The sequence below is a fragment of the Bacillus massiliglaciei genome, assembly GCF_900098925.1.
GTDB lineage: Bacteria > Bacillota > Bacilli > Bacillales > DSM-1321 > Peribacillus > Peribacillus massiliglaciei.
In genome coordinates this window covers 275,085-332,042 of the sequence record NZ_LT622359.1, presented here as the reverse complement: position 1 = coordinate 332,042, position 56,958 = coordinate 275,085, and the positions used below count along the sequence as shown (strand labels likewise).

59 protein-coding genes, 1 tRNA gene, 1 pseudogene and 1 riboswitch (2 of these 62 running past the window's edge) are annotated in these 56,958 nt (G+C 43.6%); of the genes and pseudogenes, 22 read left to right on the top strand and 39 right to left on the bottom strand.

The window, feature by feature from the left end:
- Together BQ4305_RS13595 and pta are read right to left on the bottom strand one after the other, a co-directional pair.
- On the bottom strand, positions 1-565 hold the 5' portion of the coding sequence (locus BQ4305_RS13595) for an octanoyl-[GcvH]:protein N-octanoyltransferase (protein WP_110928282.1). 275 nt of this gene lie to the left of the window's left edge; only the first 565 of its 840 coding nucleotides appear in the window; it begins with the start codon at positions 563-565; its stop codon lies beyond the left edge, outside the window.
- 30 nt (positions 566-595) lie between these two features.
- A complete protein-coding gene (gene pta, locus BQ4305_RS13590) occupies positions 596-1,576 on the bottom strand; it encodes a phosphate acetyltransferase (protein WP_110928281.1) in 981 nt (326 codons plus the stop codon).
- A gap of 264 nt (positions 1,577-1,840) precedes the next feature.
- Here pta and hemQ point away from each other — a divergent pair, with 264 nt between their 5' ends.
- The gene (gene hemQ / locus BQ4305_RS13585) at positions 1,841-2,590 is read left to right on the top strand and encodes a hydrogen peroxide-dependent heme synthase (protein ID WP_110928280.1); all 750 of its coding nucleotides are present in this window, start codon (positions 1,841-1,843) and stop codon (positions 2,588-2,590) included.
- Between the two features lie 281 nt (positions 2,591-2,871).
- Positions 2,872-3,384 carry a spore coat protein GerQ gene (gene gerQ / locus BQ4305_RS13580; protein ID WP_234396962.1) on the top strand — a complete coding sequence of 171 codons (513 nt, stop codon included), beginning with the start codon at positions 2,872-2,874 and terminating at the stop codon, positions 3,382-3,384.
- Between the two features lie 79 nt (positions 3,385-3,463).
- Here the strand turns inward: gerQ and BQ4305_RS13575 are convergent, their stop codons facing one another.
- The 3 genes from BQ4305_RS13575 to BQ4305_RS13560 all read right to left on the bottom strand — a co-directional run bounded on the left by BQ4305_RS13575 (position 3,464) and on the right by BQ4305_RS13560 (position 5,251).
- The gene (locus tag BQ4305_RS13575; RefSeq protein ID WP_110928279.1) at positions 3,464-3,832 is read right to left on the bottom strand and encodes a DUF423 domain-containing protein; all 369 of its coding nucleotides are present in this window, start codon (positions 3,830-3,832) and stop codon (positions 3,464-3,466) included.
- A gap of 148 nt (positions 3,833-3,980) precedes the next feature.
- Positions 3,981-4,229: a YwdI family protein gene (locus BQ4305_RS13570; RefSeq protein WP_110928278.1), complete on the bottom strand. Its 249-nt coding sequence runs from the start codon at positions 4,227-4,229 to the stop codon at positions 3,981-3,983.
- A 332-nt stretch (positions 4,230-4,561) separates the two neighbouring features.
- Positions 4,562-5,251: a uracil-DNA glycosylase gene (locus BQ4305_RS13560; protein ID WP_110928277.1), complete on the bottom strand. Its 690-nt coding sequence runs from the start codon at positions 5,249-5,251 to the stop codon at positions 4,562-4,564.
- A gap of 200 nt (positions 5,252-5,451) precedes the next feature.
- On the opposite strand from BQ4305_RS13560, the gene BQ4305_RS13555 reads away from it, so the two are divergent.
- Positions 5,452-5,775, top strand: coding sequence for a YflT domain-containing protein (locus tag BQ4305_RS13555; RefSeq protein ID WP_110928276.1), 324 nt, complete (start codon positions 5,452-5,454; stop codon positions 5,773-5,775).
- Between the two features lie 47 nt (positions 5,776-5,822).
- Here the strand turns inward: BQ4305_RS13555 and BQ4305_RS13550 are convergent, their stop codons facing one another.
- From BQ4305_RS13550 to BQ4305_RS13540, 3 genes are read right to left on the bottom strand one after another with little or no spacing between them, the layout of a single operon-like run.
- Complete coding sequence (locus BQ4305_RS13550; protein ID WP_110928275.1) at positions 5,823-6,842, bottom strand: thiazole biosynthesis adenylyltransferase ThiF; 1,020 nt, start codon at positions 6,840-6,842, stop codon at positions 5,823-5,825.
- 15 nt (positions 6,843-6,857) lie between these two features.
- Complete coding sequence (moaD, locus tag BQ4305_RS13545; protein ID WP_110928274.1) at positions 6,858-7,091, bottom strand: molybdopterin converting factor subunit 1; 234 nt, start codon at positions 7,089-7,091, stop codon at positions 6,858-6,860.
- Positions 7,084-7,548, bottom strand: coding sequence for a molybdenum cofactor biosynthesis protein MoaE (locus BQ4305_RS13540; protein ID WP_110928273.1), 465 nt, complete (start codon positions 7,546-7,548; stop codon positions 7,084-7,086). Before BQ4305_RS13540 ends, moaD begins: the two co-directional genes overlap by 8 nt.
- A 299-nt stretch (positions 7,549-7,847) precedes the next feature.
- Here BQ4305_RS13540 and pdxK point away from each other — a divergent pair, with 299 nt between their 5' ends.
- The 3 genes from pdxK to bshB2 all read left to right on the top strand — a co-directional run bounded on the left by pdxK (position 7,848) and on the right by bshB2 (position 9,814).
- On the top strand, positions 7,848-8,666 hold the full coding sequence (gene pdxK / locus BQ4305_RS13535) for a pyridoxine/pyridoxal/pyridoxamine kinase (protein WP_110928272.1): 819 nt from the start codon (positions 7,848-7,850) through the stop codon (positions 8,664-8,666).
- A 114-nt stretch (positions 8,667-8,780) separates the two neighbouring features.
- Positions 8,781-9,128 (top strand): YojF family protein, encoded by a 348-nt coding sequence (locus tag BQ4305_RS13530; protein WP_110928808.1) that lies wholly within the window; start codon positions 8,781-8,783, stop codon positions 9,126-9,128.
- Positions 9,129-9,148: 20 nt separating this feature from the next.
- Entirely contained in the window at positions 9,149-9,814 is a 666-nt protein-coding gene (gene bshB2 / locus BQ4305_RS13525; RefSeq protein ID WP_110928271.1) for a bacillithiol biosynthesis deacetylase BshB2, read from the top strand.
- A 182-nt stretch (positions 9,815-9,996) separates the two neighbouring features.
- Here the strand turns inward: bshB2 and BQ4305_RS13520 are convergent, their stop codons facing one another.
- The 17 genes and pseudogenes from BQ4305_RS13520 to BQ4305_RS13440 form a co-directional block, all read right to left on the bottom strand.
- Complete coding sequence (locus BQ4305_RS13520) at positions 9,997-10,209, bottom strand: helix-turn-helix domain-containing protein (protein ID WP_110928270.1); 213 nt, start codon at positions 10,207-10,209, stop codon at positions 9,997-9,999.
- 11 nt (positions 10,210-10,220) lie between these two features.
- Positions 10,221-10,658: a DUF2975 domain-containing protein gene (locus BQ4305_RS13515; RefSeq protein ID WP_110928269.1), complete on the bottom strand. Its 438-nt coding sequence runs from the start codon at positions 10,656-10,658 to the stop codon at positions 10,221-10,223.
- A gap of 298 nt (positions 10,659-10,956) precedes the next feature.
- Positions 10,957-12,165 (bottom strand): annotated as a pseudogene (locus BQ4305_RS13510) (MFS transporter); the annotation flags it as partial.
- 16 nt (positions 12,166-12,181) lie between these two features.
- Entirely contained in the window at positions 12,182-12,601 is a 420-nt protein-coding gene (locus BQ4305_RS13505) for a MarR family winged helix-turn-helix transcriptional regulator (RefSeq protein ID WP_110928267.1), read from the bottom strand.
- 171 nt (positions 12,602-12,772) lie between these two features.
- Entirely contained in the window at positions 12,773-13,630 is an 858-nt protein-coding gene (locus BQ4305_RS13500; protein ID WP_110928266.1) for a Cof-type HAD-IIB family hydrolase, read from the bottom strand.
- Between the two features lie 92 nt (positions 13,631-13,722).
- On the bottom strand, positions 13,723-14,832 hold the full coding sequence (locus BQ4305_RS13495; protein ID WP_110928265.1) for a PRK06851 family protein: 1,110 nt from the start codon (positions 14,830-14,832) through the stop codon (positions 13,723-13,725).
- 132 nt (positions 14,833-14,964) lie between these two features.
- Positions 14,965-15,441 carry a Cys-tRNA(Pro) deacylase gene (gene ybaK, locus BQ4305_RS13490; RefSeq protein ID WP_110928264.1) on the bottom strand — a complete coding sequence of 159 codons (477 nt, stop codon included), beginning with the start codon at positions 15,439-15,441 and terminating at the stop codon, positions 14,965-14,967.
- Positions 15,442-15,457: 16 nt separating this feature from the next.
- On the bottom strand, positions 15,458-16,144 hold the full coding sequence (locus tag BQ4305_RS13485) for an AIR synthase related protein (protein WP_110928263.1): 687 nt from the start codon (positions 16,142-16,144) through the stop codon (positions 15,458-15,460).
- Positions 16,141-16,638 (bottom strand): ECF transporter S component, encoded by a 498-nt coding sequence (locus BQ4305_RS13480; protein ID WP_110928262.1) that lies wholly within the window; start codon positions 16,636-16,638, stop codon positions 16,141-16,143. Before BQ4305_RS13480 ends, BQ4305_RS13485 begins: the two co-directional genes overlap by 4 nt.
- Positions 16,635-17,219, bottom strand: a complete 585-nt coding sequence (locus BQ4305_RS13475) for a cob(I)yrinic acid a,c-diamide adenosyltransferase (RefSeq protein WP_110928261.1) — start codon at positions 17,217-17,219, stop codon at positions 16,635-16,637. The genes BQ4305_RS13480 and BQ4305_RS13475 overlap by 4 nt, the downstream gene beginning before the upstream one ends.
- 13 nt (positions 17,220-17,232) lie before the next feature.
- Positions 17,233-17,661 carry a bifunctional adenosylcobinamide kinase/adenosylcobinamide-phosphate guanylyltransferase gene (locus BQ4305_RS13470; protein ID WP_110928260.1) on the bottom strand — a complete coding sequence of 143 codons (429 nt, stop codon included), beginning with the start codon at positions 17,659-17,661 and terminating at the stop codon, positions 17,233-17,235.
- On the bottom strand, positions 17,613-18,230 hold the full coding sequence (locus BQ4305_RS13465; protein ID WP_110928259.1) for a histidine phosphatase family protein: 618 nt from the start codon (positions 18,228-18,230) through the stop codon (positions 17,613-17,615). Before BQ4305_RS13465 ends, BQ4305_RS13470 begins: the two co-directional genes overlap by 49 nt.
- Complete coding sequence (gene cobS / locus BQ4305_RS13460) at positions 18,188-18,982, bottom strand: adenosylcobinamide-GDP ribazoletransferase (RefSeq protein WP_110928258.1); 795 nt, start codon at positions 18,980-18,982, stop codon at positions 18,188-18,190. The genes BQ4305_RS13465 and cobS overlap by 43 nt, the downstream gene beginning before the upstream one ends.
- On the bottom strand, positions 18,979-19,599 hold the full coding sequence (locus tag BQ4305_RS13455) for a bifunctional adenosylcobinamide kinase/adenosylcobinamide-phosphate guanylyltransferase (RefSeq protein WP_234396961.1): 621 nt from the start codon (positions 19,597-19,599) through the stop codon (positions 18,979-18,981). The genes cobS and BQ4305_RS13455 overlap by 4 nt, the downstream gene beginning before the upstream one ends.
- Positions 19,586-20,929: a heme ABC transporter ATP-binding protein gene (locus BQ4305_RS13450; protein ID WP_199880723.1), complete on the bottom strand. Its 1,344-nt coding sequence runs from the start codon at positions 20,927-20,929 to the stop codon at positions 19,586-19,588. Before BQ4305_RS13450 ends, BQ4305_RS13455 begins: the two co-directional genes overlap by 14 nt.
- A 1-nt stretch (position 20,930) precedes the next feature.
- Positions 20,931-21,992, bottom strand: coding sequence for a FecCD family ABC transporter permease (locus tag BQ4305_RS13445; protein ID WP_110928256.1), 1,062 nt, complete (start codon positions 21,990-21,992; stop codon positions 20,931-20,933).
- Entirely contained in the window at positions 21,955-22,923 is a 969-nt protein-coding gene (locus BQ4305_RS13440) for an ABC transporter substrate-binding protein (protein WP_110928807.1), read from the bottom strand. The genes BQ4305_RS13445 and BQ4305_RS13440 overlap by 38 nt, the downstream gene beginning before the upstream one ends.
- A gap of 126 nt (positions 22,924-23,049) precedes the next feature.
- A riboswitch (cobalamin riboswitch) is annotated at positions 23,050-23,227 on the bottom strand.
- A 159-nt stretch (positions 23,228-23,386) separates the two neighbouring features.
- Here BQ4305_RS13440 and BQ4305_RS13435 point away from each other — a divergent pair.
- From BQ4305_RS13435 to BQ4305_RS13420, 3 genes are all read left to right on the top strand, one after another.
- Positions 23,387-23,460: transfer RNA gene (locus tag BQ4305_RS13435), tRNA-Arg, on the top strand.
- Between the two features lie 1,230 nt (positions 23,461-24,690).
- Positions 24,691-25,272, top strand: a complete 582-nt coding sequence (locus BQ4305_RS13425) for a MutS-related protein (RefSeq protein WP_199880686.1) — start codon at positions 24,691-24,693, stop codon at positions 25,270-25,272.
- Positions 25,273-26,064: 792 nt separating this feature from the next.
- Positions 26,065-28,251 (top strand): DNA topoisomerase III, encoded by a 2,187-nt coding sequence (locus BQ4305_RS13420; RefSeq protein ID WP_110928253.1) that lies wholly within the window; start codon positions 26,065-26,067, stop codon positions 28,249-28,251.
- A 54-nt stretch (positions 28,252-28,305) separates the two neighbouring features.
- Here the strand turns inward: BQ4305_RS13420 and BQ4305_RS13415 are convergent, their stop codons facing one another.
- Positions 28,306-28,719, bottom strand: a complete 414-nt coding sequence (locus tag BQ4305_RS13415; RefSeq protein WP_110928252.1) for a universal stress protein — start codon at positions 28,717-28,719, stop codon at positions 28,306-28,308.
- Positions 28,720-28,748: 29 nt separating this feature from the next.
- Complete coding sequence (locus BQ4305_RS13410; protein ID WP_110928251.1) at positions 28,749-30,212, bottom strand: SulP family inorganic anion transporter; 1,464 nt, start codon at positions 30,210-30,212, stop codon at positions 28,749-28,751.
- A gap of 254 nt (positions 30,213-30,466) precedes the next feature.
- Between BQ4305_RS13410 and BQ4305_RS13405 the strand changes: the two genes are divergently transcribed.
- Both BQ4305_RS13405 and BQ4305_RS13400 read left to right on the top strand, forming a co-directional pair.
- Positions 30,467-31,009 (top strand): recombinase family protein, encoded by a 543-nt coding sequence (locus BQ4305_RS13405; protein ID WP_110928250.1) that lies wholly within the window; start codon positions 30,467-30,469, stop codon positions 31,007-31,009.
- A 319-nt stretch (positions 31,010-31,328) separates the two neighbouring features.
- Complete coding sequence (locus BQ4305_RS13400) at positions 31,329-32,888, top strand: ABC-F family ATP-binding cassette domain-containing protein (protein WP_110928249.1); 1,560 nt, start codon at positions 31,329-31,331, stop codon at positions 32,886-32,888.
- A gap of 133 nt (positions 32,889-33,021) precedes the next feature.
- On the opposite strand, the gene BQ4305_RS13395 is transcribed toward BQ4305_RS13400, so the two are convergent.
- From BQ4305_RS13395 to BQ4305_RS13355, 9 genes are all read right to left on the bottom strand, one after another.
- Entirely contained in the window at positions 33,022-34,122 is a 1,101-nt protein-coding gene (locus tag BQ4305_RS13395; RefSeq protein WP_234396960.1) for a class I SAM-dependent methyltransferase, read from the bottom strand.
- Between the two features lie 17 nt (positions 34,123-34,139).
- Entirely contained in the window at positions 34,140-34,781 is a 642-nt protein-coding gene (locus BQ4305_RS13390) for a response regulator transcription factor (RefSeq protein ID WP_110928248.1), read from the bottom strand.
- Positions 34,774-35,814 carry a sensor histidine kinase gene (locus tag BQ4305_RS13385; protein ID WP_110928806.1) on the bottom strand — a complete coding sequence of 347 codons (1,041 nt, stop codon included), beginning with the start codon at positions 35,812-35,814 and terminating at the stop codon, positions 34,774-34,776. Before BQ4305_RS13385 ends, BQ4305_RS13390 begins: the two co-directional genes overlap by 8 nt.
- A gap of 2 nt (positions 35,815-35,816) precedes the next feature.
- Positions 35,817-36,551 (bottom strand): cell wall-active antibiotics response protein LiaF, encoded by a 735-nt coding sequence (gene liaF, locus BQ4305_RS13380; protein WP_234396985.1) that lies wholly within the window; start codon positions 36,549-36,551, stop codon positions 35,817-35,819.
- Between the two features lie 117 nt (positions 36,552-36,668).
- Positions 36,669-37,319 (bottom strand): PspA/IM30 family protein, encoded by a 651-nt coding sequence (locus BQ4305_RS13375; protein WP_110928246.1) that lies wholly within the window; start codon positions 37,317-37,319, stop codon positions 36,669-36,671.
- Between the two features lie 13 nt (positions 37,320-37,332).
- Entirely contained in the window at positions 37,333-37,677 is a 345-nt protein-coding gene (locus BQ4305_RS13370; RefSeq protein WP_110928245.1) for a lmo0954 family membrane protein, read from the bottom strand.
- Positions 37,678-37,871: 194 nt separating this feature from the next.
- Positions 37,872-39,386, bottom strand: a complete 1,515-nt coding sequence (locus tag BQ4305_RS13365) for a DEAD/DEAH box helicase (RefSeq protein ID WP_110928244.1) — start codon at positions 39,384-39,386, stop codon at positions 37,872-37,874.
- 168 nt (positions 39,387-39,554) lie between these two features.
- A complete protein-coding gene (locus tag BQ4305_RS13360) occupies positions 39,555-40,115 on the bottom strand; it encodes a hypothetical protein (protein ID WP_110928243.1) in 561 nt (186 codons plus the stop codon).
- Positions 40,116-40,123: 8 nt separating this feature from the next.
- Positions 40,124-41,320 carry a ParM/StbA family protein gene (locus BQ4305_RS13355; RefSeq protein ID WP_110928805.1) on the bottom strand — a complete coding sequence of 399 codons (1,197 nt, stop codon included), beginning with the start codon at positions 41,318-41,320 and terminating at the stop codon, positions 40,124-40,126.
- Positions 41,321-41,741: 421 nt separating this feature from the next.
- Here BQ4305_RS13355 and BQ4305_RS13350 point away from each other — a divergent pair, with 421 nt between their 5' ends.
- The 3 genes from BQ4305_RS13350 (at position 41,742) to BQ4305_RS13340 (ending at position 44,408) form a co-directional block, all read left to right on the top strand.
- Positions 41,742-43,265 (top strand): FAD-dependent oxidoreductase, encoded by a 1,524-nt coding sequence (locus BQ4305_RS13350; RefSeq protein WP_110928242.1) that lies wholly within the window; start codon positions 41,742-41,744, stop codon positions 43,263-43,265.
- Positions 43,266-43,352: 87 nt separating this feature from the next.
- Positions 43,353-43,547, top strand: coding sequence for a YwbE family protein (locus tag BQ4305_RS13345; protein WP_110928241.1), 195 nt, complete (start codon positions 43,353-43,355; stop codon positions 43,545-43,547).
- A gap of 198 nt (positions 43,548-43,745) precedes the next feature.
- A complete protein-coding gene (locus tag BQ4305_RS13340) occupies positions 43,746-44,408 on the top strand; it encodes an SIMPL domain-containing protein (protein ID WP_110928240.1) in 663 nt (220 codons plus the stop codon).
- Positions 44,409-44,456: 48 nt separating this feature from the next.
- On the opposite strand, the gene purU is transcribed toward BQ4305_RS13340, so the two are convergent.
- Complete coding sequence (gene purU, locus BQ4305_RS13335; RefSeq protein WP_407640165.1) at positions 44,457-45,359, bottom strand: formyltetrahydrofolate deformylase; 903 nt, start codon at positions 45,357-45,359, stop codon at positions 44,457-44,459.
- Between the two features lie 304 nt (positions 45,360-45,663).
- Between purU and BQ4305_RS13330 the strand changes: the two genes are divergently transcribed.
- From BQ4305_RS13330 to BQ4305_RS13310, 5 genes are all read left to right on the top strand, one after another.
- Positions 45,664-46,431, top strand: a complete 768-nt coding sequence (locus BQ4305_RS13330; RefSeq protein WP_407640164.1) for a transporter substrate-binding domain-containing protein — start codon at positions 45,664-45,666, stop codon at positions 46,429-46,431.
- Between the two features lie 31 nt (positions 46,432-46,462).
- Entirely contained in the window at positions 46,463-47,128 is a 666-nt protein-coding gene (locus BQ4305_RS13325) for an amino acid ABC transporter permease (RefSeq protein WP_110928238.1), read from the top strand.
- Between the two features lie 36 nt (positions 47,129-47,164).
- Entirely contained in the window at positions 47,165-47,893 is a 729-nt protein-coding gene (locus BQ4305_RS13320; RefSeq protein ID WP_110928803.1) for an amino acid ABC transporter ATP-binding protein, read from the top strand.
- 234 nt (positions 47,894-48,127) lie between these two features.
- On the top strand, positions 48,128-48,688 hold the full coding sequence (locus tag BQ4305_RS13315) for a helix-turn-helix domain-containing protein (RefSeq protein ID WP_110928237.1): 561 nt from the start codon (positions 48,128-48,130) through the stop codon (positions 48,686-48,688).
- A complete protein-coding gene (locus BQ4305_RS13310; RefSeq protein ID WP_110928236.1) occupies positions 48,574-49,515 on the top strand; it encodes an IS3 family transposase in 942 nt (313 codons plus the stop codon). Before BQ4305_RS13315 ends, BQ4305_RS13310 begins: the two co-directional genes overlap by 115 nt.
- Before the next feature lie 50 nt (positions 49,516-49,565).
- Here BQ4305_RS13310 and BQ4305_RS13305 read toward each other — a convergent pair whose 3' ends face one another.
- Positions 49,566-50,468, bottom strand: coding sequence for a LysR family transcriptional regulator (locus BQ4305_RS13305; protein ID WP_110928802.1), 903 nt, complete (start codon positions 50,466-50,468; stop codon positions 49,566-49,568).
- A 118-nt stretch (positions 50,469-50,586) separates the two neighbouring features.
- Between BQ4305_RS13305 and BQ4305_RS13300 the strand changes: the two genes are divergently transcribed.
- From BQ4305_RS13300 to BQ4305_RS13290, 3 genes are all read left to right on the top strand, one after another.
- A complete protein-coding gene (locus BQ4305_RS13300; protein ID WP_110928235.1) occupies positions 50,587-52,584 on the top strand; it encodes a YhgE/Pip domain-containing protein in 1,998 nt (665 codons plus the stop codon).
- 379 nt (positions 52,585-52,963) lie between these two features.
- On the top strand, positions 52,964-53,938 hold the full coding sequence (locus BQ4305_RS13295; RefSeq protein WP_110928234.1) for a glycerophosphodiester phosphodiesterase: 975 nt from the start codon (positions 52,964-52,966) through the stop codon (positions 53,936-53,938).
- A 172-nt stretch (positions 53,939-54,110) separates the two neighbouring features.
- Complete coding sequence (locus BQ4305_RS13290; RefSeq protein ID WP_110928233.1) at positions 54,111-55,766, top strand: glutamine--tRNA ligase/YqeY domain fusion protein; 1,656 nt, start codon at positions 54,111-54,113, stop codon at positions 55,764-55,766.
- A 1,122-nt stretch (positions 55,767-56,888) separates the two neighbouring features.
- Here BQ4305_RS13290 and BQ4305_RS13285 read toward each other — a convergent pair.
- Positions 56,889-56,958 carry the 3' end of an STAS domain-containing protein gene (locus BQ4305_RS13285; RefSeq protein ID WP_110928232.1) on the bottom strand. 779 nt of this gene lie beyond the right edge of the window, so only the last 70 of its 849 coding nucleotides appear in the window; its start codon lies off the right edge, out of view; the stop codon is at positions 56,889-56,891.

Here is a 56,958-nt window from a genome sequence, read left to right as displayed (position 1 = left end):
GTTCTGAGCCGCTGCCCGACACACATAAATAAATTTGGACAGCAGCTCCATTACGGATTCTCCGCTGGGATATTCCTGCAAATTTTCGGCCTCCGATGCTTAAATCATAGCTCCCCGGACAATAGGAACCTATGATTTCCCTCGCCTCAATATCGGCTGAAAAATCAGGGAACATAAGCCGGATCAGCTCCCACATCGCATCATATCCGCGGTTAATTCCAATCTTCTGTCCGCTGTCCGGGAAGACTAAGGAAAGGTTCAAGACTCCCTCATCGAGAACTACAGCAAGCCCTCCCGAATTTCTGACGATGGTCTTAAATCCCTTTTCCCGTAAATAATCCACACCGCGGTCAAGCTGCGGAAGTCTCGTATCCTGAATTCCGAGCACAATCGTCTTGTCATGAACCCAGGATCTTGCCACCGCTCCGGATTCGCCTGATCCAACGGCAGCACAAAGCGTATCATCCATTGCAAAGGACTGAAGCGCCTGAAAATGCGGGCCGATGGAGGACTGGTCAATCACCCTCCACTCAGGCTGATTTAATAAGGTTTTACTATCATTCATACGATTTTCTCCTCTTGTTGAACTGCCTCATTATTTAGAGGCGAAGGACTGAACAGCTGTTATGAGGGCAAGCTTATAAACATCCTCTTCGCTGCATCCCCTCGAAAGGTCATTGACAGGTCTGTTCAGCCCCTGCAAAATAGGTCCGACCGCTTCAAATCCGCCCAGTCTCTGAACCATTTTATAACTGATGTTGCCGGCTTCAAGGCTAGGAAAAATAAAGACATTGGCATCGCCCTGTATTAAAGAATCAGGTGCTTTGCTTCTCGCTACAGAAGGAACAAAAGCTGCATCAAATTGGAATTCTCCGTCTACTATCAGCTGCGGTTCCCTGCTCTGGGCTATTCGAACCGCTTCGACTACTTTATCGGTTTCAGGAGAAACAGCCGAACCCTTCGTAGAAAAACTTAATAAGGCTACTCGTGGATCCACATCAAACAGCTGGGCCGTTTTCGCGCTTTCTATAGCAATTTCAGCTAAATCATTGCTGTCTGGTGCAATATTAATCGCACAGTCCGCAAAAATGTATTTCTCCTCTTCCCGGACCATAATAAAAACACCAGAGGTTTTCTTAACGCCCGATTTTGTTTTAATGATCTGCAGCGCCGGCCGGACAGTATCCGCTGTAGAATGCGCAGCCCCGCTCACCATTCCGTCCGCCTGATTCATATGGACAAGCATTGTCCCAAAATAATTGACATCCAGAAGAATCTCTCTTGCTTCCTCTTCGGTTGTTTTTCCTTGACGGACTTCAACAAAAGCAGCAGCCATTTCATCTTTCATAATATAACTGTACGGATCATAGATTTCAACAGCCTCAAGGGAAACCTTCAAATCCTTTGCCTGCTCCTGAATCCGCTCAATATTTCCTACCAAAACCGGCGTTAGCACCTGCTCTTTAGCAAGCCTGCCCGCCGCCTTTAATATCCTTTCATCGTTCCCCTCCGGAAATACAATTCTTACATTAAGCCCTGATGCTTTCCTTTTTAAATCATCAAAAAGATCAATCATCCATAACATCTCCTTATTCAGTACTTCTCTATCTATACCCTTAAGCCGTACAGTGAATAACACGTCCAATCCCTTTTCATCTTAAGCTTAAGTCCAGACAAAATACAATCCTTTCCTGGTTGACAGAGGGTTTGAAAAGCAAACATAGGGGCCATGCTAAATATGGATATTCTTTGAACAAAACGGTGCAGGCATGCCTTTTTAAGGGCCTGTCCAATAAACTGTGTTATATTATTGTTATATTAGACTATAGGAGTGATTGTAATGAGCGAAGCAGCACAAACATTAGATGGCTGGTACTGTCTGCATGACTTCCGCCTGATGGACTGGTCATCATGGAAAACCCTTTCAAGCGACGAAAGAGAAATAGCTATTTCCGAATTTCAAGGATTGCTAGATAAATGGAACACGGTTCAAAATAATAACGAAGGCAGCCATGCCCTCTATTCCATTGTAGGACAAAAGGCAGACTTTATGCTGATGTTCGCCCGCCCGACAATGGAAGAACTAAATGCCATTGAATCCGAATTCAACAAAACGAAGCTGGCTGAGTTTACAATTCCTGCCTATTCTTACGTTTCTGTTGTCGAACTGTCCAATTATCTGGCAGGACAGAGCGATGAAGATCCATATCAAAATCCGCATGTGCGAGCTCGGCTGTACCCGACTCTGCCTAAATCAAAATATGTCTGCTTCTATCCAATGGACAAGCGCCGCGAAGGCAATGACAACTGGTATATGCTCGAAATGGAGGAACGTAAGAATCTTATGCGTTCACACGGCATGATTGGCCGAAGCTATGCAGGCAAAGTGAAACAAATCATTTCCGGATCTGTCGGCTTTGATGATTATGAATGGGGCGTAACCCTTTTTGCTGATGATGTCCTTCAATTCAAAAAGTTAGTTTATGAAATGCGTTTTGATGAAGTAAGTGCCAGATACGGTGAATTCGGTTCTTTCTTTGTCGGCCCTATTTTGGAAGAAGATAAAGTTCCTTCTTTCCTTTATGTATAAATTAGCAAAAGAAACAGAGGATTCAGAGTCACATCTGAACCCTCTTTTTTTAAGCATGCAAAACTGTTTGGTCTAATCAGAATCATTCCTCCATACATATGAAACAGAGATAATTTCAGGATTCCAGATAATCAGAGCCAATCCATACAGAAAACTAATTCATCGGAAAAGAAACTTGGATCACAGTCTGATTGCAAGTTCCTTTGTCTCGACCTGATAGGATGGCTTTTTTAAGGGAATTATCAATTGTTTTTATTATGCAATTTTCAGGAGGGAAAGAAATGACTCAAAATGGTTCTAATCCTTATGGCGGCTATCCTTATGGTACAAATTCAAATACGAATTCCTATATCCCGGCTTCAGACCCGTCCTCTGGATACCGACAGTCTGGAAGCCAAATGAACCCGTACCAGCAGCAGTATCCGCAAATGCCCGTGCAAGGCACTGCAGGGGGAACCGGAGGATCATTCCAGACCAGTCCTTCTGCAGGAGGGCCCCAAGTTCCCGGGATGCTTCCCGTGCAAGAATCTTACATTGAGAATATACTGCGTCTGAATAAAGGGAAATTAGCCACCGTCTATGCCACCTTTGAAAATAATACAGAATGGAATGCCCAAATTTTCAAGGGATTAATAGAGGCGGCTGGCCGGGACCATCTCATCCTAAGCGATCCACAGTCCGGAAAAAGATATTTAATCCCGATGGTGTACCTTGACTATATTACGTTTGATGAGGAAATTGAATATGAATATCCATATGGGGGAACAGGGCTCGTTTCTTATCCGCCGAGATAAACGACACTCCTCCTCAGACGATAAAAAGCAGTGCCGCTTATGCAAGCGGCACTACTTTTATATCATACAGCCTAATGTCTTATAAATGCTTATAGGCAGCCGCAACAATCAGAATCCATGCAACCAGAAACGATATTCCTCCAAGCGGAGTGATCGCTCCCAACACTTTGATTTGGGTGAGACTTAAGACATACAAGCTGCCTGAGAACAGAATAATGCCGATAAGCATCAGCCAGCCTGACCAATTTAAAAGTGATCCCGGTATTTTAGCAGCCAGCAGACCAATGATCAGCAAACCAACCGCATGAAACATTTGATAGGTTACACCAGTGTGCCAGATCTGCAAATATTTATCAGGAATTTTCCCTTCAAGGCCATGCGCTCCAAAAGCCCCCAATGCGACAGCCAAAAAAGCATTAATTGCCCCTATAATAATGAACACCTTCATCTATGCTCTCTCCTTTAAGTAAAATCAAGTCATTTTCTTGTTATGTAATTCGCACCTATAGGCTATCCAAAAGCTTTTGCGGACTGCAGATTCATCTCAAATGATTTTCTCCTCTGAAGAAAATCATTAATCTAAGAACAACAAAAAATTAAAAATCAAATAGAGATGGACCGTTTGCTTCATCCATCTTGACTGGTTCAGGCTGATGCGGAGACGGGAAAGCCTGAGGTTTCAGGCCAGCCTGAAAGACCGGGGCCGTTTTATCGTCAGTCATCACTTCGCAAAGGGACTGAATTGCCAGTATATACCCCTTAAAGCTATCATTAGTTTCTGCTTCTCTTGCCTTAGAGATCAGTTCTTCCATTTTGCTGAGCAGCAGCTTTGATGGAATATCCATAAACATTCACCTCGTATCATTCCGCCTATGCACCCGATGATCTCAGGTTTTTAACAGGGGGCTCTTTGCATTCAGTTTAACAAAATCCAAAACAGAAAGGAACTTTCCATCTCCCTATCTTTTTACGGAAGATGATTTAGGTTCAAATTTAAGACAGGGCTGTCCCGAAGAACGAAATACCTCCGCCGATGGAAGTTTTGCAGTCTTGAACTGGAAAGCCCTGCATCCTTTCGGAAAATTCGGATCCCACGTTACATAATAATGTTTGCAAGCCATGCAATTAATGCGCTTCACTTGATTCAGTCCCCTCTTTGAGCCGTTCCCGCTCCTTCTTATGGATGAGAAATGTCGGAAAGCTGCCAATTAATCTCTTCTTCGCCTATTTCCTTCAGATACTCATTCGTTTTCGAAAAGGGCCTGCTCCCAAAAAAACCACGGCTGGCTGAAAGCGGACTCGGATGCACAGACATAATGATTTTATGTTTCTCCGTATCTATTAAAGACATTTTCGTCTGTGCCGGTTTTCCCCATAAAATAAATATGACCGGTTTTTCCCGTTCACTCAGTTTGCGTATAACCTGGTCTGTAAAGGTTTCCCACCCCTTTCCCCGATGGGAATGCGCCTGCCCCTCCCTCACGGTTAATACCGTATTCAGCAGCAGAACCCCTTGCTTAGCCCAATCAATCAGGCAGCCGTGATTCGGTACACTGTACCCCAGATCCTCATGCAATTCCTTAAAAATATTGCGAAGCGAAGGAGGCAATTTGACACCCGGCTGTACGGAAAAGCTCAGTCCATGGGCCTGATTTGGTCCATGATAAGGATCCTGCCCCAGTATAACCACTTTTACCTCTTCATATGGTGTGTAATGAAGAGCATTAAATATATTTACTGCTTCCGGATAAATCCGTTGTTCTCTATATTCTATCTTCAAAAATTCCCGAAGACTCTGATAGTAAGGTTTTTCAAACTCATCTGCCAATAATGGTTCCCAATCATTTTTCAAGATTTTCTTGCTCATGATTTTTTCACCCTTTCATCCATTTCCAAAGATTAATCTAGCATTCTATTCTTTTTATTACCCCATTATAGGACAAACAAAAGAGAGATGCCTTATTCGGGCCGTTCATGTTTATCTCGTACGATGAACGGCTACATATATAGTAGAGCCGCTAAAGGCGATGACCTTAGAAGATACCAAAATTAAAGGAGGAATTGGATATGTATCAAGTACACGTAGTAGAAAACGGAGTCCAAGCTAAAGAAAAAATTGATCAATTAGTGCATGCCGGAGGTTTTGAAAAAGACAATATTTACTTATTCGCCCATGATAAGGACCGCTCAGAGCACCTGACAGAAAACACGGATACAGAAAGTGTTGGATTGAAAGAACAGGGATTAATGGATTCGGTCAGCAACCTTTTCAAATCGCGCGGAGATGAACTTCGCAACCGTTTTGAAAATCTTGGATTAACAGAAGCAGAGGCTGCTCAATATGAAGTGGAACTGGACAAAGGCAAAGTAGTGGTAGTAGCTGCTAATTAATTCACATAGATTAGGGCTGTCCTTCAATCGGACAGCCCTTTTTTGCTTTATCCTAAAATACGATGGTAAATCGATTTGGCTTGATCCACATTCTTCGTTCCATGAATCAGCACCCGTCCGTCTTTAAATATGACTATCCGCTGATTATCCTGTTGGACAGACAGAAGAAACGGATTTCCTTTTACCGAGAATCCGCTTTTGGACAGCGTTTCCGCAAGCCTGTCCAACCTTAAATCCGCCTGTTTCGGCGGACGTATCTGAACCGTATCCCGGCCGCAGAGGACTGCGGTTTTTGTAGCATTTTCAGCCTTTAGAAAAGGATATGTCGGTTCTTCTCCGCATGAAAGGCAATCCCTCTTTTTTGCCTTAGAAAGCTTAATGGTTTGATATTGATTCTTCCAGAGATCGAAGGTAACAAAGCTAGCCCTGACGGAATCCCAATCTTCGGTCAGGATTTTCAGCGCTTCAGCTGCCTGATGTGCCACCACCATGGTTACCGCCGGCCCAATGATGCCCGCAGTATCGCATGTAAGTCCTTGTATCGGCAGGGATTTCAGCAGGCAATGCAGGCAAGGCGTCTTTCCGGGCAGAATGGTCAGACTCATTCCTACGCTTCCGACACAGGCGCCATAAATCCAGGGAATCTTATGTTTCTGAGATAAATCATTCAGCATCATCCGTGTTTCAAAGTTATCTGTTGCGTCTATGATTAAATCTGCCCCTTCAGTGAGAGCATCCATGTTTTTCGGATTAGCATCCATAACCTTGGCGACCACTTCCACACTTTGGTTGATCTCATTCAAATGCCGCTTCGCAGCTTCTGCTTTTGGCAGCTGATCCCTGACATCCTGTTCGGTATAGAGCTGCTGTCTCTGCAGGTTGCTCTCTTCTACATAATCCCTGTCAATAATGGTCAGTTTGCCGATACCGGCCCGGACCATAGCCTCTGCATTTGCCGAACCAAGCGCACCGGCTCCGACCAGTAACACGTGCTTACTGCCGATTCGGCGCTGTCCTTCTTCTCCAATGGGGCTAAATAGCTCCTGCCGTGAATATCTTTCGCTCATTTTCTCTCTCCTGCCTTATCCTCCGCTGACCGGCGGAATGAAGGCAACTGTGTCCCCATCCTCCAGAGCGGTTTCATCATCTGCAAACTCTTCATTCACAGCCGTCATCACAGAGTCGAGACCCTCTAAATGAAAATCAGTGGAAAGTCTCGCTTTTAATTGGGCAATCGTCAGGCCGGCGCCATCAAGAGAGACCTCTGATTTGCCGGCAGACTCTTGAAGCTGCGCGAACAATAGTACTTTAATCATCCAAATCCTCCTTTTCCGGTTTGCCCGATGGATAAGAAACCGTTTCAAGCTGATTTCCAACCCATTCTTCGCCATCTTCCCAGTGTTCTTTTTTCCAAATTGGCACGATTTCTTTAATCCGCTCAATCGCAAAACGGTTTGCTTCATAAGCATCATTTCGATGAGGGGTGCTGACTGCAATCACCACAGCTATATCGCTAATGCCTAATTTCCCGACCCGGTGGGTGATGGCGGTTTGCGCGTCCGGCCAGCGCTTATTAATTTCCTGGCCAATCTGCTCCAGTTTTTTTACAGCCATTGGCACGTAGGCTTCATATTTTAAGAACAAGGTTTTCTTATCCTTGGTCATTTCCCTGACAGTCCCAATAAATGTAGTTACAGCTCCTGCGTTGCGGCTGACTACTTTATCAATCACATCTTGTATTAAGATGGGTTTGTCCGTAATTTCGTAATTCATGTTCCTCATCCTTTGAGTGGAGTTTCATCATAGATCGTTTATAAGTCCATCTACTATTTATATTGTAAATCAATTTGAAGAATAATAATACTAAGATGCCCGTTCTTCTTCCTTTTTAGCAGGCTTTTCTCACTTTCCCAGAGAAGGACTGAGTCGATGCAGGAACGGCCGGGCTGTATGGGAGTCTTCTGTCGGTTTTCTTGTTTTACATTCATTACAGAATATTATATTCTTAAACTAAGATATATCGATCCTTTCTGATATTTCGCACATTTCTATTCACCCAAGGGGGATTTAAAATGACATTGAAGAAAGCAATGACAGTAGCCGGATCGGATTCAAGCGGCGGTGCCGGACTTCAGGCTGATATAAAAACCTTTCAAGAGTTCGGCGTATACGGCATGTCCGCTTTAACAACCATTGTTTCAATGGATCCAAAAAACGGCTGGGCCCATAACGTTTTCCCGACACCGGCAGAAGTGGTAGAAGCACAGATGGAAACAATCCTTTCCGTCGGAATTGATGCTATGAAAACCGGCATGCTCGGTTCTGTAGAGATTATTGAATTGGTTGCCCGGAAGATAGATGAATTAAAATTGGACAAGGTTGTTATCGATCCGGTCATGGTATGTAAAGGCGAAGATGAAGTTCTTCATCCAGAGACAGCTGTTGCACTCCGTGATGTTCTTGTTCCAAGAGCAACCGTTGTGACACCAAACCTTTTTGAAGCATCACAGCTTGCCGGAACAGCTCCAATTCGCACCATTGACGATATGAAAGCAGCTGCTGAAAAGATTCATGCCCTGGGCGCAAAATACGTCCTGATCAAAGGCGGAAACAAACTGGATCACGAAAAGGCAATTGACTTGCTCTACGACGGAACAGAATTCGAAATCCTCGAATCCGAACGGATCGAGACCACTTATACCCACGGAGCAGGATGTTCTTCCTCTGCAGCAATTACCGCAGAGCTTGCCCAAGGAAAATCCGTTAAAGAAGCCATTTATACGGCAAAAGACTTCATTACTGAAGCGGTCCGCCATGGATGGAAAATGAATGAATTCGTAGGTCCTGTTAATCATGGTGCCTATCATAAATATGGAGTCAAAAATAAGTAAAAAAGATGAGGAAAAAGGCTAACTCAGACTGTTGAGCGGCCTTTTTCGCTTTTTTGGCTTCTATTTAGTACAATGTTCAATAAACAGCTCTTCTTGGAGGAGGAACTATATATGATGATACCTATCGAACAGAAAGAGGTTCAAAAGGCGATTGACTCTTTCGCAAAAAAGGATGTCTACCTTCATTTAGAAACAACGAATGGAGCATACGCAAGCCATCATGACGAATCATTTTTTTCAGCTGGCGCCTATATCCGAAATGCTTTCCTGCAGTATGAACACGGAAAGATTATAGGAGAAGGCCCTTACCGTGCAGGCCTGAAACTTGCGATTGGCTGGGTATATGCAGAAGGACTGACCCATTACGAAATCGACAATGAGGGCCGCTTGCTGCTTGCAGGACTTGATTTCACCGGCAAACTCGCCGTTTCTTTACAGGTAAGCGAAAGCCCGTTTGAATGAAAGAAAGGAGATTAATTAAAATGGAAAAAGAACGCCATGTGTTAGTAGCTTTTCCGCATCCGGATGATGAAGCTTTTTCAGTATCCGGCACACTTGCTTTACATATTGAAGCAGGCACACCTGTCACTTATATGTGCCTGACCCTGGGAGAAATGGGAAGAAATCTCGGAAATCCTCCTTTTGCCACCAGAGAATCCCTGCCAAAAATCAGAAAACAGGAGCTCCTTGATGCTGCGGAAGCCATCGGGATACAAGATTTACGGATGATGGGACTTAGGGACAAAACGGTAGAATTCGAGGATGATGAAAAGCTGACAGAGATGTTCAGCAAAGCAATAGAAGAGCTCCAGCCATCCTTGGTCATCACCTTTTATCCTGGCTACAGCGTCCATCCAGACCATGAAGCAACCGGGCGGGCAGTCGTACGGGCAGTTGAACGAATTCCTGAAAAAGACCGTCCGAAACTATATTGCGTAGCCTTTTCCAACAATTGTGTTGAAAAATTAGGAGAGCCTGACATCATTCATGATATTACGGCAGCTGAACAGAAAAAGATTGATGCCATCACGGCTCACCGTTCTCAAACAGAGGCCATGGTTTCTACTTGGAAAGAGAAATTCGAAAATCAGGATGCTGAATTGCTGAATTGGATTCGGCTTGAGCGTTTGTGGACCTACAAATTTTAAAAGAATCTCAACTGGCCCCATATGGAAGCCTGCCGGGCAAAATAAAAAACAGCCCGGGTCTATTACAAAAAATCAAATTTCCTCAAAGGGAAATTTGATTTTTTTGTTGGGGCTGTATGGATTTCCGTTTCAAGGACGCTTGCAGGTGGGCACAGCTCGGGTCTGCCTACATCTGCTGATTGTTACTCCTCTTCTCTTTTATATTCTAATATGTCTCCTGGCTGGCACTCCAATGCCTTACAGATAGCCTCCAGTGTTGAGAATCGAATCGCCTTTGCTTTTCCATTTTTCAAAATAGAAAGATTCGCCATTGTGATTCCAACCTTTTCTGAAAGTTCGGTAACACTCATTTTCCTTTTAGCCAGCAGCACATCGATATGGATTATAATCGCCAAAGTTTTTCACCTCAAACTGTTAAATCATTTTCTGATTTAATATCTATCGCCTCTTTTAAAAGCTTCTGCAGAACCGCTGCAAAGACGGCAATCACCATTGATGCAAAAATAAGGATCAGTCCGATGAGAATGATGCCCGGTGCGTCATCCGCCTCCGCGATAAGATAGAATAACGGCAGACCTAATACATAGAGGACACTGATTGTAAGGGCACAATTTTTAATATTTTTCAAAGCCCATACTGATAAATCCGAAAACGCTTTGTTCTTGTCAATATAACGTAAAAGTTTAAAAGCCTGAAACAGAGCCAAATAAAAAGGAATGGCCGTTGCATACAAATCAATGAAAATAAGATATTTGAGATACGCATGATCTGGATACAATTCTGCTGTAAAACCCGCTATTTCCGGCACTAAAAAAATACATAAAGCAAGAATCGGAACACCCATAAGAATAACAGCTATCTTTAAGGGAGAATGTCGTTCCGCGTTTCATAAAAAACACCTCACAAAATTATCGTCCATTTGATTGTAGTTCATTTTTTATCGTTTTTCAATAAAATATTTCTGTTTTTCAATCAATACATATTGTTTTATATTATAAATTCTGTGTACACGGAAAGTTTTAAACCATAAAAAAAACCCGCCCAAAATGGACAGGTTAAGAAAAGGGGGATTACTTTGGAAAAAATAATCATGATATAAGTATTCCCCCCTCTCGTTCCTTTTTATACATCCTGATAAAAATTTAATTCAAAATCTCTTTTGAAGCATGATGCCCTGATTTTCTCTTCTGTGCTTTTTTTCCATGAACAAAATAATAGACCAGAATGCTGAGAGCAGCCAGACCTGCCATAGCTAAATACAGGCCGCGGAATCCTGTATACGGAACAGCAAATCCTAAAATAAACGGCCCTACTCCGATTCCTGTATCAAAAAAGACAAAGAACGTAGATGTTGCAAGGCCGATTCGATGTCTTGGCGCTTCTTGGACAGCAATGGTCTGGGCACTGGACTGGAATGTCCCGTAACCAACTCCGATAATAGCTCCTGCAATCAATAAACTTAGGCCAATATGAGTCTGACTTAACAAAAACAGACCAATGGCAAACAGTGCAAGAGAAGGATAAATGACTTTGTTTTCGCCTTTAATATCAAACATCCGTCCAGTGAAAGGCCGTGAAATCAATAAGAAGATAGCAAACGATACAAAGAAAAAGCTTGCCGTGCTGACCAGATTAATTTCCTCTGCATAAGAACTGAGATAGGAAAGAATACTTGAATAAATAAATCCGATAATAAGCATCAGCAAGGCAATCGGCATCGTCGTTTTTTCGAAGAAATCACTAAGTTTAAATGATTTCCCTCTTTCTGCAGCAGCCTGCACTTTCGGTACTTTCAAGAACAAGGTAGCGGCAAGTGACAGCCCGGAAAAAACAACCGCCGTCATAAAAATAGCATTGTAGCTGAAATGCTGAGTAATAAATAATCCAATAAACGGACCGAAGGCCATTGCTAGGTTTGTACTCATGGCAAAATACCCCATCCCTTCCCCTCGGCGCTGATCAGGGATAATGGAAGCAGAAATCGTACCAGTAGCTGTTGTTGCCAGCCCAAAGGCAATCCCATGGATAAAGCGAATAACGAATAGGGATGTTAAACTGTCAGCTTGGAAATAAACAATGGAGGAAAGAAAGAATATAATAAGTCCGATTAACAGAAGCTTCTTTCGTCCGACCTGATCGATCATTTTACCGGCAAGCGGTCTTACGAGAACCGCTCCCAGAACAAAAATACTAGAAGCAAGTCCAGCCAGGCTGGTAGATGTATGAAAAGATTTCACTGTATAAATCGTCAAAGTGACCATCAATACATAAAAGGTAAGAAAAACAAAGAAATTAGTCGAAGCGATGATTAAGAAATCTTTCGTCCATAATTTTGGTTTTGAATTCATATTGCTATTTAACTCCCCTTTATTGCTTTAATTTCGTTTCTAATTGATCGAGGGCTCCCAGTATCGTCTTTCTCTCTTCCTCCGGAATCCCTTCAAGCAGATTCGCTTCAAAGCTGTCGACAATCCGGCATCCCTCTTCATAAATATCCTTGCCCATCGATGTCAGCTGAATTTTCTTTTCCCGTTTATCTTTAGCTGAAATCTGCTCAACTAACCCCCGTTCTTCCAGCCGATTGACTGTACGGGTAATCGTCGGTTTTTCAACATCCAGATAGCTGCTGATCTCCACAAGTGCAGAAGGGCCATAATTGCTTAAATAAAATATGATAGACCATTGCGATTGATAAAGATTAATCTCGGCAAGACAGCCATTCAGGGCTTTAGTAAAAGAACGGGAAACTTGTAAATAACGATGGAAAAACTGATCGTGAAATGGCATCGAATTCTCCTCCGAACAATAGTTACCTAGGTAACTATAATGCTTTTTGATTAAAATGTAAAGTCCTTCACAAAGATATTTTACGTTTTTCTGCAAAAAAAACACCCCGGTTTCCCAGGGCTTGAGTTAATCTCTACTATAGATTTTTGGTTAAAACGGGCCTTTTTTCCATTAATCGAGAACTTTACGAATAGCCAGCGCTACCCCATTTTCCGTATTTTTTGCTGTGACTTCATCGCACAGTTTTTGAATTTCAAGCGGTGCATTTCCCATCGCTACTGATCTGCCGACACGCTCAAACATGGAAATATCATTAAAATTATCCCCTATGGCCATCGTCTCTGCCATCGATTTCCCCTTTGACTTTACATATTGCTCAAGGACGATTCCCTTTTGAGCATGTTCACTCGTCATCTCAATATTTTCCCGTCCTGAAGAAGTAACGGCCACTCCCTTAAAGCTTTTTAAACCGGAAGCTGTTTCGCCAAGCATCTCGTAATCATTAGAGAAGATGAGGAGCTTATAATATTCAATCGTCTCATCTTCCAATAGATCCTCATACCGATGAACTTTTTTCATTTGTCCCAACGTTAGTCTTTCTTCCGCAAATTCCTGTACTTTTACAGGGTTGAGGTCCGGGTTGGCCGAGACAAAAATATCAGTCAGGACCGCAACTGACACCTCAAACTTCCTTGTAAAAACTCCTTGATTCGTATAAATTTCAAAATATGCATCCCGGCTTTCCAGCAGGGAGACAGCTTCCTGAACGATAGTTCGATCAAGTGGATTAGAAACAATTATTTCATCTTCTGTATTTAAAAGAGCTCCGCCATTCATGCAAATGACAGGCATTTCGAGCCCTGCCTGTTTTAAGGAATAGCGCGCTTCCTCCTTCGACCTTCCTGTTGCTATAACCACTTCAATTCCGCAGTTCTGGGCCTCTCGTATAGCAGCACCATTTGCTTTGCTGACTTGCTGCACCTCATTTAATAGCGTTCCGTCCATATCAATGGCAATCGTTCGAATCACAGCTGCTCCTCCTTCCGTATATCCCTTCCTATATTTTAACCGATATACGATAAGGACACACGAAAAACCAGCATGAATAATCCAGATAGCCTTTATATTTTCTCTTGCCGCTTCTTGCTGAGTTTTTCAAACGTTTTATCCATCTCTGTCTGAAGGTTTTCAATGACTGAAAAATCTGTTGCCTCTGTATATATTGCGGCTAATTGATCATGCGCTTCTTTTGCCTTGCTCAAAAAATCTGTCGCTTCAGTCATTTTAGACTTATATCTGCCGGATACATCTTTGATTTGCTCTGCATATATTTCATCTGTCCCGGGAAGAATCGCCTGGCTGTAGATATCGATAATCTCATCTCCTTCACGGACCGGGAAATATTCATGAGGGGCTGTGCTGTCAAAAATGGCCGCGCCTATTTCCCGTACAATGACCATATCCAGACTGTTGGGATCAAATCCGCAATGATACATTTCCGTATCAAACCCACGCTTTTCTGCTTCTTTTGCAATTTTCTTAAGCATCGTAGACTTGCCTGAACCAGGCCGGCCTTTAAGAAAATAACGTCTCTTGACCGTTTCTGTCAGATTGGGAACAAAATCGACAGCACCGGAAGGCGTGGCTGAACCAAGAAAGCGGTGTTTTACCTCTGCCTGTTTATTTAAGTATATCTCTCCAAAAAAAGAGTCAATCAGCTTATCCGTTAAAGCATTCAGCTTCGAAAATTCAATATTGGCAAGATAAATCTTTTCCCATTCATCATGAATTTCCAATGCTTCTTTAAAACAGGCATAAGCTGTATCGAAGGCTTTGCTTCTTGTGTTCTTCAGCCGAAGTATAGACGCTCTCTCAGCAGCCAGCATCGCTGAATCCCAGGCAGATCCTGCATTTACATACTCTTCGACCGCTCCCGGTGCCTTAGGCTCAATCACATGCGGCTCCGTTCCATCCACAATTCCGGCTTTCAGGGCAGGAATCACAAAACCCTCAATGGAATCAGAATCAAGCGATGAATGCAGGTATTCTACGTCATAGCCTTTCGCCTGCCAGCTTTTCGCTGACTTTTCCATTAAAGTTGATTTTCCTGTACCCGGGCCTCCCTTTAAAATAAAAAGCTTTTCAAGCCCTGTAAAATTAGATTCATATAAACTGCAGTATCCTCTCGCTGTGTTTCCTCCTGCAAAATAATGTAATGCTTTCCCAGTCACTCTGTGCACTCTCCTTTATGACCGCTTTGCTTTCCAGGTAGCGTATGCTTCTTAACAGGAATGGGTGAAAGGCCCAGCCTTATAATTTGCCGGCATAAAAAAAGACTTCCCAAAGGTTCGGAAGTCTAAGCGCTATTTAATTAATGGAACGAAACGTGCTTTTACTGCCTGGATCAGACCCTCTGGCTTCAATTTCATCTGTGTACCGATTTTTCCGCCGCTCACAATGATGAAGGGCTGTCTTTCTGCAGACTGATCGAGAAATGTTTCATACTGTTTTTTCATTCCTACAGGAGAACAGCCGCCGCGGATGTAACCTGTGTTTTTGAGAAGATCTTTTAATGGGAGCATTTCTATTTTCTTCTCTCCGGCAGCCTTTGCCGCTTTCTTTAAATCGAGTTCTTCAGCACCCGGTATGACAAATACGTACAGCTGACGCGAAGTTCCAATGGCTACAAGCGTTTTAAAGACACTCTCAGCCTGCGCCCCAATCTTTTCAGCGACCGATACACCGTCTATCTTTCCATCATTGCTTTGGTAATGCAGCAATTCATAGGCTATGCCCAGCTTATCAAGTATTCTCATTGCATTTGTTTTTCCTGAAGCCACTGGCGCTCTCCTCCCTTTATAATTCCGTAAAATGCCGGCCAGCTTTCTGACGGATTTCTGTTTCCAGATTCTGATGATAGGAGATCAGAAAGCAAGTGGACGGTCCGGAAGATTTAGTCCATGGTATATCCGCTTTGCTCACAGAAACATCGCCCCTAAATCTTTTCCATTCATGAGCGACTCCTTTTGATCCGACCGGCCAAACATCCATTCCTGCTGTATCGCAGCACCATTTAAATAATGAAAGAGGGGCAATCCAATCTTCCTCATCAATGACCTCTTGTCCCACAAGAGGCCGGCCGATCAAGGCAGCCTTTTTTCCTTCAGAATCAGCTGTACCCTCGGGCGCTATCATTTTTTTGCCAACAATCATTATGCCGAGAGCCGATTGAAGCAGAGGAATATTGCTCTCCGTACTTCCTGTTACTTCAAAATGCATACCTAATTCCTTCATTCCCTTTCGGACCCCAGCCCGCAGTCCTTCCCAGGCTTCTGTCCCGCAGAAATTTTGAATAACAGCTGCAATCGGCTCGCCTCCTGCTGCCATGCATTCCATGACTGCCACCCTGAAAGAATAGTACGATAATGTTTCATGTGGAACATGAACAGCATCGCATTCTTTCAGCCCGATTCCCCCGCTGTTATCCGCTGTCACAATCAGAGAATGGTCAGATGAAAAAGGAAGGACAAGCGCATCCCTCATTCTTTCATCCCTCCATTTTCAAGTTTTCCAAAAATCGGTTTTAGGCGAGGCAGCAGAATGAGCGCAAGCAAAAGGTTTATAACGGTTGCCGCCAGCATCCCTGGAAGCAGCGCTGCATAAAAGCTCATGCTGATAATATAGATAAACGGGACCGACAGGATAAACCCATTTCCTGCAAAAAACAGAAGACTGGCAGCAAATGCTTTTCCCGCCCGATACAAATACCCGAACAGCCAAATGAGTACGGCCATCTCCAGCATGATTAAAAAATGGAAGGGACCGAGCGGCATGCTGGCCATTAATGCGGATAGCAAATGGCCGAGCCCTCCCGCAATTGCTCCGGCCCATGGTCCCAGTAAAACAGCTGCAATCAGAGCCGGAAAACTGTCCAAGGCTATACTGCCGATTATTGAAGGGATTTTCAGTATGCCCCCTGCGCCAGACAGGGCTATGAATAGGCCAAGCAAACTAACTGTTCTAATATTCAATTTCATTCTTTTTCCTTTCTCTTCCCGCCTTTAAAAACATTCGCACTGCGGATATACTCTACATCTCCGACTCCAAGGCGGAAATTGATGACTCTTGCCGCAGCAAAGAAATAATCGGACAGCCTGTTTAGGTATTGTAAGGAGAAAGGAGAAACGGCCGCACCGGATTTCATTAATGAGACGACCGCCCTCTCTGCTCGCCTTGCAACGGTCCTTGCAATATGGATAATGGCAGCTGCTTTTGAACCTCCAGGAAGAATGAATTTTTCCAAATCAGGTGCTTCTGCAATAAATAGATCAATTCGTTCTTCTAAATAAGTAATCGCCTCTTCTGTCATTTTTCTAGGCGCCTTTTCAGATACCGTGGCTAAATCTCCGCCGCAGTCAAAGAGCTCATGCTGAATTTTCTCCAGGTCAGCCAGAATATCAGCAAAAAGTGAAGGATCCAGCTCTGCTGCAGCTAATCCAACATAACTGTTCACTTCATCAACGGTTCCATAAGATTCCACCCGAATATCATCCTTATCCAGCCTGCCGCCGATTACGCTTGTCTGTCCCTTATCACCTGTACGTGTATAAATTTTCATTTAGGCAACCCCCTTATTTTATCTTGGATGCGATGCCATACCATATAACATCCACCCGGTCAGCCACTGATACAGCATCTTGGAATATCCATCCCGCTGCATCCCGCCACACTCGTTTTTCCTGCTCAACAGGAACGATCCCTTTAGTGATGTCCGTGCCTATCCAAACTGCCTGCCGTCCCGGCTCCTCTTTCTCCCATATTCGCCATAGGCGAAAAATCCCCTGCCATTTCCTTCGAATCCCAGCGGCATCCATGCAGGCAGCATCCTGCCGAATCCATGTTTCCAGACCTTCAAGAACGGCATATTGATTGTTAGTTTTGGGAAGATTTTCAGGAAGCGGGTCACCCTGATAGGCCGAAATCCATAAAACATCGTTTGGAATGTGCCGTTTCACCCATCCTGCCTTTCCATTATAGGCACCGCCCGTAACGAAGTGCATCGCTCTCCCCTCCTTATTGATTCTCTGTCAGGCCATAGAAGCCTAAAACCTTTATGATGAGGAATAAGCCAGTCCCAGAAAGATTGTTCATAGGGAGCATAGTGAGTAAGCAGCTCCCTGATCACTCCTCCATGGCTCACGACTGCCAGATTCCGAAAATCTTCCTTCACCATTTGCTCCCAAGCTTTCTTTACTCTCGCTGAAAAAACCGGATAGCTCTCCCCCTCTGGAATATTCATTTTCAGGGGATCTTCCAGCCACTCCAGATAGGCTTTCTCCTGTTTCAGCTCCTCATAGGTTCTTCCTTCCCATCTTCCAAAATTCATTTCCCTCAGGGAGCTGCTTACGCGGCACTCCTGATTCGGAAACAGGATCGAAGCCGTTGCCGTGCTGCGTCCTAAGTCGCTGGAGAAGAGCTGATCATATGGATCAAGTTTCCCGCTCAGTTCGTTCAATGCCGCAATACCTGCCGCCGTTAACGGCGAATCGCTCCAGCCAAGGTAAGCTTTACGCTCATTTACCTCAGTCAGGCCGTGACGAAATAATGTAACAGCCACACGACCATCCATAACCCTAATTCCACTCCTTCCACGGAAGCACCGATCACATCTCCTGTAATGCCGCCAAACCAGCGGATAATTTTTCTTTGTAAAAAGAAAAGGATCACAAAGCAGAAAACAGAAAGCAGGATCAGCATGCTGCCCAGCTCTTTATCTGCGATCACTCCGGCCAAAATGCCTGCCAGTATAAAGAACCCATAAGGAGAGAGACTTCCTTTCCCGGCTCCGTTCTGAAAAAATGCGCCGAATCCTCCCTGCTTTGCGAGCGGCAGCCTGCATAATAAATAGCCCATAGCCGATCTGCTCAGAACAGGCAGAAACATAATCAAAAAGAAGCTCCATTGATGAAGATGTTCCGCTATTTCATATATGAATAGAAAACGGGCTCCCAATAAAACTATAACTGAAATGACTCCAAAGGCGCCCGTTCGGGAATCTTTCATAATGTCCAGGCGCCTTTCTTTATCCTGATAAGAAAAGAACGCATCACTGACGTCGATCCAGCCGTCAAGATGGAGCCCGCCTGTCCAGATAATGGTTAAAAGCCAAAGTAAAAAAGCAATCGCCAAGGCCGAAAGCGGTGTCCATTCTTCCAGTATATATAAGCTTCCCGCCATGACTAGCCCAAACAGCAGACCGATCAGCGGGAAACATTGAATAGCCCTGTGTATATAGATTTTGTCCATGGGGAGCTCCCTGCGGACTGGAACGATCGTAAAAAACTGTAAATCAATCAGAAGGCCAATCAAAAAACTTCTCATGCTGTCCCTCCTTTCATCTTGAGGGGAAGGCCCGACTCAACTAAATAAGCCTCATTTGCCTTCGAAACAAGGCTTTGATGAAGCAGGCCCAGCAGTCTTTTATACATATGCAGCACATCATTGTCAAAGGCTGTATCCATGGTCAGCTCATTACTGACAACAATCAAAAACTGAACCTTGTCTTGAATCGCATGGATACCAGATAAGATCTTACGGATGACAGCCTGCTGATGTTCTAGATCCAACGCTTTCCCAGGTAGAAATAGTTCATTATCAAGCAAGGTGGTCAAACAATCCAACAACACGACCGACTTACCGCTTACTTTTTCAGCAGCAAGTGTGATATTCAGCGGAAACTCCCAATTAGTCCAAGGAATTTCGCTTTCTGTGCGATCCTCCTGATGTCTCTGTATTCTTATTTCCATTTCCTGATCCGTCCGCCTGCCGCAGGCTATATAGTGAAGACGGCTGCCTGTATCATCGAAAAGCCGTTTTGCCTCCTCTTCAGCAAAACGGCTTTTCCCGCTGCGGACCCCGCCTGTTATGAAGATGAGTTTTCCAGAGGCCATTGCTGCACTCCCTCCATTCGTCTGTCCGCCTTTATTATCTATTTGCAAAGGTCTCCATGATACAGTCATAGATTCCTTTTTGAATCTGCTGCATAAGCAAACCTGTATCCGCATCCTGCAGGCCTTTTTGTGTCGCTGCTATCAGAATGCTGTCAGAACCAGCAGAAGCGGCATTTGCATGTAAATCTTGCAAAGCTTTCATTTTTGCTTCAGTCGCTGTAACAAGGCTGTGAAGGAAGACTCCCTCCGAAATTTGGCCATTTATAAAAATCCAGCTATTCACACAAGACCCCTCTGTCTTTTGATCAGCACTTACCATGATGAATACCGAAAAGCCAGGCCCCTTCAAAAAACGGCAGGAAGGAATGCCCGAGCCTGCTGCTGTCATACTGACTGTCTCATCAGGGTTAAAGCCTCCTGCCCTTAAATCTAAGCAGCCTTTAGCAGAATCAGAAGGCAAGTACCAATTCACGAAGTTCCGGTGCCAGCCTGTTCCCGCCAATGACATTGTCTTCAGCGGAATGGGCGACCGCAATACAGCCATCTCCTGCGAAATTTTCACACAGGTTCCGTCAATCAGCACCTTTTGGTCCCTTTGATCGTTTTCCGGCATGATGAACATTTGCGGCTTCGGCAGCTCAGGATGCGGCTGCTTTACGATTTTTGTTTGATAGACTTGCTGCATATGCTCTTGCTGTAAGACTTCATCCGGAAGCCCGATCCGGACAATTTTTCCGTTTTCCAATAACATAAGGCGGTCACAATACAGGCCGGCCAAATTCAGGTCATGAAAGATGGACACTACGGTCAGCCCTTCTGTTTTCGCCATCTTGCTCAGCAAATCCAGCAGTCCCTTTTGATAAGAAAGGTCTAAATGGTTGGTCGGTTCATCCAAAATAAGGACTTCGGGCTGCTGTGCAAGCGCCTGCGCCAGCAATACCCTTTGCTGCTCTCCTCCTGAAAGCTCATCAAAGGACATGTCCTGAAAGGCGGAAACGCCAGTCTGGTTCATCACGGTCTGGACAATGAATTCATCTTCCTCGTTCCAGCTGTGAAACCAGCCTGTTTGGTGGGCATACCTGCCAAGAGAGACCGTTTCTTTTACTGTATAAGAAAAAGCAAGGCTGGAATGCTGGGGCAGGACAGCAATCACTTTTGCCAGCTGTTTTGAAGTATAATCACTTAAATTTTTCTCTTTGATGCTGATTATTCCTTTTTGATAATTCAGGACGCCGCTCAGCATTTTCAGCAGTGTTGTTTTGCCGCTTCCATTAGGGCCAAGAATTCCGAACATCTCTCCCTTATTTACATGAAAAGAAACGGTATCTAAAACAGTCTTTTTATCATATCCGCCGGATAACCCTGTCACCTCAAGCATACTACCCAACCCTTCTCTTCCTGCGATTCAATAATATAAGGGCAAATACAGGAGCCCCTATTAAAGAAGTAATGACTCCAATCGGAAGTTCCGAAGGAGATATGATGGTCCGTGCCAGCAAATCGGCCAATATAAGGAAACCGCTGCCTGTCAGCATGGACAGAGGCAGCAAATGCTTGTGGTCGGGACCCCGCAGTTTCCTGACCAAATGCGGGACAACCAGCCCTACAAAACCAATGGTACCAGAAACAGCCACAGCGGCACCCGTTATAATCGACCCTCCCAGCATAATGACCAGCTTCCTTTTCTGCACATTCACACCTAGATGCTTAGCACGTTCCTCTCCAAATGTCATCGCATTTAATTCCCGGGCATTCATCAATAAAAGAATAGAACCTGCTAAAAAGAATGGCAGAATAATCCGGACATAGCTCCATCCCCTCATCGAGACACTGCCCATCAGCCAGCTGATGATTTGCCGAAGCTCTTCCCCGGTCAACGCAATCATTAAAGAGATAAAAGCGCTTAAAAAAGAACCAACAATCACACCTGTCAGGATAATGGTTTCCACCTTTAAAGCAGGATCGATCTTCTTGGCAAATCCCCTGACACAAAAAATCGTCAGAATCGCAAAAAAGATACTCATAGCCGGCAGGGTCAGCACACCAAAAAACGGCAGGGAGATATGAAGGAAGATGGTTAAAACGGCCCCAACCGATGCTCCTGATGAAACGCCAAGTGTATAAGGATCAGCAAGCGGATTACGCAGCAAACCTTGGAAGGCTGCCCCTGCAATCGCAAGAGAAGCCCCCACTAAACCGGCCAGAAGCACTCTTGGAAGCCGGATATTCATCACGATATTTGCCAGCGTCTCATCAGGAACTGCAGCAATCGGCAGATGCAGTGCTTCTTTCGTAAAAATTTGTAATAATACCGGCAGGGGCACAGAAACCGAACCTGCCGCTATTCCCAAAAGAATAGAAACAATCAAGAACAGAATAGCCGTAAGATAGGCAAACGTGCTTTTATTTTTCAAACGTATCCGGATAGATGGCTTTTGCAAGTTCCTCTACTCCTTCAACAAGACGCGGGCCTGAACGGGTCACCAAATCAGAGTGAACATCGTACACCTGTTCATTTTTCACTGCCCCGACATTTTCCCATCCCTTGCGGCTCAGTATCTGTTTCTCTGGATTTTCCGTGTAGTAGCCATAAGTAGTAATAATAACATCAGGATTTTCCTGAATCATACTTTCTTCATCCAGTTTAGCCCAGCCATCGACCTTTTCAGCTGCGTTATCTGCATGAATTAAAGCAAGCATCTCATCCATAAATGTATTTTTGCCCGCTACATAGACTTCCGGAGCAGGAGAAACTTCAATAAGCGCTTTCTTACGATCCGACTCTGGAATCGCTTTTGCCTTTTCCTCTATCTTGCTCAGCTTTTCCTTCATATCCGCAACAAGCTGATCTGCCTTTTCTTGCTCCCCTGCTGCCTGCCCAATCATTTTAATTGATTTATAAACATCTTTGAAGCTTTGTCCATCATTGACGATAACTACCTTCAATCCTGCGTCCTTCAGCTGCTGGACACCCTCATTCGAATTATGTGTACTTTCATGAGCCAGGACTAAATCAGGGTTTAACGAGATGATTTTCTCGACATTCAGCTCTGTTCCGCCAACCTTTTCTATGTCTTTCGTCTCTTCAGGGTAATTGTCATAGTCAGAACCGCCGACTACCTGCTTCCCTCTTCCCAGAGCAAATACCACTTCCGTATTGCTTGGAATTAAGGAAACAATCCGTTCTGGCTTCTTTTCAATCGTTACTTCTTCTCCAATAGCATCCTTCACCGTTACTGGGAAGGATTGAACCTGTGCCGGCTCTTTTTCCTTTGAAGGATCAGCATTCTTCGTTTCATCAGCTGTATTACAGCCGACAAGCAATACAGCCGCTGTTAAAACAGTCAGCCAAATTCTATACATTTTCTTCATTTTTGCCTCAGCACTCCTTTTTTTCACTGTCAGACAAAATAAAAATGCACCCCCTCCCGGAAGATGCACGCATGGCAATATATAATCGATCTTTCGTCTGCCACACACTTCCCCATCCTCGTAGGTTACAGGTGTTTGAATCCGGGCAGGTCTCCTGGCTCATGATCATTATCCTCAGCCCCTTCCCGCACAAATATGCAGTGGCATGGCTGATGACTCCCATTTACAGTGGCGGGACCGCGTTGGCATTTCACCAACTTCCCTTTTAAGTCTTAAAAAAGACACCCGATTCATTCAGTTATTTTACTATTGTCCTATGACTTTGATTATACAACAAATCCCTCCCCCTGAAAGAGTTTATCTGAAATTCTTCCCCCTCTCTCCTTTCATTCCTCGGTATTAAACACTTGAAATCTTTCGTTATTAGAAATATAATAGTTGAGTCGGTTCATTATATTTCCATGTCCCAGTAGCTCAGCAGGATAGAGCGACAGCCTCCTAAGCTGTAGGTCGTAGGTTCGATTCCTATCTGGGACGCTTCTAAAACAGCCCTGTTATAATGCGGTTTCTTCCGTATTTATAACAGGGCTGTTTCGTTTGCCTCCTTCAAAAGAGACTTAGTGAAACCCGGTCCACTCTCTAGCGGCCTATCTCCTCAAACCACCATACATATTATGGAATAATAGTTTTTATTTGTTATAATGGAGTATAAAAAAGCGAGGTTGGGGGATTTGTTCTTTCTTTATTTGATTCTTGCCGCTACCGGAATCACTGTACTAATTAATACATTTTACTCTTATAAAAAGAGAAAGGAAGTTTTCACTCTTTGGGATCGGAATGCAAAGCTGGACAGCAGGATCAATTACCACCAAACATTTAAAAATTTTTATGAAAACATGAAAAGGAATTCTAAAGAAGATTATTGCGTGGATGATATTACCTGGAACGATCTTAACATGAATAAGATATTTGAAGAAATCAATTATACGTTCACTTCGCCCGGAGAAGAGACCCTATTTTACAGACTGAAAAAAGCCCATGAATCGCATCTCTTTGACGAAAATTTAATTAATAAAATAACAAATGACAGAACGTATAGAGTAAAGCTGTCCCTGATTCTATCAAGATTAGGGAAATCTACTTACGCCGACTCTTCCAAGTATATATTTGGCAACCCCGATTATTTTGTCAAAAAAAATATTTTATTCTCGGTGCCCTCCCCGTTATTGGGCTGATTGCCATGTCCTTTTCATTCTCAATCGGAATTACCCTCTTTATATTGAGCACCTTCATAAACTCATTCCTTTTCTATATGACCCGTTCCAAAAATGAACAAGAATTTGAAAGTCTATTTTATTGTTTAAATATCATTCTGACATCCAGAAAATTAGCAAAGCTGAATAACAATACCGCATTTTTAAAACAAACGGCCAAATTAAAAAGAGCGTCTCTTGTAAGTGTATTGCTGTTAAAAGATGACCCCACTGCGAGTAACTTGGCACTTCAGCTCTTCACACTTATTAAATCCATATTTTTAATTGATTATTTTGTCTTCCATTACATCATTCATTTTTTAAACAATAATCGGGAAATTTATAAATTAGCATGGCAAAACACAGGAAATATAGACTGTTCTATTCTATTGCTTTATGGAGAAAAACATTGCCGTTTTACAGTTTCCCGACATACGCGGATCATAAGGGGCTTACCATTCATAATGCCTACCATCCACTGGTAGCCGAGCCAACAGGAAACGATTTTGACTTTGTGAAGAACATTCTGCTTACTGGTTCCAACGCTTCAGGAAAGTCTACATTTATTAAGACAATTGCTCTTAATGTCATATTGTCTCAGGCCTTAAATACCAGCACCAGCACAAAAATAATCCTAACACGCGGATTAGTCTATTCTTCCATGGCCATGTCCGATGATATAGAAAAAGGCCAATGCTATTTTTTGAGTGAAATCTCCGCTTTAAAGAGAATTTTTGAGATAAGAAATGACAGCCCAGATACTTTCATGTACTTATTTTTTGATGAAATTTTCAAAGGTACCAATACAATAGAAAGAATCGCCGCAGCAGAATCTGTATTAACTGATTTACATCATAAAAGAGAAACAAGAATTATGGCCGCCACTCATGACTTAGAACTGACAGATTCATTATCGCCCCACTATGAGAACCATCATTTTAGAGAGCAAATCATACAGGATGAAATTATTTTTGATTACTTAATCAAAGCCGGACCTTCAAAGACAAAAAATGCGATTGAATTATTAAGAATTATGAATTTCCCTGAACAAGTATATAAAGAAGCCCTGCTCCGCTCTAGGGAACATGTTAATTAAAAGGACTATTTTATTCATAAAAAATCTCTCATCAGAGGTTTTATATCCATAAGAGGTGGTATACATACTACTGTAAGACATTCTCACCAAAGGAGATGATTCGACAATGATTACGATCAGCAACCGATGGAATCATGAGAATGACAGTGCAGTTTTCAGTCCCGGTGATCTGCATTAGACGAATCTCCGCCTTATGCTTTTAAATGAAAGAAAAAATTTCGTTTCCAAAGGAGTGAGCGGCTATGTCCCAGAACCGCCTTAGGAACCCAGAAATTTTTGAAGCGATTTTCAGTCCCGGTGATCAATGCTAGCCGTAACCGGAGCCCTATGCTAGAAAATGAATAAAAATTCGTTTCCCAAGGAGTGAGCAGCTATGTCTCAGAACCGCCTTAGGAACCCAGAAATTTTTGAAGCAATTTTCAGCCCCGGTGATCAGCGCTAGCCGTAACTGCAGCCTTATGCTTGAAATTAATATAAAAAATTCGTTTCCCAAGGAGTGAGCGGCTGTGTCCCAGAACCGCCTTAGGAACCCAGAAATTTTTAAAGCGATTTTCAGTCCCGGTGATCTGCATTAACTAAAAGGGACCAAGCATACCCAAAACTTTTAACACACAATTAAACAGCACACGCTCAAGAAAAGACCGGAACGCTATGTTCCGGTCTTTATTTTGGTACAGCAATATACCCCCGCTAAAAGTCAGACTCTAGAAAAGCTTGCTCCCCTTTTCAAAAGCTCAGCCATTCCAGTTGTGTTATATTAATGGGTACAAGATATTAAAGGAGTATGAAAACATGGCCAAAAGTTTAGTATTAGCAGAAAAACCATCCGTGGCCCGCGATATCGCCAATGTGCTGAAATGTACGAAAAAGGGCAACGGTTATTTAGAAGGCGACAAATATATTGTGACGTGGGCGCTGGGACATCTAGTAACCCTCGCAGATCCGGAAACATATGATCAAAAATATCAAAAGTGGGAACTGGAAGATTTGCCCATGCTTCCTGAACGATTAAAATTAACCGTCATCAAACAGTCTGGCAAGCAGTTCAATGCCGTGAAAACTCAATTGAACCGCCACGATGTGAATGAAATTATTATCGCAACTGATGCCGGACGTGAAGGCGAGCTGGTAGCGCGCTGGATTCTTGCTAAATCCAAAGTAAATAAACCTGTAAAGCGCCTATGGATTTCTTCCGTGACTGATAAAGCGATTAAAGAGGGGTTTAAAAATTTGAAGCCCGGCCAAGCGTACGAAAACTTATACTACGCAGCCGCAGCCCGTTCTGAAGCAGATTGGTATATCGGCCTAAATGCAACAAGAGCTTTAACAACGAAATATAATGCACAGCTGAATTGCGGCCGTGTTCAGACCCCTACTGTTGCGATCATCGCTGCACGCGAAGACGAAATAAGGAACTTTAAGCCTCAAACTTATTATGGCATCGAAGCAAAAGCTGACCAAATCAAATTAACGTGGCAGGATGCCAAACATAACAGCCGCAGCTTCAACAAAGAAAAAATCGAAACCATTGTTCAATTATTAGATCGTAAGGATGCCAAAGTAGTGTCCATTGACCGCAAAGCGAAAAAATCCTTTGCGCCGGCCCTTTATGATTTAACGGAACTGCAGCGGGATGCCAATAAATTATATGGCTACTCTGCGAAAGAAACACTGAGGATTATGCAGGGTCTATACGAGACTCACAAAGTGCTGACCTATCCTCGTACAGACTCCCGCTATTTATCTTCAGATATTGTCAGCACGATACCTGAACGCCTAAAAGCATGCGGAGGCCGCGAATATCGTTCACTGGCTAACAAAATAGTAAATAAACCGATTAAGCCTTCCAAAGCTTTTGTAGACGACAGCAAAGTCAGTGACCACCATGCCATTATCCCTACTGAGGGGTACGTGAATTATTCTTCTTTTTCGGATAAAGAGCGTAAAATCTATGACCTCGTCGTAAAGCGTTTCTTTGCTGTCCTGCTCCCAGCCCATGAATACGAACAAGTGACAGTACAAGCCCTAATTGGCGATGAAAAATTCATTGCGAAAGGAAAAACAGTCCTTCATGCCGGCTGGAAAGAAGTATACGGCCATTACGCTGATGAAGAAGAAGCGTCAGAAGAGATAAAAGAACAATTATTGCCTCAGATTAAACAAGGCGATGTATTAAAGATTAAGCTGCTGGCACAAACAAGCGGCCAGACAAAGCCGCCGGCCCGCTTTACAGAGGCCGCATTATTATCCGCCATGGAAAACCCGGCAAAATATATGCAGACAGGCAGCAAAGAACTCGCCCAAACGTTAAAAGCGACCGGCGGACTCGGTACAGTTGCTACACGTGCTGATATCATAGATAAATTATTTAATTCCTTCTTGATCGAGAAACGCGGCGGCAAAGAGATTTATATCACTTCCAAAGGCCGTCAGCTGTTAGATCTGGTTCCAGATGAGTTACGTTCTCCTGCTACAACAGCTGAATGGGAACAAAAACTTGAACTGATCGCTAAAGGCAGGCTCAAAAAAGATGTATTTATTAATGAAATGAAAAAGCATACGAAAGAAATCGTGGCCGAAATTAAAGCAAGCTCTAAAAAATACAAGCATGAAAACATCTCTACAAAATCATGTCCGGACTGCGGCAAGCCGATGCTCGAAGTAAATGGCAAAAAGGGTAAAATGCTTGTTTGCCAAGACCGGGAATGCGGGCACCGCAAGAATGTATCCCGTGTTACGAATGCCCGCTGCCCGAAATGCAAGAAAAAGCTGGAGCTTCGCGGCGAAGGCGAAGGCCAAATCTTTGTATGTAAATGCGGGCATCGCGAAAAGCTGTCGGCCTTCCAAGAACGCAGGAAGAAAGAGTCACGCGGCAAAGTCGATAAACGGACCGTTCAAAAATACTTAAAACAGCAAAACAAAGAAGAGCCAATCAACAATGCATTGGCAGATGCACTAAAAGGATTTAAGTTTGACTGATGACAAAAAGCTGAGCATTTTCATTAGGCTCAGCTTTCCTATTTCAGTACATCGTTATTTCACAATTAACACCGGACAGGTGACGCGCTTTGCGACTTTATGGCTCACACTGCCGAGAACCATTTCCTGGAGAGTGTTCAGTCCCCTGCTGCCGATCACAGCCAAATCAAATTTTTCCTTGTTCGCATATTCCACAATAGAGGGGCCAGGTTCTCCGTGTATGATCTTTACCTTGTATGTGACCTGTTCCGCTTTCATTAATTCTTCTACGGGCTGAAGCTTCATTCTTCTAGTGAATTCCGTATCTCCTTGTGAATGCAGTACATCACTTTTGGATTTTTCAAAGTCAGCAACATAAATGACTTCTATCACACTTTCTTGAGTAAATGAAGCCATTTTAATCGCTTCTCTTGCAGCACGATATGAATGATCTGATCCGTCAAACGCCAACAAAATCTTTTTAAACATGATTTTTCACTCCATTCCCTTATCCATTCTTAATGTGCAGACAGCTTTGTATCAGAATCATTAAATACAGCCAGCTTATCGACAAGCTTCTTGCTTGCTGCGTTCAGATTCTTCAAAGTAACGTGATTATGATTCTCGCGTAATTTCATCACCGCTTTATCAATAGCGCCTACAGCTGAATCATCCCAAACATGAGAAGTCGAAAAATCAATGACAATATGTTTATTTTCAGCCGTATAATCAAAAGCATCCACAAACGCGTCTACAGAAGCAAAGAATAATGGCCCTTCCACTTCATAGTTGACTTGATTGTTTTCTGTACGCTTTCTGACCTTCAGTTTTGAAATTTTCGCAACGAAGAATACAGCGCTTAAAATAACCCCGGCGATAACCCCTTTTGATAAATCATGTGTCGCAACGACAATGGCCACAGTGACTAACATGACGAGCGCGTCCGCTTTAGGCGCTTTTCTTACATAAGAAAACGAAGCCCAGTCAAAAGTACCGATTGAAACCATAATCATAATTCCTACAAGTACAGACATCGGAATCTGCACGACTAAGTCCCCTAATATAATAATAAGGAAAATTAAAAAGGCACCAGCAACAAAAGTAGATAATCTTCCCCTTCCGCCTGACTTCACATTAATGACAGATTGTCCGATCATAGCACATCCAGCCATGCCTCCAAAGAAGCCTGTCACAATGTTTGCGATTCCCTGTCCTCTGGCTTCCCGGTTCTTGTTGCTTTCCGTATCCGTCATATCATCCACAATAGAAGCGGTCAGTAAGCTCTCCAGAAGTCCAACAATCGCTAAAGAAATCGCATAAGGAAAAATGATAGCAAGCGTTTCAAACGTGAAAGGAACATTTGGAATAAGGAGTGACGGCAGCGATTGCGTGATGTTTCCTAAATCTCCGACCGTTCTCAAGTCAGCCCCGCTAAAGATTGCAGCCACTGTTAATACGATAATCGCAATAAGCGGTGCCGGAATCGCCTTAAAAAACCTTGGCACGATATAAACGATCAGCAAGGTGACACCAACAAACACATATGTCATAGTAGAAATACCTATAAAGTTCGGAACCTGTGCCATAAAGATTAGAATCGCCAAAGCATTGACAAAGCCAATCATGACCGCCCTAGGGATAAATTTCATAAGTCTCGCTATTTTAAAGACACCAAATAGAATTTGGATAATTCCAGTCAGAATGGCTGCAGCAAATAAATACTCCACTCCGTACTCCCGAGCTAATGGAGCCATTACCAAAGCCATGGCTCCGGTGGCAGCAGAGATCATCGCCGGTCTTCCTCCGGCAAATGAAATGATCAGAGCCATTGTAAACGATGCATACAGACCGACCATCGGATCAACTCCGGCAATGATAGAAAAGGCAATGGCTTCTGGGATAAGGGCAAGCGCCACAACAATTCCCGCCAGGATATCGCCTTTTATATTTGAAAACCATTCTCGTTTTATCTTTTCAATCAATGAATAAACCTCCATTTCAGCTATATGTTATAAATCGATGCACAATCCAAAAACGATGTTAACAGTCTATCACCAATCGGACCAAAAGGGAATCTTTTTGGGAAGATTAATACTTCTCTATATCTTTATTTTTTATAAATAAGATTCCCAGAATCTCCTGCTCTTCATCCTGCTTTATCCAAATGGACAACTGCAGAGCCTCGCGAAATTTTATGATATGATAGGGGTAAGAACGGCAGTTAGGAGAGTATGCAATGCTTATCGGGTATATGAGACCTTCTCAAGAAGATCCAGACTGTTCATGGCAATCTAATGAAATGAAAAATATGAATTGCGATGTAATAATTAAAGAAGAACATTCTTCCGCAAAAAAAAGACTCCTGCTCAATCAAATGATGGATCGCTTACAACAAGGAGATAAGATCGTCGTTACGAAACTTTTCGTGCTCGCTGATTCCACAAGACATCTCGCTGAATTGCTAGATACAATAGACAGCAAAGGCGGATATCTTCAGTCCTTAAAAGAAGAAATCGACACGGGCGAATCTGCCGCCTATTCATTCAAAACAATGGTCCAGCACCTGGTCGAATTCCAGAGTGATGTAATCAGCGAAAAAACGAAGACCGGTTTAAACGAAGCAAAACAAAAAGGAATTATTCCCGGGCGTCCAAGGAAACCCGATGCCAATGTCCAGCGGGCCATTGAAATGTACCAAACTAAAAACTATACGTTAGCCCAAATAAAAGAAGAAACGGGAATCAGCAAATCAACCTTATATAGATATTTAGAACAATAAAACTCCTGAATTCTTATGTATAAAAAGAATAATTTTCAGAAAATCAAGATGCCTAATTTCTGGTTCAGAACCCGCCGGCTTTCCGTGCGGGTTTTTATTAGGATCAGCATCCCTCCAGCCTTATGGCATTGGAGCAGATGGGAAGAAGCATAGCAATCCCGGTCAGTTTCTAGTAAGATAGAATAAGTGTATTTTCTCGCTCAGTTCGAGAAGATGCCCAACTCTAACGTTTATAGAAACTACTGAGGTCTTTCCACACATGTTAGGAATAAACCCGGATGAATATCGTTTTACTTTATATTAATCAGGAGGTTCAATCATGAGCTTACTTTCAATAGATAAATTAGGTCATAGTTTTGGTGACCGCACTCTTTTTAAGGACGTGTCCTTTCGCCTGATGGCTGGAGAACATGTTGGACTTGTAGGGGCGAACGGGGTCGGAAAGTCTACAATGATGAATATCATTACCGGACAGCTCATCCATGATACCGGACGTGTAGAATGGACGCCAGGCACCATTTATGGTTACTTGGACCAGCATACCGTTCTTGAAAAAGGAAAGACGATCCGAGACGTGCTCCGTGATGCCTATCTTCCTTTATTTGAGCAGGAGAAGGCCTTAAATGCAGTCACTGAAAAAATGGGAACAGCCACTCCCGAGGAGCTTGAATCCCTTTTGGAGGAAATGGGCGAAATTCAGGATAAACTTGAGGCTGGCGGTTTTTATAACCTCGATATAAAAATAGAAGATGCGGCGCGCGGCCTTGGGCTGGATGCCATCGGGCTGGACCGTGATGTCTCCGCCTTAAGTGGCGGGCAGCGTACGAAGGTTTTGCTGGCCAAACTCTTGCTGGAAGAACCGGAAGTATTGCTGCTGGACGAGCCTACCAACTACCTGGATGTGGAACATATCCGCTGGTTAAGCAGTTACCTGAAGGAGTATCCTCATGCTTTTCTTTTGATTTCTCATGATACAGAATTCATGAATGGCGTCGTCGATGTCATCTTCCACTTGGAATTCTCTAAGCTGACCCGCTATACAGCTACTTATGAGAAATTCCTGGAGCTTGCGGAAATTAATAAAAACCAGCACATCAACGCGTATGAAAAACAGCAGGAATTCATTAAAAAGCAAGAGGATTTCATTGCGAAGAATAAAGCGCGCTATTCGACAACCGGACGGGCTAAAAGCCGTCAGAAACAATTGGAGCGCATGGAGCGGATTGACAGGCCTGAGACAGCTATGAAACCGACCTTTCACTTTAAAGAATCCCGTGCAAGCAGCCGATATGTCTTTGAAGGAGAAGAACTGGAAATTGGCTATGACCGCCCGCTTCTCCCTAAATTGTCGATGAATATTGAACGCGGTGATAAAATTGCGGTCGTCGGCTGCAATGGGGTCGGAAAGTCTACACTTTTAAAAACAATTCTTGGGAAAATCGACCCGCTTGGCGGAAAAAGGTCACTAGGCGACTTCCTTTTCCCTTCCTATTTTGAACAGGAAGTAAAAGCAGGAAGCACTACACCAATCGATGAAATCTGGAATGCGTTTCCTGGCCTGGATCAGCCGCAGGTCCGCGGAATTCTTGCCCGTGTGGGACTGAAGAATGAACATATCACCCGTCCGATGAATCAGCTCAGCGGCGGCGAGCAGTCAAAAGTCCGGCTCTGCAAGCTTATGCTTACAGAGAGCAACTGGCTCTTGTTTGATGAGCCGACGAATCACTTGGATATTACAGCCAAAGAAGAGCTGAAAAAAGCGATGAAAGAATATAAGGGAACCATTGTCCTTGTCTGTCACGAACCTGATTTCTATGAAGATTGGGTGACTAAAGTGTGGGATGTCGAGGCATGGTCTGCTGACCAAACTCAAAACTAACATACCCCCCTGCAGCATAATGCCGCAGGGGGTATTTTCGGTATTTTATGCCTTAGGCCTCTCAGCTACCAAGGTAAATGTTTTAGGGAGTCCTATATCCTGCAGCTTATGGTTTGGTTCTTCTTCCAGCACCTTAATGACTAAACCAGCCTGGCCATGTCACAAGCTCGCCAATCGTCCATTTCCTTTGAATAACCTCTGACAGACTGTCCCTCTTATCGTCCGGCTTATGCTTTGAAAACGCCACCGAATGCTTTTCTAATTCAGGAGAAAAATAATCCCCTGTCACTTTATGCTTCTTCCCTGTTGATGTAATCAGCTTGGTGGAAATCGGATGAAATTCGTGGAGCACAAAGCGGCCTCCCGGCTTCAGCATGCTTCTTACAGTATTTAAAAGCGGTGCCAGGTCAATCATATAATGAAGCACGCCCAATTCCATTAAAACGATCTCCTGCTGTCCGTCCAAAAGATTTTCCGGCAGTGAAAGGACATCTGAAACAATATACTCAAGGTTTACTCCCGCGGCTTCTGCAAGTTCATTAGCGAAGGCAGCATTTTCCCTTGAGAAATCAGCCACTCTTACCTCAGCTCCTAATACAGCAAGCGATACAGCCTTGACTCCATTTGAACCCATCAAATGGGTTATTTTTTTACCGTCTGTGCTTCCTAAATATTTATAAAACGGGTGCAGCCGCCACCATGGATTGGCCCGAATCTTTTCGGCTAATTCTTCCGGCTTTCCAAATCGGTTCAAAAGAGCAAGATAATTATCCTGATTCCATGCCTGCTCATTCTTTGCGGTAAGTCCCTTCTGCAGGCTTTCAAGGTGCTGATGAATAGACCTTTTAAAAATCGCCATTTCTTTTTCATACAAATAGCTGTAAAGGGAGAGACACCAAAATTCTCCCCCTTCTGATACAACAGATATCCTGTAAGGATTTGTTTTAATTGTCGTATTGTATAAACAAAAAACCGATACATCTATCCTATCGGCTTCGAAACGAAATAACGCTCGGTCCGGCGCCTCCTCCGCTTCGGAAGGGAGAAACTCTTCAAATACCTGCCGGGCTTCTTTAAACAGATCCCACTGGACGGAAACCTTGATCTCACTGTAATCCTGCAGTTCAACCTGCTGCAGGGCAAGTGATGCAGCACCGGTGAAATGATAAGGAATATTAGCTGTTTCAAGAAGAGATCCGATTTGCCGTATAGTTTCTATGTATGTTTTATCCATAAACGCTCCTCCTAAACTCACTGTTTCTCCTGCACTAGTGAATGCCTGAATGCATAAATTACCGCCTGGGTACGATCCTGCACTTCAAGCTTGCTTAAAATGTTACTTACATGAACCTTCACTGTTTTAAGCGCGATGAAAAGTTCATCAGCAATCTCCTGGTTGGCTTTTCCTTCTGCCAACAGAAGCAGAACTTCCATCTCGCGATTCGTTAATTGCCGGTGGGGCTCTGAGATCTGGGATGAACGCATTTTTTTCATCATTTTTCCGGTGACTTCCGGCTCAAGAACGATTTGCCCCCCGTACGTTTCTCTGACAGCCCCGGCAATCTCGCTCGCTTTTGAGGTTTTGAGCATATAGCTTGTTGCACCGGCTTCCAATGCCGGATACACTTTTTCGTCATCCAAAAAGCTTGTCACGATAATAATCTTGGCTTCCGGCCACTCGCTGACAATAGATTTCGTCGCCTCAATGCCATCCATTTCGGGCATGACTAAATCCATTAAAATAATGTCCGGTCTTAGAGCGAGTGCCATCTCAACTGCCTGCTGACCATTTTCCGCTTCCCCGACCACTTCAATATCTTCCTGGGCTGACAAGTAAGCAGCCACTCCTATTCTAACCATTTCATGGTCATCTGCAAACAAGACTCTAATCATCCTTTTCACCTTCTTGATATAATAACGGTATTTTCACTTCAAGCCTTGTTCCCTGGTCCGGCACACTGATTACCTTCATCGTCCCGCCAAGCTCGACAGCCCGTTCATACATATTTTGCAAACCATATGAACCTGCTTTTGAGCCTTCCACCTGAAACCCTATTCCATCATCAATCATGCGCATAATCACCATTCCATCCCTGGCGATCAGAAGCACTTCCAGTGAATCTGCTTTCGCATGCCTCAATGTATTAGAAATGGATTCCTGTAAAATCCTGAATAGATGATCTTCTAAACCTTTATCCAAAGGAATGGTCTCCAGTTTCCAGCTGATATCCATCATCACTTTCTGGGATAATTCTTCAAGCAGCTCTTCTATTCCTTCCTTCAAGCTTTTGCCTTTGAGGGCAAATGGCCGCAAATGGAGGAGCAATGCTCTCATTTCAAGCTGAGTTTGATGAATGACTTCTTCTACCCGCTTTAATTGCTTTATTTCACGATGATCCGCCTTCTTGGATTCTGTCAGGGCAGACATCAGCATAGAAGCAGCAAATAACTGCTGGCTCACTGAGTCGTGTAAATCCCTCGCCAGCCGATTGCGCTCCTGAGAAATGATTTCTTGAATCTTTTGTTCCTGTCCAGCTGCTTTTTCACTTGCCAGCTTTTGAGATAATTTAACCTGTTCACTGACCTGCCTGTGGATTCGGAAAATTCTTTCCGACATGTCCTTCCATTCTTGGATGGTATAGTCCCTCTTGGAAAACGGACGCCCCTGCTCAAGAAGATAAAGATCATCCTCAAGCATCCGCAGCTGCCTTTTCCAATACGTACCCGCAGAAACGCCGTATACGAGACCAGCTGTCATGGTCAATGCCGGCAGGAAGATGATAAACGGAAGTCCCATCAGATGTCTCTCCCACAGCCATTTCCAGTCCGCCAGCGGAAATGAATAAAAAACAATGGCTGCGACCGCTAGAGAGGTAAAAAAAGAAACGAGTAAGGCTGTTATAATATGGCGGGTCATCAGATTCATGTTCATATTCGTTTCACCTCTAAATCCCCAACAATCACAGAGGTAATGATATGAATCCTTTGTACCGCCTCTCCAAAGTCCTCAGTATGACAGGAGATCAGCTGATTAAATACTCTTGATTCCGGTCTGTTTTCAAAAATAATTGCTCTTCCTGCGATAACTGAGTGATGAACATGAATCCCTACCCCATAAGGAACAAGAACAGTAATATTGCCGGCCATTTTACGGATTGAAATAACCGAATCGCCTTTAGGGAGAATCGTATTGCTTAAATCTACAACAGCATCACCAATTGCATCCTGAATATTAATAGAATCCCATTCATAGACATGGTCAGGCGTGCTTTGATGCCCAAATAATTTATTTTCAAAAAGCGGGTTCTTTTTTATAATCGTTTCTTTCTTGTCCTCATTTCCAGAATCGCTATCTGCATGCAAGAGCGGTTTAATCCATTTTGGATGTTTCTTCGATTGATAATAAGACAGCAGCAGATAGAGTAAAATGGCCAAAAGAAAAAACTTAAAGAAGTACATATTCAACACGGTAATAATCATGGAAAAAACACCAATATAGAACATCATTTTTCCTATGATCCGTTTCTTGAACTTTCTGCCCAAATAGATCAGGGCAGCCGAAACCGCAAGGGAAAATAAGGGTCCTCCGTCAAAAAAGGACAATTCCAATACTAACAGGACAATCCCGACTAGAAAAATCCATCCTATATAATCTGTTTTCACTTTGTCCAAACCCGGTTCCCCCTTGCTTGTAAAACTCTTAAAAGGCCCAGAAATCTGCGCCTTCTAAGAATAACATGACTAAGATGCTTTTAGTACTCTCTCGAGGATCTGCCGTTTTCATTTTTCAAGAGACAAGGAGGTTTCAGCTTCCTTATTCTTCTTTTCAAGCAACTCAATCCTCGTGTCAATGGTATGCTGATTATAAGAATGATTCATTTGATGTTCCATTCTCTCAAAATAGCTTTCCAGTTCTGTAAACCTGTCTGCCGGCTGCAAACTCCGACTTTCCGAATGGAGGACTTGATTCACCCGGCTGTTTGCATTAGCCATATTTTCCCTCCCCATCAATTCCAGCCGCTTTACATGCATATCTTTCAGTTTACGTTTCATTTCTTCGTATTTTCTTTCCAGTTCCTCCTGCTGAAGCTTTGTCCTGTCTAACGCCTGCTTAAGGTATTCCGCCCGGTCCTCATAATAGCTGCTTTCCTGAACCGCAAATTCTGCCAATTCCATTTCGGAGGATTGTTTTGCAATAACAGCCTGGCGCTTTCGCTTTTCTGCCAGATACTCGGCCTGCTCCAATTCCCTGCTGAACTCATCTTTCAATATTTTCTGCCTTTCAGCCAGCTGTCCAACCTTTTCTGTCTCCTTTTCACATTGCCGAATATACTGATTTAATAACCCCGTTGGGTTTTTCCGCTCTTTCTTATCCAGCAGATCATGAAAGTCTGCTGAGATTGTATCTTTAATTCTTGTAAATAAATTCATGCATAACACCTCTTTAATTTTTAGTGATTTCTTTCCATTCTTTTTCAAAATTCACAAAAGGATCTTCGTCTTGGTTCACACGTTTCTCCTCCTCATTCCACTTCTTATATACATAATAAAGAAGCAGAGCTGCAGCGATTCCTAAAATAGCCGGCGCATGCGAGACAGCCATTGACAGCACAATCAGAGAGATTATTCCCCAGGCAATTTTCCCGCCTGTTGTTTCGCTTTTCATGAATTGTTTAAAAGCGTAATACAGAATCGTTAAACAGATTGCCAGACTGATTAAAGGACCTGCATTCGCAATCAAAATGATCAAGGCGATAAGTCCGATCATAAACAAGCCAAATTTCTTCATGTCTTGTTCCTCCTTTCTATATTTCAAGCTTATCTCTTCACGTGCTTTCCTATAAGGATCCCAAGCTATATTTTGGGATAAGACCTTAGGCTTAGCATTCCTAAGCCCGAAAGCAGTACGGAATTCGCATAAAAAAACCAGCAGACAGTCTGCTGGTTTTAGCCCATTCAATATAGATTATAAATCTTAGCGTTTTACCTTTGGCGTCCGCCTCGTCCCTGACTTCTACCGGATCCGCGGCTGTTTCTTTCGTTTGGACGGCCTTCTGAAGAACGTCTGCTGCGCCCTTCCGAAGAACGTCTCTCTTCTTTCGCAGCGTTCCGTTTCCTCGGGCCTCTTCCAGTAAGTTCTCCTGCTTGATCGGAACCTGACCTGCTTTTGCTTCGCCCTTGGCGAGGCTCACGAAAACCTTCGCTCCCCTCTGACTGCCGTTTTTGCCGCTTTAATCTCCGTGTCCTTTCCCCGCTTGTCTCTTCTTTATCTGTCCGTCCTTCGACCCTTTCCCTTGACCGCTTGCGTTCTACGATATGCCGCGGCTCAAGATCAGCCTTTTTGCGCCGGTCCTCTTGCCGTTCGGAACGCTGTATCATTTTCATACCTTCAATTTGCCTGCGTTCAATTTTCATGGAAATTTCTGCTTCAATCTGTTCAAGCTGGCGGATGTCTTTCGCTGCTATAAATGTTACCGCTAAACCATGTTCGCCCGCTCTTCCTGTACGGCCAATCCGATGAATATAACTTTCGGCATCTTCCGGCACATCATAATTGAACACATGGGTTACGCCTTCAATATCCAATCCTCTCGCCGCCACATCCGTAGCTACCAAATATTGAATTTTAGCTTCCCGGAAACTTTTCATGACTCTTTCCCGCTTGGCTTGAGTAACGTCTCCGTGAAGTTCCTCAGACAGGAATCCCGCTGATTTCAAGGCATCATTCAGCTTAGAAACCCGGCGCTTCGTCCGGCAGAAGATAATGGCCAGAAAAGGCTGTTCCTCCCGCATAATCTTAATCAAAGAGTCCTGTTTAGCCCGGTCCGTTGTCTCTACGACAAGCTGACGGATTTGCTTGACCGTCACTTGCTTTGTTTTGATCTCGACCGTTTTAGGTTCGTGCATAAATCGCTTCGCCAAAGATTGTACCTGCGCAGGCATGGTCGCCGAAAAAAGGAGCATTTGCCGCTCTTTCGGCAAGCTGGAGATAATATCTTCCACTTCCGGTAAAAAACCAATATGCAGCATTTGATCAGCCTCATCCAGTACCAATGTTTTAACACCGGATAAATCAATGGATTCCCTTCTCAAATGATCCAGGAGCCTTCCAGGGGTTGCTACGACTATAGAAATGTTATGTTTCAGCTTTCTGAGCTGCTGCTCAACATCCTGGCCCCCATAAACCGCCAATACTTGTAGATGAGGAATGTCATCAGTGAACTTCTGGACTTCAGAAGTGATTTGAATAGCAAGTTCCCTTGTCGGCGTTACAATCAACCCTTGAATCTGCTCTGCCTCTGGTTCTAGTTTTTCTAAAATAGGAAGCAGGAACGCAAGTGTCTTTCCAGTTCCGGTCTGGGCCTTTGCAATGACATCATAACCCTGCAGCACCTCTGGAATTGCTTTTTCTTGAATCGGCGTTGGTTCATTTATCCCGTTTTTCTCTAATATTTCACCAATCTCCCGGCTGATGCCAAGACTCTTGAATGTTTTCATGAAATGCCTACCCTCTTTATTTCATTTCAGCTTCATCTTGAGCTGTTTTGCTTAGTATATCATTGTCCTTACAGGAAAACCCCTAAATAGGGAAATTTACAATTCTTCGAAGACTGTGATAGGGCAATAAATAAGAAAAGCCGTCCGGTTTTCACCGCACGGCCTTTCTTATTTATTCATTTGTGCAAGGAAATCTCCAAGCAAATCATCCAGCTGTTCTTCTGGTTTTTCTGGTTTTTCTGCTTTTTCGGATTCAGATGATTCCCATGTGAAATCGTCGAAAGCCAGCTCGTCCAATTCATCATTGGCTTCGTCTTTGACTTCCGCTGACTCCTGAACCGGCTCTTTTTCGATTTCCCTGATTGGCTCAGGCTCCGGTATCGAAGAGGACCCATTCAGCGAAGTCAATAAAGCGGTCGCTCTAAGCGGATCAGAAAGCAGGTTGTACAGGATAGTTCCAAGCAAAGCTTCAGAATGAGCATGCTTCAGCCAATCCCGCTGTGACTTGCTTAACTGATGCGGAAGGGGGAGCGTAACAAGTTCCCTGTCCTGATGGTTTGATCGTTGAACGCCCTGCAGAACCATTTCTGCCAGTTTACTAGAAAAGTTTCGGCGTTCTGTTTCTTTAAGCTTTTGAAGCTGCCGTAAAACATGGTCCGGTGTATCCTGAGGAATACGGAAAGTGATAGCTTGGCCTCTTTTTATCTCAGGAACAGAATTTTTTTTCATTCTGTTTCCTATTTCTTAACAGGACTTGCTACTTGTTCTTTCTTTTTGTCAGAAGCCTGCTGCTCTTTATTTTCACGGCGCAGATGATCACTGATCAACTTATAATAAGCATTGGCCATCATCCAGATACTTTCCTTTTCATCCTCAAAGAAATCAATGTTATATCCATCAAAATTATTGTTCAATGTTTTTAAGTAATCTTTCAATACGACAGAACCGCCTCCGACAAAATAGCAGATTTCTGTCTGGGAATTTTTTTGCCATACATTTCGGAGATGACGGTATTGCTTCTTGGCCAATTCTCCTAAAATCCTGTCCACAATATCGTGAACATTCGTACGGCTTCCGCGCACCATAATATGATTGCGGTCATTTTTCTTCGTAATAATCTCCACTACATCTCTTCGGCTGTCCAGCTCTACTCCGTGCTTCTTCCTGATTTCCTCGCGGATGGATTCTAACGCTTCTGCAACTCCCAAGTTAAAGCCCTGCGCTTTATCATCATCTACCCGGCGGTTTTTGATAACAGCAATATCAGTAGAAAGGCCGCCGATATCCTGAATAAGAATTGGCTTGTCAATCAAGTCACGGTTAATGATATTCAAATCACTATCCATTACTAGATTGATATAAGCGGCAAATCCTTCCGGGTATACTTTCACTTCATCAAATTTAATATTAACCTTAATGCCCTGATACTTCGGTGTAATCAGGAATTCAACCTGGTGAACAGATCCTAGAAGTTTCGAACGGTATCCAACATCTTTACCTTCTTTTACTTCACGTAAAGGAAGTCCTGTTCCCAATGTATAGTTCGCTTCTACTACGTTATTTACTTTTTTGAAGATATTCCCGTTCTCTTCTTTTACAGCATCCAAAGCCAAAGCCGTAAATAGCATGACAAGCGTTTGGTCTTCTTCTGACTTGCTGCTGCCCATATCTAGTTCAGAAGGATTATCACTCTTTGTAGCCAAGTTACCCACTCTGTATATCGCATTATTATCTAAAAGGGCAGGGGAGTGCACTCTAATATGTATCCCTTCGAGCGGATCTTTTTGGTCAAGCTCCTCAATTCCAATAACAGGCCTGTCCTCTATATCTCTAGCAATCACATTTGGTATATATAATTCAGAATCCAGTTTTCCAAATAACGCTTTAATCGCATCATTACCGACATCCACAGCCGCTACTCTTGAATGGCTCATTTCTTCAACATCTCCTTTATCATTTATAGCAGACAGAAACCTAATCATCATCTGCCTATCTTCATCATAGGAAATATTACCACCCCGGTCAATCCTCCATTAGTAGCTGATTATGAATTAATCTTGTAAACAAATCGGTATACAAAAGATACAAAGGTGTACACATCCCTTTAAATCAATATGTATACACTTTTGTTTACATGTTTACACTTATTGTTTACTTGAAAACATATTTGTTTACTTGTATACAAAAAGTGTAAACATCATCATTTTCTTTTTATCCTTCTTCTTTTTCTATCTGAGTATTTTTAAGAAATCTGGTTTGTGCGTAAATTAATAAAAAAATGGGTATGGTAATTAATGGTCAAATGTTTAAAATCTAAAAAATGATTTATTATGCAGATAAAACGGAGGGAAAGAAATGGTCAAGCATAGCAGGCAATTACCGAAATATCCCGAACCATACTGGCGTGAGAGCACACAACTTCCAACATTCCCGAAGCTCGATCATGATATTGACACAGATGTTGTAATTGTAGGCGGCGGAATCACGGGGATTACTTCTGCCTACTTACTGTCTCAGCACGGGATTCAGGCAGTACTCATTGAAGCCGGAGAAATTTTAAATGGAACAACCGGACATACAACTGCCAAAATAACTGCACAGCATGGGATGGTGTATGACCAGCTCATTAAGAAACATGGGGAAGAAAAAGCCCGTCTGTATTATCAGGCGAATAAAGAAGCCATTCAATTTATCCGTTCATTAGTGGAAAAGAATGAGATTAACTGTGATTTCAAATCCCAAGATGCTATTCTTTACACAAATTCTGAAAAGATGGCGAAAAAACTCCAGGATGAGTTCGAAGCCTACAGCAAATTGGGAATTGACGGTGATTTTTCAGAGGAGATTCCATTTACAATCCCCTGTATCGCCTCACTTACAATGAAAAATCAAGCACAGTTCCATCCGCTTAAATATTTAGAGGCTCTCCTTCCTCCCATTACCGAGGCAGGAATCAAGCTTTATGAACAGACAACAGCCATGAAAATAGAAGATGGTGAAAAGCCTGCCATTATAACGGAGAACGGCCATACTATTTCAGCTGATCATGTCATTACAGCCACTCACTTTCCTTTCAATGATGAAATGGGCTGGTTCTTTGCCAGAATGCATGCTGAACGTTCCTATGTGCTGGCGGCAGAAACAGAAACAGACTATCCAGAAGGTATGTATTACAGCGTTGACACTCCTTCCCGTTCCCTTCGCTACACAAATTATAATGGGAAAAAGCTAGTCCTTGTCGGCGGCGGAAACCACAAGACCGGACAAGGGGTGCCGACCCATAATTATTACGAGGATTTACAGGATTTCACTGAACACTACCTCGGCGTTCAATCGATTCCGTACAGATGGTCCGCACAAGATTTGCAAACACAGGACAGTCTCCCATTCATTGGTCCCCCTACCTCAAACCATCCCAATATCCAAATTGCCACGGGATTTGCGAAATGGGGCATGACAAACGGGACAATCGCAGCAAAAATTATGACAGACCGCATATTAAAGAAGGAGAACCCTTATTTTGAACTGTTCGATCCTTCAAGACTAAAAGGAATCGGGCAGCTGGTGAAAGATAATGCGGACGTGGCTAAACATTTCGTAGCCGGAAAATTTGCGATGGTTGACAAAAGCCCTAAGGACATCAAAAACGGCGAAGGAGCCATTGTGAAAGTGAACGGAAGCAAGGCTGGCTGCTATCGCGATCAGCAAGGGCAAATCCATTTAGTAGACTCTACATGCACCCATATGGGCTGTGAACTAGCATGGAACAATGGAGAAAGAACCTGGGACTGCCCATGTCACGGCTCCCGCTTCTCGGTCGATGGAGACGTTCTGGAAGGACCGGCTGTGGAGCCTCTTAAAAAGATCAGCATGGAATAAGACATGTCCGAATGTCCATTTTCGCTTATACTGAATATACTGCCTGCCTCATTATCAGCAGAATACACAGGAAAGTTGGGATGCAATATGAACGGACAAAACAGAAAAGACATTACACCTGGCGCATCTGTCGATATCGTTCTCAAAGCGGATCAGCGCACTGGAAAGCTGACTTCCGGAATTGTCAAAGACATACTGACAAATTCAAGCAGCCATCCTCATGGCATTAAGGTGAGACTGACCGACGGACAGGTTGGCAGAGTGAAAGCGATTCATAAGTAAATAAGGTATTTCATGCAGAAATGCATCGGGCTTCCGCCAACTCCATGTTTACAAGTTTGGCGGAAGCCCATTTTATTAGCACAGAGCCTCTCTCTTAAATAAATATGACTTATGACCAAAACCAGACAAAAGGTTTGAGAATATAAAGCAAGGCCATCTAATAGAATGGAACTATCATAAAAGGCTGGTGAAAAAATAATGGAATCCTCTTATAAAAAACCAACTGCCCCTTCTGGAACAAGGTCAGATATCCGTTTGCTTACGGTTTCAGGTGAAGGCATGATCCAAGCTGCACCAGATGAAGCAGTCATTACTCTTGGCGCGATTACTGAAAATAAAGATTCAAAGGAAGCACAGCTTGCTAATTCTCAAACCATTTCCAGCATTATCGGAGGATTAAGCGCGCTTGGAATTCCCCGCAATCAAATGAAAACGAGCGTCTATCGTATGGACCCTCAGTATAATTATGTCGACGGGCAGGAAATTTTTCAGAACTACAGAGTTCAGCATATGCTCCTCATAGAGCTCCAGGACCTTGAAAGTGTAGGAATGACCGTGGACACAGCAGTCAAGAATGGGGCAAATACGGTCTCAAACGTTCGTTTCACTTTATCTAATCCAGAAGCCGTTTATAATCAGGCACTTTCGCTTGCTTTACGAAATGCAGGTGAAAAAGCAGCAGCCCTATCGCAAACCTTACATATTAATCTTCATCCGGTGCCTGTCCGCATCGAAGAAATTCCTCCAGCTTCTCCCCCTGTGCTACATCAGGCCAGCACCTTCACGAAAGCAGCACCTGTGCCCATTCAGCCGGGAGAATTAACCATCCGAGCCTCTGTTCAGGCAGACTATACCTATTAGCGCTAAAAAGCCTCCTATGAGCTCTCAATAAGCTCCAGGAGGCTTTTTTTAAAAGACAACTGTTTTATTTTGATGAACAAGAACCCGGTCTTCAAGATGCCATTTGACGGCTCTGGCAAGCACAGTACGTTCAATCGCTCTTCCGGCCTTTTTCATATCATCCGCAGAATCGCGATGATCCACACGGCCGATATCCTGTTCAATGATCGGCCCCTCATCCAAATCATTGGTCACATAGTGCGAAGTCGCTCCGATCAGCTTGACTCCCCGGTCGTAAGCACGCTCATACGGCCGCGCACCGATAAAGGCAGGGAGAAAGGAATGATGGATATTAATAATCTTATTCGGATGGGCTGCAACAAAAGAAGGCGTCAGGATTTGCATATACCTGGCCAGAACAATGACATCTATTTGATATTCCTTAAGAAGCCTCAGCTGCTTTTCTTCCGCTTCTTTCCTAATTTCCTTGTTAGCCGGAATGTGATAGAAAGGAATTTGCATAGATTCAACAATTTCCCTGGCATCCTCGTGATTGCTTATAACAAGCGCAATATCCGTCATCAGCTCACCGCTTTGCCACTCCCACAAAAGTTCAAGCAGACAATGCGGTTCCTGAGAAACAAATATAGCAGTCCGTTTTAAATCACTGACATAATTAAACTTCCATTCCATTGCAAACTCATCTGCAATTTCCATGAAGGCCTGCTCCATTTGCGGTGCCTTATCTTTCAAATGAATACATTCAAACTCGATTCTAGTAAAAAAAGTGCCTCCATTTGGATTCATGGAATATTGACTTAATTCAACAATATTCGCATCAAATTGCTTCAAAAAGGAGGAGACAGCAGCCACAATGCCGGGCTGATCCGGACATTTAATAATCAGGCGCCCTGTATTACGATTTTTTTCTTGGAAATGGTGTAATTGTTCCTGCACAAAATTGGTCACTATACTTTCCAACTGCCCTTCTATCTTTTTCTGCTTATTATACTTTAATTTACTTCCCCTTTCACCCTCTCTTTTTCCCCGTCATTTGAACCACTGTCTTACTTTCAGAACAAATTGTACCGCATTTCCCCGGGCCGATTTTCCTCTTTTTTCCCAAATGCGGTTAATCGCTGCTTTCCATGGGTATGGATAAAGAACTTAGCGACTTTTTTACTACATAATCATCTTCACCCCGGCATCCGCTCACATTAGAACCAGCATGCTTGGGGAACGCATTCAAGAAGGGGGAGAAAGAGAATCAATGAAAATGAAAGCCATGCTGCTCCTGTCACTTGCATTTCTCCTGCTGACAGGCTGTGCCGAAAAAGACAAGCTAGATGACGGCAGCCAGCTCATAAACAAAAATCAATTTGTATTCGCCGCTTCAGGTGAATTCAAGCCATTCAGCTACGTTCAGAACGACATGTCATTAACAGGTTTCGACATTGAAGTCGGAGAAGCCATCGCTAAGGAACTCGGACTGGAACCTGTTCCAAAGCGAATCAAATTCAAAGGGATTGTCGAAGGAGTCAAGACCGGACGTGCCGATGCGGCCGTAGCAAGCCATACAATCAACGAACAGCGCAGTAAATACGTGGCTTTTTCTGATCCTTATTACTATTCGGGACCGCAAATTTTCGTTCGGCCCGACAGCGATATTGAAACCACCGATGATTTAAAAGGCAAGGAAGTAGCCGCCTCAAAAGGCTCTACATATGCGGATACAGCTGCAGAGTATGCCACAAATGTGAAAACCTATGACAGTGATCTAACGGCTTTGCAGGCATTAAGCAGCGGGCGTCACAATGCGGTTATTACAGACTTTGTAACCGGGAAAGAAGCCGCTAAAAACGGATTTAAAATTGAAGGAAGGCAATTGATCGAGCGCAGTGAACAGGCTGTCGTCCTTCCACAGGACAACCCGCAGCTGTTAAAGAGAATCAATGGTGCGCTTGAAGCCCTCCGCCAAGACGGGACACTGAAAAAAATCAGTGAAAAGTATTTTGGCGAGGACATCACGACTAAGCCTGAATAAGAAGCAGATTGATAGAAAGGGAGTTTTCCATTTGCCTAGTTTTGCTCATTTTTTCAATACATTATTCAGCTCCACCGACGTGTTCCTCGATGCCATGTGGCTCACGTTAAAATTAACCGTTGTATCGATTCTTGTAGGAATTGTAATCGGTCTTATTTTCGCACTTTTGAAAATATCCAATATTAAATGGCTCGGCTGGATATCTGATGTTTATGTGTTCTTAGTGCGCGGAACGCCACTGATTGTCCAGATCTTTATTTTGTACTTTGGGATCAGCGGTCTGTTCCTTCTGCCGGACTTTTGGGCGGCGTCACTCGCACTCGCCTTTCATAACGGCGCTTATATCTCTGAAATCTTCCGGGGCACCATCCAATCCATTGATAAAGGACAAATGGAAGCAGGTCGTTCCCTAGGTATGAGCAATGCGCTTGCCATGCGCAGGGTTATTTTGCCGCAGGCATTCAGAAGAGCGCTTCCTCCGCTTGGAAACCAATTCATCATTGGTCTGAAGGATTCCTCTCTGGCAGCCTTCATCTCCATGAATGAATTATTCAATGTAGCGACAACACTCGGTTCCAATAATTTTGATGAAATGACTTATTTGCTTATTGTAGCCGTTTATTACCTGATTCTCGTGGCTCTGCTTACCATTGCCGTCCATTTACTCGAAAAGAAATTTGCAGTCAGTGACCGATAGGGAGTGAAAGAACTAATGGAACAAGAAAAAAGAGTGATGATTCGAGTTAAAAATTTAAATAAATCGTTTGGTGACCTTCACGTCCTCAAAGATATCGACATGAAAGTTTTCGAAAGCGATGTCGTCTGCCTGATCGGCCCCAGCGGTTCAGGAAAAAGCACCCTGCTTCGCTGCCTGAATTATCTGGAAAAGAAGGACAGCGGCCAAATTATCATTGAGGGCGAAGAAGTTTCAACCGAAACGCACGATATCAATAAAGTCCGGGAAAAAGTAGGAATGGTCTTTCAGCATTTTCAGCTTTTCCCGCATATGACTGTGCTGGAAAACGTCATTGAAGCACCCATACATGTGAAAAAAGTGCCGAAAGCAACCGCTGTCCAGGAAGCGAAACAGCTGCTTGATAAAGTAGGACTCGCGGATAAAGCTGATGTGTACCCGAGCAAACTCTCGGGCGGTCAGAAGCAGCGTGTGGCGATTGCCCGGGCATTGGCAATGAAGCCTGATATCCTGCTCTTTGACGAACCTACCTCTGCTCTTGACCCCGAGCTGGTCGGAGAGGTCCTCGCTACAATGAAAGAGCTGGCAATCGAAGGAATGACCATGGTTGTTGTTACCCATGAAATGGGCTTTGCCCGTGAAGTGGGAGACTGGATCATCTTTATGCATGAGGGTCGAATTGTCGAAACCGGCCATCCTGAATCGTTCTTCAATACGCCTGAAGAAGAGCGAACCAGAGAGTTTTTGGCCACCACTTCTTTAAAATGAGAAAGAGCCTGAGACAGAAAATCCTTAGAATATAGGGTAAGCATTGATCGAAGAAAGGGATTCTTAATGAATGGATAAGGCGTTCTGGAGGAATAGACGGCAGTTTCGAACCGTGCCTTCCCCTCAAACCTGAAGGACTCCATCCAGCATAAGTAAAAATATCAAATTTCCGTGGGGAATGGTGCTGCACCCCAGAAGTTAGAGTTCAAAATCTAAGTTCTGGGGTGTTTTTCTATGGTGAAATATAGTAAAGAAACGAAATTAAAACTCGTAAGGGAATATCTATCAGGTAGTTTAAGCTATCATCAATTAGCCCAAAAATACGGCATACCAAATCGTACATCCATACAAAACTGGGTACGTTCTTATAAAGAATTTGGAGAAGCAGGCATAGAAAGGAAACGGGGAAAACAAGTTTATTCTGTTCAATTCAAACGTACTGTATTACACTTTATGAAACAAACAGAGGCTTCTTACTATGATACAGCGATGGAATTTAATCTGAATAACCCTTCTTTAATTGCCAATTGGAGAAGGAAATTCTTAGATGAAGGGATAGAAGGCCTCGAAGAAAAAAGGAAAGGACGGCTTCCTATGTCTAAAAAACCAAAATTGAATGGATCTAAGCGGGGAACAGAATCTCGTGAAGAACAGTTAGAGCGTGAAAATGAGCTGCTTCGATTAGAGGTTGCGTATTTAAAAAAGCTAAACGCTTTTCAGGAGAACCCGGATGCCTTCCTCGAAAAGCACAGGCAGCGCTGGCATTCGAACTCCACGAAGAAGGATTCCGATTAATCGATGTCCTTGAAGTAGTAGGGATTCCTGAAGCTACGTATCATTATCACATCCAACAATGTAAGAAAGAAGATCCTGATCAAAAATGGAAAGATATCATTCTAGAATTGTTTAAAAAACATAAAGGACGATACGGATACCGCCGGATTCATTCGGAATTAAAGGCACACGGTCATGTCATCAATCATAAAAAAGTGCAGCGAATTATGGGGGAGCTAGACTTAAAATGTGGAAAATTCACACGTAAATCCCGCTATAATTCCTACAGAGGGAAGGTGGGGAAAGTGGCTAAAAACCGTTTGAACCGTCGGTTTACTGCCCCTTACCGCCTTCAAAAATTAGTAACAGATGTGACAGAGTTTAAATGTACAGGAAATAAAAAACTGTATTTAAGTCCGATAGTAGACCTTTATAACGGTGAAATTATCTCTTTCGGGATTTCTAACAGACCCACACTGGATTTGGTTTTAGCCCCATTGAACCAAGCAATAGATATGGTTAAAAATGAAGCTGGCTATCGCACAACCATTCATTCAGACCAAGGCTGGCAGTATCAACATAATAAATGGGTGAAGGCACTAAAGGTCAACAAAATCTTTCAAAGTATGTCCCGAAAAGCCACGTGTGCAGATAACGCAGCCATGGAGAATTTCTTTGGGATTCTGAAACAGGAAATGTATTACGGGGAAGAACTCATATCGTATGGTGAGCTTAAGAAAAAAATAGCAGAGTACATCGATTACTATAACAACATACGGATTAAGCTAAAATTGGCTGGCTTAAGTCCAGTGCAGTACCGAACTCAAACCAGCCAACCAGCTGCATAATATAAACTCTAACTTTATGGGGTCACTACCAATTTGATATTTTTTTCTGCCTACTTCCCTCCCGATAACTGCTTGGCAAGTGTATCAAAGTAGTCCATTACAAAGGAACGAAAAGTTCTGGCCGCCGGGGTCATATACCGTTTTTCAGACCAGGCCAGACCGATCGTCCTTTTGCATTCAGGCTTCTCTATCCGAATTTTGGTTGGCACCGGACCCGTATGGTGCTGCCAGGACAGCTCTGAAACAAATGCCACACCCAGCCCCTTTCTGACCAAATCCGCAATTACCGCCGGCTCATCCCCTTCAAACGTAATCATTTGCTTAAAACCAGCTTCTTGGCAAAATTGATCTGTCAGGCTCCGAAAACCAAACCCAGTATTCATGCTGATAAAAGCCTCTTCTTTCACTTCTGAGAGAGGAATGCTTCCTTTACCGGCCAGCCTGTGGTTTGGCGGAACCAATAGGAAAATTTCTTCTGTGATCAGAGGTGCCCAGTTAAGGTCCGGACCTTCAATCGGAACAGAGGAGATACAATAATCAATTTCACCTTCTATCAGCATTCTTTTCATCGAAGAAACCGATTCAAGAAATTGCTGAAAGCGTATATCAGGGTATTTGGCTAGAAAAGCCCCCAGCAAATCCGGAAGAACCCTTGGGATTGTAACGGCCAGAGTAATATTTTTTGAACTTCGCTGAGCCAGTTCGTCAAGCTCCCTCTTTCCCTCATTCAATTCTGCTAAAGCACGCTCCACCCTGCTGAGAAAGATTTTTCCAAACGGATTAAGCTGGATCTTCCGATTTATCCTGTCAAAGAGCGGCACTCCCAATTCTTCTTCCAAGCGTGAAATGGTCTGACTCAAAGACGGCTGTGCAATTTGAAGCTCCTCCGCCGCTTTAGTCATATGCTCCAGCTTTGCTACCTTCTGAAAATACTTCAATTGTAAAATTTCCATCATGTCGTCCTTTCTATAGGTTGTAACCTATTATTTCATAACCAATTATGTATTATACAGTATCAAGCTTTCGAATTATGATAGGTGAATCCATATAAAAGAAAGGAAAGACTCGTATATGAAAGGAATACAATTAATTTTTCAGGATGTTAAAGCAATGTGGCATCACTCACATGGGAGAATTGCTTTAATCTTTCTTTTACTCGTGCCATTAATCTATTCGGGATTTTTCCTTGCCGGCTACTGGAATCCCTACGGACAGCTGGATAAGCTTCCTGTTGCCATCGTCAATCTAGATCAGGGCGCCGAAATGGATGGAACTCCCCTTACCGCAGGCGATGACTTTGTAACAGAATTGAAGAAAACGAAAGAACTCGATTTCCATTTTGTATCAGCAAGCACAGCTGAGAAAGGTCTGGAAAAGGGCGATTATTATATGGTCATAACAGTGCCGAAGAATTTTTCAAAAGATGTGACGACCTTAATGGATAAGGAACCTCATCCGGCCAAGCTCTTATATGAGGTCAATCCCGGCAAAAACTTTGTAGCAGCCCAAATCAGCTCTACTGCTGTTGAAAAAATGTCTCAAAAAATCAATGACAATATTACAAAGTCTTATTCAGAAAGCGTTCTGGATAAATTCGGTGAAGTATCCGATGGTCTGGCAGATGCCGGAACTGGAGCTAAAGAGATCCATCAGGGCTCCGTTGATGCCAAAGACGGCAGCAAAGAACTGACCGACGGCATTCATAGCTTAAATGAAGGCATCCAAGAGCTGAAAGGCGGAAGCTCCAAACTTGCTGATGGTGAAGACAAGCTCGCAGATGGGGCATCCGCTCTGACAACAGGTGTCCACAATCTCCATACAGGATTGGAAAAGCTGAATGAAGGAGAGCAGTCGCTTGAAAGCGGAATGAGTGATTTCAGCCAAAATATGAAAACTTGGTCAGAAGGAAATAAAAAGTTAATAAAAGGCCAAGAACAGGCAGCCGATACAGCTGATCAGCTGCAAAAACAATTAGAACAATATATGAACGACCATCCTGATATAAAAGACGATCAAGGATTCCAACAAATCCTCGCCTTATCAAACGGCCTTTCACAGGCAGAATCCTCACTCCAGACAGGTGAAAGGGAATTAGGCGAAGGGGCTGAAAAACTGGCGGCAGGCCAAGAAAAATTACAGGCTGGAATGCAGACTTTCGGCACTAAATTGCAAGAAGCGACAGCAGGGGCTGACCAGCTTAATAAAGGCGCCAGTCAGTTCTCAGCCGGGTTCAGCCAGTGGCAGAATGGCTTTTCCTCTCTAGATGGCGGCCTCACGTCCCTTGCAGATGGCGGAACAAAACTTGAAGACGGGGCAAATGACCTGACAAACGGTCTGGCTTCTCTAGCCTCAGGATCCAATGAACTGGCAGTAAAACTGAATGATGCAGCCAAAGAAACAAGTCTGCACTATTCAGACGCAACCACATCTATGTTCTCGGAACCTGTTCAGCTGGTCGATTCACAGCTTTCAGATGTTCCGAACTACGGAACCGGAATAGCTCCCTACTTCCTGTCTCTTGCTTTTTACGTAGGTGGAATCATGGCCTCTAACATTTTGCCGCTTGGACGCAGACAAAATATGCAGGTTTCGGGAACAGTCCATTTTATAAACAAATTAGGATTAGTTTATTTGATCGGGTTTGTACAGGCATTGTTAGTAGATGCTGTCGTACTTTTAGGATTCCATTTAGAGGTGGCAAGTGTTCCTGTCTTTATCCTGTCAAGCATCATCGTCTCTTTTACCTTTATGACTCTTATTCTCATGCTGGTAACGGTATTCGGACTTGTCGGGAAATTTGCGGCAGTGACTCTGTTAGTGCTCCAATTAGCAAGTGCCGGCGGAACCTTCCCAGGAGAATTGGGTATTTCCGTTTTAACTCATATCGGTCAATATCTGCCGATGACACATTCTCTGAGAGAACTGCAGGAAGTCATTTCACTTGGAGGATGGCATAGCCTTCTTACACAAATCGGCATCCTTATTATTTATTTGATTGCCTCGCTCGTGATTGGCTGGATTGCAAGCCATATACAGCATGCTAAAGTTCCTGAAAAAAAAGCAGCCTAGATCGCTTTTCCAAAAAGCCAAAACAAAAAATCGAATTTCTCATCGAGAAATTCGATTTTTTGCTAGGCTGCAGGGATTTCTATTTCAGGGACGCCTTCCAAAACAGCTGGACCTTCCAATCATCTCTCCTGCCGTTCCACGCAAAAGACGGCGATTTTTTTCTTTCTTATACATGTTTAGGTTTATAGTGCCTTAGCCTTGTCCATACCCAGTAAGTCCTTATTCCGGTTAATTAATCATGAAGGTTTTTAACCGCATGTAAAATAATATGAATATTCCGATAAAAATAGAATATTTGCAACCTAACTTCCTTCCTTGCCCTTATAATAGCCCCATAGGATCTGCAGATACCTTAAATAACCTTAGGGAGGCCGACTGAATGAAAGGCTGGAAAAAGAAGACCATAGCAGGACTGATTGTTCTGCTTGGTGTAAATGGAATAACGACATCCTCTGGTGCTGAGGCAAATGCACGCAAGGTGCCTGCGTATCATGCTCATAAGCAGCAGCTGGACGATGATTTTCTTATCGTTGCCCACCGCGGTGTCAGCGGGCTCGCCCCAGAGCATACAATGGCTTCTTATGACTTAGTCAAAAAAAATAAAGGCGACTATCTAGAAATTGATCTGCAGATGACCAAGGACGGAAAATTAATTGCCATGCATGATACCACACTTGACCGTACAACAAACGGAACCGGTAAAGTAAGCGATCATACCCTGGCCCAAATTAAACAGCTGGACGCAGGAAGCTGGTTTAATGAAAAATATCCGGAGAAAGCCCAAAAAGCTTACGCCGGTCAAAAGGTACCGACTCTGGAAGAAATTTTTACCCGATATGGGAGAAGTGCCAACTATTATATCGAAACCAAATCTCCCGATGTCTATCCTGGAATGGAACAGGAACTTGTAAGATTGCTAAAAAAATATAAGATATCCAGAAATACACCTGGCTCTCATAAAGTTCTTATTCAGTCATTCAGTAAGGAAAGCCTTTTAATCGTCAAAAACTTAAACCCTTCCCTGCCGCTCGTTCAGCTCCTTTCTTATGGGCAGGACGCTAACGGGAAGATTTACGAAAAAAGCGGATTGACCTCTGCTCCTGATAAAGTAACAGCCAAGGAATGGGAAGCTATCCGTTCTTATGCTGTCGGCGTTGGGCCCGGCTATAAGGTTGGCGGAAAGATTGTCTTAGATAAAAGCTTCGTGTCAGGTGCCCACAGCCACCATTTAGCTGTCCACCCTTACACAGTTGACCTTCCAGAAGATATGAAGACACTGATGGATATGGGAGTAACCGGGATGTTCACGGATTACCCTTATTCCCTTTACGAACTTCTTCATAAGAAAAAGTAAAAACTGCCTCCCCTTTCAGAACAAAGAAAGGGTTTTTTTTCGTGATTGATGACAACAATGATAGGCAGAGAATGGGGCCTCAGCCTCAAACCATGGAAAAAAGGCTGTATTTATGGTATATATACAGGTAAAATTAAAAGAAGGATCTTTAAACGAAAGAGGTTGAAAACTGTTGGAACATAACTCCTCGAATAACTTTATCAAGAATATAATTAAAGAAGATTTAGAGGCTGGAAAACACGATAAGATTGTTACCCGCTTCCCCCCTGAGCCGAACGGTTATTTACATATAGGCCACGCAAAATCAATCGTTCTGAACTTTGGAGTGGCGGATGACTTCAACGGACAGACAAATTTGCGATTCGACGATACAAATCCTCTAAAAGAAGATGTCGAATATGTAAATTCCATCAAGGAAGACGTAAAATGGCTTGGCTATGAATGGGACAACCTGTTCTTTGCTTCAGATTACTTTGACACGATGTACAATAAAGCGGTTCTGCTTATCAAGAAAGGCTTGGCATATGTAGACGATCTTAACGCCGATGAAATACGTGAATACCGCGGAACACTGACTGAACCCGGCAAAAACAGCCCATACCGGGACCGAACTTCAGAAGAAAACCTTGAGTTATTCGAAAAAATGCGGAACGGCGAGTTCGCTAATGGAGAAAAGGTTCTCCGCGCAAAAATTGATATGTCTTCCCCGAATATCAATCTTCGTGACCCGGTTATTTACCGTATAAGCCATACCGAGCACCATAACACAGGTGATAAATGGTGTATTTACCCAATGTATGCTTTTGCCCATCCATTGGAAGATGCCATTGAAGGCGTTACACACTCCCTGTGCACGCTGGAATTTGAAGATCAGCGTCCTCTTTATGACTGGGTCATTGAAAAGTGCGAGATGGAAAGCACGCCCCGCCAATATGAATTTGGCCGCTTAAACCTCACCAATACCGTTATGAGCAAACGGAAATTGAAACAATTGGTTGACGAAAAATTCGTAGATGGCTGGGACGACCCGCGCATGCCTACTATTTCCGGCTTAAAGCGCCGCGGCTACACACCGGAAGCAATCCGTGCTTTCTGCCATGAAATCGGGGTATCTAAGGCTTACGGAACCGTCGACAGCCAAATGCTTGAACATTTTGTCCGCGAAGATCTTAAATTAAAAGCACCGCGTACAATGGGAATCATCAAGCCTCTGAAAGTCGTAATCACCAATTATCCAGAAGGTGAAACCGAATGGCTCGACGCTGAAATTAATCCGGAAGTGCCAGAAATGGGGACAAGACAGATTCCCTTCTCAAGAGAAATCTATATCGAACAAGAGGACTTCATGGAGAATCCTCCGAAGAAATATTTCCGGCTCTTCCCCGGAAATGAAGTTCGCTTAAAACATGCCTACTTCATCAAATGTGAAGAAGTCATCAAGGATGACGAAGGAAATGTCATTGAGCTCCGCTGCACGTACGATCCAGAAACGAAAAGCGGAACAGGATTTACAGGACGAAAAGTAAAAGGAACACTTCACTGGGTAGATGCAACACATGCAGTACCTGCTGAATTCCGCAATTACCAGCCGCTGATCTTGGACGAAGAAGCTGAGGAAGAAGAGGATAAAACGTTCTTGGAACGAGTAAATCCAAACTCCCTTGAAATCTTCAATGGTTTTGTAGAGCCAAACATGAAAGAAGTAAAGGCACACGATAAATTCCAATTCTTCCGCCATGGCTACTACAACGTCGATCCAAAACTGACAACAAACGAGCACCTTGTATTCAACCAAATTGTCAGCCTAAAAAGCTCCTTTAAGATTTAAAGAAAAGCGAAAGGGTCCTGTTCATCGCCGTATGACCTGGACTGATGCCGAGCGAGATATAGGAGAACCGAAAGGGCTCTCCTTTCGTTTTCGACTTATCGACCCGAGGTAAGGGAAGGACACTAGGCGATAGGGCCCTGCTGCTGGACAAAAACGAAAAGCGAAAGGGTCCTGTTCATCGCCGTATGACCTGGACTGATGCCGAGCGAGATATAGGAGAACCGAAAGGGCTCTCCTTTCGTTTTCGACTTATCGACCCGAGGTAAGGGAAGGACACTAGGCGATAGGGCCCTGCTGCTGGACAAAAACGAAAAGCGAAAGGGTCCTGTTCATCGCCGTATGACCTGGACTGATGCCGAGTGAGATATAGGAGAACCGAAAGGGCTCTCCTTTCGTTTTCGACTTATCGATCCGAGGTAAGGGAAGGACACTAGGCGATAGGGCCCTGCTGCTGGACAAAAACGAAAAGCGAAAGGGTCCTGTTCATCGCCGTATGGCCTGGACTGATGCCGAGCGAGATATAGGAGAACCGAAAGGGGTCTCCTTTCGTTTTCGACTTATCGATCCGAGGTAAGGGAAGGACACTAGGCGATAGGGCCCTGCTGCTGGACAAAAACGAAAAGCGAAAGGGTCCTGTTCATCGCAGTATGACCTGGACTGATGCCGAGTGAGATATAGGAGAACCGAAAGGGCTCTCCTTTCGTTTTCGACTTATCGACCCGAGGTAAGGGAAGGACACTAGGCGATAGGGCCCTGCTGCTGGACAAAAACGAAAAGCGAAAGGGTCCTGTTCATCGCCGTATGGCCTGGACTGATGCCGAGCGAGATATAGGAGAACCAAATTGATTAAAGTGGAAGGACGACTCTGTGGGAACGAGCACGCGGGAGAGACTTTAGGCTCGAGACGTGCCACCGGAAAGCGTCCCTAAACGGAAATCTATACGCCTAAGCAAAAAAAGAGGCTGAGAACCAAAGAAAAATCCGAACTGAGTTTCATCATTCGATAATAAGAATGTTGAATAGTTCGGATTTTTTTAAAAGGAATTTTTTCCCTTCATATTCGTATTGAGTGATGAACATTTTAGTTATGCCCCAGCCTCTTTTTGTCCCCGCTTCTTTTCATTATTTTTGCTCTAAGTGAATACCGAGCCGTGAAAAGGCCTGTTTTAAGGTACTGTGTGTCGAAATTTGA

Excerpts from the sequence above, each read along its gene's own strand:
- BQ4305_RS13560 (WP_110928277.1), bottom strand. The coding sequence starts at position 5,251 with ATGAGCAAGAAAATCTTGAAAAATGATTGGGAACCATTATTGGCAGAT.
- BQ4305_RS13305 (WP_110928802.1), bottom strand. The coding sequence starts at position 50,468 with ATGGAAATTTTACAATTGAAGTATTTTCAGAAGGTAGCAAAGCTGGAG.
- BQ4305_RS13355 (WP_110928805.1), bottom strand. The coding sequence starts at position 41,320 with ATGAGCCATTCAAGAGTAGCGGCTGTGGATGTCGGTAATGATGCGATT.
- BQ4305_RS13485 (WP_110928263.1), bottom strand. The coding sequence starts at position 16,144 with ATGAGGGATGCGCTTGTCCTTCCTTTTTCATCTGACCATTCTCTGATT.
- BQ4305_RS13575 (WP_110928279.1), bottom strand. The coding sequence starts at position 3,832 with ATGAAGGTGTTCATTATTATAGGGGCAATTAATGCTTTTTTGGCTGTC.
- BQ4305_RS13300 (WP_110928235.1), top strand. The coding sequence starts at position 50,587 with ATGAAAGGAATACAATTAATTTTTCAGGATGTTAAAGCAATGTGGCAT.
- BQ4305_RS13440 (WP_110928807.1), bottom strand. The coding sequence starts at position 22,923 with ATGAAGAAAATGTATAGAATTTGGCTGACTGTTTTAACAGCGGCTGTA.
- BQ4305_RS13540 (WP_110928273.1), bottom strand. The coding sequence starts at position 7,548 with ATGAATTACGAAATTACGGACAAACCCATCTTAATACAAGATGTGATT.
- BQ4305_RS13390 (WP_110928248.1), bottom strand. The coding sequence starts at position 34,781 with ATGATTAGAGTCTTGTTTGCAGATGACCATGAAATGGTTAGAATAGGA.
- BQ4305_RS13470 (WP_110928260.1), bottom strand. The coding sequence starts at position 17,661 with ATGCACTTCGTTACGGGCGGTGCCTATAATGGAAAGGCAGGATGGGTG.
- BQ4305_RS13365 (WP_110928244.1), bottom strand. The coding sequence starts at position 39,386 with ATGAAAACATTCAAGAGTCTTGGCATCAGCCGGGAGATTGGTGAAATA.
- BQ4305_RS13505 (WP_110928267.1), bottom strand. The coding sequence starts at position 12,601 with ATGCCATTTCACGATCAGTTTTTCCATCGTTATTTACAAGTTTCCCGT.
- BQ4305_RS13465 (WP_110928259.1), bottom strand. The coding sequence starts at position 18,230 with ATGGATGGTCGTGTGGCTGTTACATTATTTCGTCACGGCCTGACTGAG.
- BQ4305_RS13315 (WP_110928237.1), top strand. The coding sequence starts at position 48,128 with ATGGTGAAATATAGTAAAGAAACGAAATTAAAACTCGTAAGGGAATAT.
- BQ4305_RS13400 (WP_110928249.1), top strand. The coding sequence starts at position 31,329 with ATGAGCTTACTTTCAATAGATAAATTAGGTCATAGTTTTGGTGACCGC.
- BQ4305_RS13420 (WP_110928253.1), top strand. The coding sequence starts at position 26,065 with ATGGCCAAAAGTTTAGTATTAGCAGAAAAACCATCCGTGGCCCGCGAT.
- BQ4305_RS13395 (WP_234396960.1), bottom strand. The coding sequence starts at position 34,122 with ATGGATAAAACATACATAGAAACTATACGGCAAATCGGATCTCTTCTT.
- BQ4305_RS13375 (WP_110928246.1), bottom strand. The coding sequence starts at position 37,319 with ATGAATTTATTTACAAGAATTAAAGATACAATCTCAGCAGACTTTCAT.
- BQ4305_RS13515 (WP_110928269.1), bottom strand. The coding sequence starts at position 10,658 with ATGGGTGTTCCGATTCTTGCTTTATGTATTTTTTTAGTGCCGGAAATA.
- hemQ (WP_110928280.1), top strand. The coding sequence starts at position 1,841 with ATGAGCGAAGCAGCACAAACATTAGATGGCTGGTACTGTCTGCATGAC.
- BQ4305_RS13555 (WP_110928276.1), top strand. The coding sequence starts at position 5,452 with ATGTATCAAGTACACGTAGTAGAAAACGGAGTCCAAGCTAAAGAAAAA.
- BQ4305_RS13550 (WP_110928275.1), bottom strand. The coding sequence starts at position 6,842 with ATGAGCGAAAGATATTCACGGCAGGAGCTATTTAGCCCCATTGGAGAA.
- BQ4305_RS13345 (WP_110928241.1), top strand. The coding sequence starts at position 43,353 with ATGAACGGACAAAACAGAAAAGACATTACACCTGGCGCATCTGTCGAT.
- BQ4305_RS13475 (WP_110928261.1), bottom strand. The coding sequence starts at position 17,219 with ATGAAAATTTATACACGTACAGGTGATAAGGGACAGACAAGCGTAATC.
- BQ4305_RS13415 (WP_110928252.1), bottom strand. The coding sequence starts at position 28,719 with ATGTTTAAAAAGATTTTGTTGGCGTTTGACGGATCAGATCATTCATAT.
- BQ4305_RS13570 (WP_110928278.1), bottom strand. The coding sequence starts at position 4,229 with ATGGATATTCCATCAAAGCTGCTGCTCAGCAAAATGGAAGAACTGATC.
- pta (WP_110928281.1), bottom strand. The coding sequence starts at position 1,576 with ATGATTGATCTTTTTGATGATTTAAAAAGGAAAGCATCAGGGCTTAAT.
- pdxK (WP_110928272.1), top strand. The coding sequence starts at position 7,848 with ATGACATTGAAGAAAGCAATGACAGTAGCCGGATCGGATTCAAGCGGC.
- BQ4305_RS13360 (WP_110928243.1), bottom strand. The coding sequence starts at position 40,115 with ATGAAAAAAAATTCTGTTCCTGAGATAAAAAGAGGCCAAGCTATCACT.
- BQ4305_RS13450 (WP_199880723.1), bottom strand. The coding sequence starts at position 20,929 with ATGCTTGAGGTGACAGGGTTATCCGGCGGATATGATAAAAAGACTGTT.
- BQ4305_RS13350 (WP_110928242.1), top strand. The coding sequence starts at position 41,742 with ATGGTCAAGCATAGCAGGCAATTACCGAAATATCCCGAACCATACTGG.
- moaD (WP_110928274.1), bottom strand. The coding sequence starts at position 7,091 with ATGATTAAAGTACTATTGTTCGCGCAGCTTCAAGAGTCTGCCGGCAAA.
- BQ4305_RS13320 (WP_110928803.1), top strand. The coding sequence starts at position 47,165 with ATGATTCGAGTTAAAAATTTAAATAAATCGTTTGGTGACCTTCACGTC.
- BQ4305_RS13330 (WP_407640164.1), top strand. The coding sequence starts at position 45,664 with ATGAAAGCCATGCTGCTCCTGTCACTTGCATTTCTCCTGCTGACAGGC.
- cobS (WP_110928258.1), bottom strand. The coding sequence starts at position 18,982 with ATGAGAAGTTTTTTGATTGGCCTTCTGATTGATTTACAGTTTTTTACG.
- BQ4305_RS13370 (WP_110928245.1), bottom strand. The coding sequence starts at position 37,677 with ATGAAGAAATTTGGCTTGTTTATGATCGGACTTATCGCCTTGATCATT.
- BQ4305_RS13295 (WP_110928234.1), top strand. The coding sequence starts at position 52,964 with ATGAAAGGCTGGAAAAAGAAGACCATAGCAGGACTGATTGTTCTGCTT.
- gerQ (WP_234396962.1), top strand. The coding sequence starts at position 2,872 with ATGACTCAAAATGGTTCTAATCCTTATGGCGGCTATCCTTATGGTACA.
- BQ4305_RS13385 (WP_110928806.1), bottom strand. The coding sequence starts at position 35,814 with ATGAATCTGATGACCCGCCATATTATAACAGCCTTACTCGTTTCTTTT.
- BQ4305_RS13480 (WP_110928262.1), bottom strand. The coding sequence starts at position 16,638 with ATGAAATTGAATATTAGAACAGTTAGTTTGCTTGGCCTATTCATAGCC.
- BQ4305_RS13530 (WP_110928808.1), top strand. The coding sequence starts at position 8,781 with ATGATACCTATCGAACAGAAAGAGGTTCAAAAGGCGATTGACTCTTTC.
- BQ4305_RS13405 (WP_110928250.1), top strand. The coding sequence starts at position 30,467 with ATGCTTATCGGGTATATGAGACCTTCTCAAGAAGATCCAGACTGTTCA.
- BQ4305_RS13340 (WP_110928240.1), top strand. The coding sequence starts at position 43,746 with ATGGAATCCTCTTATAAAAAACCAACTGCCCCTTCTGGAACAAGGTCA.
- bshB2 (WP_110928271.1), top strand. The coding sequence starts at position 9,149 with ATGGAAAAAGAACGCCATGTGTTAGTAGCTTTTCCGCATCCGGATGAT.